The 57,671-nt window shown below is 40.8% G+C and carries 50 protein-coding genes; 33 read left to right on the forward strand and 17 right to left on the reverse strand.

What is annotated here, in order from left to right; all coding sequences use genetic code 11:
* Positions 1 to 188: 188 nt before the first annotated feature.
* Together MSC25_RS00005 and MSC25_RS00010 are read left to right on the forward strand one after the other, a co-directional pair.
* Positions 189 to 716, forward strand: coding sequence for a VC2046/SO_2500 family protein (locus tag MSC25_RS00005; RefSeq protein ID WP_029774253.1), 528 nt, complete (start codon positions 189 to 191; stop codon positions 714 to 716).
* Between the two features lie 190 nt (positions 717 to 906).
* The gene (locus MSC25_RS00010) at positions 907 to 1,209 is read left to right on the forward strand and encodes a DUF6172 family protein (protein ID WP_248441934.1); all 303 of its coding nucleotides are present in this window, start codon (positions 907 to 909) and stop codon (positions 1,207 to 1,209) included.
* Positions 1,210 to 1,338: 129 nt separating this feature from the next.
* Here the strand turns inward: MSC25_RS00010 and MSC25_RS00015 are convergent, their stop codons facing one another.
* The 3 genes from MSC25_RS00015 to MSC25_RS00025 form a co-directional block, all read right to left on the reverse strand.
* On the reverse strand, positions 1,339 to 1,818 hold the full coding sequence (locus MSC25_RS00015; RefSeq protein WP_029774254.1) for a YchJ family metal-binding protein: 480 nt from the start codon (positions 1,816 to 1,818) through the stop codon (positions 1,339 to 1,341).
* A gap of 42 nt (positions 1,819 to 1,860) precedes the next feature.
* Positions 1,861 to 2,295 carry a SulA-like leucine-rich domain-containing protein gene (locus MSC25_RS00020; protein ID WP_248441935.1) on the reverse strand — a complete coding sequence of 145 codons (435 nt, stop codon included), beginning with the start codon at positions 2,293 to 2,295 and terminating at the stop codon, positions 1,861 to 1,863.
* 283 nt (positions 2,296 to 2,578) lie between these two features.
* Positions 2,579 to 3,034 carry a sel1 repeat family protein gene (locus tag MSC25_RS00025; RefSeq protein ID WP_248441936.1) on the reverse strand — a complete coding sequence of 152 codons (456 nt, stop codon included), beginning with the start codon at positions 3,032 to 3,034 and terminating at the stop codon, positions 2,579 to 2,581.
* 117 nt (positions 3,035 to 3,151) lie between these two features.
* Here MSC25_RS00025 and MSC25_RS00030 point away from each other — a divergent pair, with 117 nt between their 5' ends.
* Entirely contained in the window at positions 3,152 to 4,444 is a 1,293-nt protein-coding gene (locus MSC25_RS00030; protein ID WP_004589400.1) for an NCS2 family permease, read from the forward strand.
* A 254-nt stretch (positions 4,445 to 4,698) separates the two neighbouring features.
* Here the strand turns inward: MSC25_RS00030 and MSC25_RS00035 are convergent, their stop codons facing one another.
* Positions 4,699 to 5,457, reverse strand: coding sequence for a hypothetical protein (locus MSC25_RS00035; RefSeq protein WP_064386676.1), 759 nt, complete (start codon positions 5,455 to 5,457; stop codon positions 4,699 to 4,701).
* Positions 5,458 to 5,750: 293 nt separating this feature from the next.
* On the opposite strand from MSC25_RS00035, the gene cysB reads away from it, so the two are divergent.
* On the forward strand, positions 5,751 to 6,728 hold the full coding sequence (cysB, locus tag MSC25_RS00040) for an HTH-type transcriptional regulator CysB (protein ID WP_024032357.1): 978 nt from the start codon (positions 5,751 to 5,753) through the stop codon (positions 6,726 to 6,728).
* A gap of 71 nt (positions 6,729 to 6,799) precedes the next feature.
* On the opposite strand, the gene MSC25_RS00045 is transcribed toward cysB, so the two are convergent.
* From MSC25_RS00045 to pabB, 3 genes are all read right to left on the reverse strand, one after another.
* Positions 6,800 to 8,176, reverse strand: a complete 1,377-nt coding sequence (locus tag MSC25_RS00045) for an L-serine ammonia-lyase (RefSeq protein ID WP_004589403.1) — start codon at positions 8,174 to 8,176, stop codon at positions 6,800 to 6,802.
* A 102-nt stretch (positions 8,177 to 8,278) separates the two neighbouring features.
* Entirely contained in the window at positions 8,279 to 8,854 is a 576-nt protein-coding gene (locus MSC25_RS00050) for a CoA pyrophosphatase (RefSeq protein WP_039972509.1), read from the reverse strand.
* A gap of 6 nt (positions 8,855 to 8,860) precedes the next feature.
* Complete coding sequence (pabB, locus tag MSC25_RS00055) at positions 8,861 to 10,207, reverse strand: aminodeoxychorismate synthase component I (protein ID WP_248441937.1); 1,347 nt, start codon at positions 10,205 to 10,207, stop codon at positions 8,861 to 8,863.
* A 169-nt stretch (positions 10,208 to 10,376) separates the two neighbouring features.
* Here pabB and MSC25_RS00060 point away from each other — a divergent pair, with 169 nt between their 5' ends.
* The 6 genes from MSC25_RS00060 to MSC25_RS00085 all read left to right on the forward strand — a co-directional run bounded on the left by MSC25_RS00060 (position 10,377) and on the right by MSC25_RS00085 (position 21,589).
* Positions 10,377 to 11,903: a fumarate hydratase gene (locus MSC25_RS00060; RefSeq protein WP_004589406.1), complete on the forward strand. Its 1,527-nt coding sequence runs from the start codon at positions 10,377 to 10,379 to the stop codon at positions 11,901 to 11,903.
* 449 nt (positions 11,904 to 12,352) lie between these two features.
* A complete protein-coding gene (locus MSC25_RS00065) occupies positions 12,353 to 13,393 on the forward strand; it encodes a Glu/Leu/Phe/Val dehydrogenase (RefSeq protein WP_024033350.1) in 1,041 nt (346 codons plus the stop codon).
* A 156-nt stretch (positions 13,394 to 13,549) separates the two neighbouring features.
* A complete protein-coding gene (locus tag MSC25_RS00070) occupies positions 13,550 to 14,188 on the forward strand; it encodes a chloramphenicol acetyltransferase (protein ID WP_128581605.1) in 639 nt (212 codons plus the stop codon).
* Positions 14,189 to 14,543: 355 nt separating this feature from the next.
* On the forward strand, positions 14,544 to 17,432 hold the full coding sequence (locus MSC25_RS00075; protein ID WP_348983523.1) for a two-component regulator propeller domain-containing protein: 2,889 nt from the start codon (positions 14,544 to 14,546) through the stop codon (positions 17,430 to 17,432).
* A 58-nt stretch (positions 17,433 to 17,490) separates the two neighbouring features.
* Positions 17,491 to 18,315: a M90 family metallopeptidase gene (locus tag MSC25_RS00080; RefSeq protein WP_248441938.1), complete on the forward strand. Its 825-nt coding sequence runs from the start codon at positions 17,491 to 17,493 to the stop codon at positions 18,313 to 18,315.
* A 97-nt stretch (positions 18,316 to 18,412) separates the two neighbouring features.
* On the forward strand, positions 18,413 to 21,589 hold the full coding sequence (locus MSC25_RS00085) for an amidohydrolase family protein (protein ID WP_248441939.1): 3,177 nt from the start codon (positions 18,413 to 18,415) through the stop codon (positions 21,587 to 21,589).
* A 141-nt stretch (positions 21,590 to 21,730) separates the two neighbouring features.
* On the opposite strand, the gene MSC25_RS00090 is transcribed toward MSC25_RS00085, so the two are convergent.
* The gene (locus MSC25_RS00090; protein ID WP_004588144.1) at positions 21,731 to 22,099 is read right to left on the reverse strand and encodes a hypothetical protein; all 369 of its coding nucleotides are present in this window, start codon (positions 22,097 to 22,099) and stop codon (positions 21,731 to 21,733) included.
* A gap of 150 nt (positions 22,100 to 22,249) precedes the next feature.
* On the opposite strand from MSC25_RS00090, the gene MSC25_RS00095 reads away from it, so the two are divergent.
* A complete protein-coding gene (locus MSC25_RS00095) occupies positions 22,250 to 23,002 on the forward strand; it encodes a Nif3-like dinuclear metal center hexameric protein (RefSeq protein WP_248441940.1) in 753 nt (250 codons plus the stop codon).
* An 11-nt stretch (positions 23,003 to 23,013) separates the two neighbouring features.
* On the opposite strand, the gene MSC25_RS00100 is transcribed toward MSC25_RS00095, so the two are convergent.
* The 3 genes from MSC25_RS00100 to MSC25_RS00110 form a co-directional block, all read right to left on the reverse strand.
* Positions 23,014 to 23,778, reverse strand: coding sequence for a YdcF family protein (locus MSC25_RS00100; RefSeq protein ID WP_248441941.1), 765 nt, complete (start codon positions 23,776 to 23,778; stop codon positions 23,014 to 23,016).
* Positions 23,779 to 23,829: 51 nt separating this feature from the next.
* Entirely contained in the window at positions 23,830 to 24,717 is an 888-nt protein-coding gene (locus MSC25_RS00105; protein ID WP_004588141.1) for a LysR substrate-binding domain-containing protein, read from the reverse strand.
* A gap of 455 nt (positions 24,718 to 25,172) precedes the next feature.
* Positions 25,173 to 27,542 (reverse strand): GGDEF domain-containing protein, encoded by a 2,370-nt coding sequence (locus MSC25_RS00110; protein WP_248441942.1) that lies wholly within the window; start codon positions 27,540 to 27,542, stop codon positions 25,173 to 25,175.
* A gap of 214 nt (positions 27,543 to 27,756) precedes the next feature.
* On the opposite strand from MSC25_RS00110, the gene pyrC reads away from it, so the two are divergent.
* The 9 genes from pyrC to MSC25_RS00155 all read left to right on the forward strand — a co-directional run bounded on the left by pyrC (position 27,757) and on the right by MSC25_RS00155 (position 36,437).
* On the forward strand, positions 27,757 to 28,806 hold the full coding sequence (pyrC, locus tag MSC25_RS00115; protein WP_064386682.1) for a dihydroorotase: 1,050 nt from the start codon (positions 27,757 to 27,759) through the stop codon (positions 28,804 to 28,806).
* A gap of 464 nt (positions 28,807 to 29,270) precedes the next feature.
* Entirely contained in the window at positions 29,271 to 29,474 is a 204-nt protein-coding gene (locus MSC25_RS00120; RefSeq protein WP_004588138.1) for a cold-shock protein, read from the forward strand.
* A gap of 885 nt (positions 29,475 to 30,359) precedes the next feature.
* The gene (locus tag MSC25_RS00125; protein ID WP_004588137.1) at positions 30,360 to 31,130 is read left to right on the forward strand and encodes a DUF3450 domain-containing protein; all 771 of its coding nucleotides are present in this window, start codon (positions 30,360 to 30,362) and stop codon (positions 31,128 to 31,130) included.
* A 7-nt stretch (positions 31,131 to 31,137) separates the two neighbouring features.
* Entirely contained in the window at positions 31,138 to 32,502 is a 1,365-nt protein-coding gene (locus MSC25_RS00130; RefSeq protein WP_004588136.1) for a MotA/TolQ/ExbB proton channel family protein, read from the forward strand.
* Positions 32,502 to 33,026 carry a MotA/TolQ/ExbB proton channel family protein gene (locus tag MSC25_RS00135; protein WP_004588135.1) on the forward strand — a complete coding sequence of 175 codons (525 nt, stop codon included), beginning with the start codon at positions 32,502 to 32,504 and terminating at the stop codon, positions 33,024 to 33,026. Before MSC25_RS00130 ends, MSC25_RS00135 begins: the two co-directional genes overlap by 1 nt.
* Positions 33,027 to 33,040: 14 nt before the next feature.
* Entirely contained in the window at positions 33,041 to 33,445 is a 405-nt protein-coding gene (locus MSC25_RS00140; RefSeq protein WP_004588134.1) for a biopolymer transporter ExbD, read from the forward strand.
* Positions 33,445 to 34,059: an energy transducer TonB gene (locus MSC25_RS00145; protein WP_004588133.1), complete on the forward strand. Its 615-nt coding sequence runs from the start codon at positions 33,445 to 33,447 to the stop codon at positions 34,057 to 34,059. The genes MSC25_RS00140 and MSC25_RS00145 overlap by 1 nt, the downstream gene beginning before the upstream one ends.
* 11 nt (positions 34,060 to 34,070) lie before the next feature.
* The gene (locus tag MSC25_RS00150) at positions 34,071 to 35,330 is read left to right on the forward strand and encodes a hypothetical protein (protein ID WP_004588132.1); all 1,260 of its coding nucleotides are present in this window, start codon (positions 34,071 to 34,073) and stop codon (positions 35,328 to 35,330) included.
* A gap of 63 nt (positions 35,331 to 35,393) precedes the next feature.
* Positions 35,394 to 36,437, forward strand: coding sequence for a hypothetical protein (locus MSC25_RS00155; RefSeq protein WP_248441943.1), 1,044 nt, complete (start codon positions 35,394 to 35,396; stop codon positions 36,435 to 36,437).
* 4 nt (positions 36,438 to 36,441) lie between these two features.
* On the opposite strand, the gene MSC25_RS00160 is transcribed toward MSC25_RS00155, so the two are convergent.
* Complete coding sequence (locus tag MSC25_RS00160; RefSeq protein ID WP_004588130.1) at positions 36,442 to 36,774, reverse strand: hypothetical protein; 333 nt, start codon at positions 36,772 to 36,774, stop codon at positions 36,442 to 36,444.
* A gap of 57 nt (positions 36,775 to 36,831) precedes the next feature.
* Entirely contained in the window at positions 36,832 to 37,812 is a 981-nt protein-coding gene (locus MSC25_RS00165; RefSeq protein WP_054983096.1) for a tRNA-dihydrouridine synthase, read from the reverse strand.
* A gap of 227 nt (positions 37,813 to 38,039) precedes the next feature.
* Between MSC25_RS00165 and MSC25_RS00170 the strand changes: the two genes are divergently transcribed.
* From MSC25_RS00170 to adk, 11 genes are all read left to right on the forward strand, one after another.
* Positions 38,040 to 38,525: a hypothetical protein gene (locus MSC25_RS00170; RefSeq protein ID WP_024033363.1), complete on the forward strand. Its 486-nt coding sequence runs from the start codon at positions 38,040 to 38,042 to the stop codon at positions 38,523 to 38,525.
* A 113-nt stretch (positions 38,526 to 38,638) separates the two neighbouring features.
* Positions 38,639 to 39,466, forward strand: coding sequence for a DUF692 domain-containing protein (locus MSC25_RS00175; RefSeq protein WP_095206655.1), 828 nt, complete (start codon positions 38,639 to 38,641; stop codon positions 39,464 to 39,466).
* Positions 39,467 to 39,476: 10 nt separating this feature from the next.
* Entirely contained in the window at positions 39,477 to 40,229 is a 753-nt protein-coding gene (locus tag MSC25_RS00180; protein WP_248441944.1) for a putative DNA-binding domain-containing protein, read from the forward strand.
* Positions 40,230 to 40,301: 72 nt separating this feature from the next.
* Positions 40,302 to 40,424, forward strand: coding sequence for a hypothetical protein (locus tag MSC25_RS20250; protein ID WP_004588125.1), 123 nt, complete (start codon positions 40,302 to 40,304; stop codon positions 40,422 to 40,424).
* Between the two features lie 172 nt (positions 40,425 to 40,596).
* The gene (gene apt, locus MSC25_RS00185; RefSeq protein ID WP_004588124.1) at positions 40,597 to 41,142 is read left to right on the forward strand and encodes an adenine phosphoribosyltransferase; all 546 of its coding nucleotides are present in this window, start codon (positions 40,597 to 40,599) and stop codon (positions 41,140 to 41,142) included.
* 3 nt (positions 41,143 to 41,145) lie between these two features.
* Positions 41,146 to 43,614, forward strand: coding sequence for a DNA polymerase III subunit gamma/tau (dnaX, locus tag MSC25_RS00190; protein WP_248441948.1), 2,469 nt, complete (start codon positions 41,146 to 41,148; stop codon positions 43,612 to 43,614).
* A gap of 59 nt (positions 43,615 to 43,673) precedes the next feature.
* Entirely contained in the window at positions 43,674 to 44,000 is a 327-nt protein-coding gene (locus MSC25_RS00195) for a YbaB/EbfC family nucleoid-associated protein (RefSeq protein ID WP_004588122.1), read from the forward strand.
* 6 nt (positions 44,001 to 44,006) lie between these two features.
* A complete protein-coding gene (gene recR, locus MSC25_RS00200; RefSeq protein ID WP_004588121.1) occupies positions 44,007 to 44,615 on the forward strand; it encodes a recombination mediator RecR in 609 nt (202 codons plus the stop codon).
* Positions 44,616 to 44,881: 266 nt separating this feature from the next.
* Positions 44,882 to 46,786, forward strand: a complete 1,905-nt coding sequence (locus tag MSC25_RS00205) for an MFS transporter (RefSeq protein WP_248441954.1) — start codon at positions 44,882 to 44,884, stop codon at positions 46,784 to 46,786.
* A gap of 145 nt (positions 46,787 to 46,931) precedes the next feature.
* Complete coding sequence (htpG, locus tag MSC25_RS00210; RefSeq protein WP_004588119.1) at positions 46,932 to 48,845, forward strand: molecular chaperone HtpG; 1,914 nt, start codon at positions 46,932 to 46,934, stop codon at positions 48,843 to 48,845.
* A gap of 182 nt (positions 48,846 to 49,027) precedes the next feature.
* Positions 49,028 to 49,672, forward strand: a complete 645-nt coding sequence (gene adk / locus MSC25_RS00215; protein WP_004588118.1) for an adenylate kinase — start codon at positions 49,028 to 49,030, stop codon at positions 49,670 to 49,672.
* A gap of 113 nt (positions 49,673 to 49,785) precedes the next feature.
* On the opposite strand, the gene tpx is transcribed toward adk, so the two are convergent.
* Positions 49,786 to 50,373, reverse strand: coding sequence for a thiol peroxidase (gene tpx, locus MSC25_RS00220; RefSeq protein WP_248441961.1), 588 nt, complete (start codon positions 50,371 to 50,373; stop codon positions 49,786 to 49,788).
* A gap of 216 nt (positions 50,374 to 50,589) precedes the next feature.
* Here tpx and MSC25_RS00225 point away from each other — a divergent pair, with 216 nt between their 5' ends.
* Both MSC25_RS00225 and MSC25_RS00230 read left to right on the forward strand, forming a co-directional pair.
* The gene (locus MSC25_RS00225; protein WP_004588116.1) at positions 50,590 to 51,594 is read left to right on the forward strand and encodes a response regulator; all 1,005 of its coding nucleotides are present in this window, start codon (positions 50,590 to 50,592) and stop codon (positions 51,592 to 51,594) included.
* 3 nt (positions 51,595 to 51,597) lie between these two features.
* Positions 51,598 to 52,569, forward strand: coding sequence for a diguanylate cyclase (locus tag MSC25_RS00230; RefSeq protein WP_004588115.1), 972 nt, complete (start codon positions 51,598 to 51,600; stop codon positions 52,567 to 52,569).
* A 151-nt stretch (positions 52,570 to 52,720) separates the two neighbouring features.
* Here MSC25_RS00230 and MSC25_RS00235 read toward each other — a convergent pair whose 3' ends face one another.
* Genes MSC25_RS00235 through MSC25_RS00245 form a run of 3 tightly spaced genes read right to left on the reverse strand, consistent with a single transcriptional unit; the run spans position 52,721 to position 57,485 of the window.
* Entirely contained in the window at positions 52,721 to 54,235 is a 1,515-nt protein-coding gene (locus MSC25_RS00235; RefSeq protein ID WP_004588114.1) for a SpoVR family protein, read from the reverse strand.
* Positions 54,236 to 54,252: 17 nt separating this feature from the next.
* Positions 54,253 to 55,536, reverse strand: a complete 1,284-nt coding sequence (locus MSC25_RS00240; protein WP_096041504.1) for a YeaH/YhbH family protein — start codon at positions 55,534 to 55,536, stop codon at positions 54,253 to 54,255.
* A 26-nt stretch (positions 55,537 to 55,562) separates the two neighbouring features.
* On the reverse strand, positions 55,563 to 57,485 hold the full coding sequence (locus tag MSC25_RS00245; RefSeq protein WP_024033371.1) for a PrkA family serine protein kinase: 1,923 nt from the start codon (positions 57,483 to 57,485) through the stop codon (positions 55,563 to 55,565).
* Between the last annotated feature and the right edge of the window lie 186 nt (positions 57,486 to 57,671).

Raw genomic sequence — 57,671 nt, forward strand, 5'->3', positions numbered from 1 at the left:
GAGCTGGATTCGAACCAGCGAAGGCTGAGCCGTCAGATTTACAGTCTGATCCCTTTGGCCGCTCGGGAACCCCTCCAATGCAACGGCGCTGATAATAGCAAACTGCGTATTTAAGTAAAGAAAAAAGCTAAAGAAATTTGAAATAAAGCCGATAAATATCTATCAGTTATCATAATCGGCTAAAGACTATGCAAATCGATGATTTGTTAATCACAGAGAGTCAACTAAAGACCAGGCTAAATAAAAGTGTGCATGAAAATCGCAGAGGCGAATTCTCACTTTTATTAGCGATGTTATCGCACGATGCGCTGGATTTTAGTCAATTTCACTTGCCAAAAAGTGAAACGCATAGTGCTTATGTAGACGAAGAACAGTTAAGGGAGCGCTTTGGTGCTGGACCAAAGCAATTATTAGCTCCCGAAAAATTTGATATGACCATAGGGCAAGAGCACGCGTCGGTGATTGTTCAACAAGGCGAGCAAGCAGGCATGAAAGCAATAAAATTAAGCCACTGCTTAAACCCTGAGCCACTAGCGATTAGAGATGACAAGTTACATATTCCTTTAACAGTAATCGATAATTGTGAACTATCAGTACGCAGGCGCTTAAATGACACGCACACCGCGCTTGCAAGTCCACAAATGGACGCCGCGGCATTTTATGACGATTTAACTAATGAGGCTATACATAAGCCACTGCTTGTTGCTAACGCATAAAAATAATTTAACACTTGTGCGTTTTAAAAGCCTAAAACACCTTATATTTAATAATCGGTTATGCAATAAAATAGAACAATTCTTTTTTTGTTTAAAAAAAGCATCCACAAATTAAATGCAATTGCTATAATGGCTGCAAATGGTATGACTTGAGTGCCATTATCATTAAATCAAGGTAATTAGGAACGTAATGAAGAAAACATTCACGCTAAATCATGAGAAAATCAAATACCCTCGTATGGTTGATGCTGCAAAGCATGAAGTGAAAAAATATTTGAAAAGAGAGCGCAATAAAACGCTACCTGTTGAAGCTGATTACTGGGCGTTTGACTGTAAGTTTGGCACAAGTGCCGATGATGCCGAAGTTGTTCACGTAGCTGAAATTAACAACAAGATCAGCGAAACCGAAAAGCAGGCGCTTACTTCATTCTATGTTGAGATTTTAGCTAGACCTGCGCAGCGTGAATCGTTCGATCTAGATGATGATGAATAACCAATAGCAATATTGTAGAAAATGGACCTAGATGGTCCATTTTTTGTTTATGGCAGTTATTAACATGTTTAGTGGTATAGAGTAGCGCTTAAATAAAAAGCTATTTTTATGCTAAGTGTTTAGCTTATTTTATACACTGTGACACTTTTTATATTTTTTACCGCTTGCACATGGGCAGGGGTCGTTTCTGGCAACTTTTATATCGGCGACCGGATTAATAATACCCTCTAAATAACGCCATTCACCGTCCTCTTTTATAAAGTCTGATTTCTCATCCAACTCACAATATAAGTTTTGGTAAAAATAATACGCGTTAAAGGCAACATAACCTCGCTCATCACTTTGCTGCGTATCGCGCACAACTAATTTCACAAAGCGGCAGCTATTGGCAAAGTCAGCAATTTCATTTACTGGGTTTTGTGCTTGTTTTTCTTTGGCGTAAGTTTTAAATACATAAGATGCATTTTTTAATGCATAAGCACTAAAGCGCGAACGCATTAGTTGCTCAGGTGTTGCTGGGGTTTTTATATCAAGATGATAAGGCTGGCAACAGTCACCATAATTAAGCTGACTGTTGCATAAGCAAGCGCTAGTACTGGTTACACTCATAAAATACTAATTAACATAAATTAAAAATGCATTTTACCAAGCTTATTGAGTAAGTGATATTGCTGTAGTGCTGGTTTTTTTAGTAAAGCAAAATAGCTTAGCGCTTCTTTTGCCTAAATTAAGCGATAAATTAACAAGCTGCTGCTCACTTACTATATCTGTCCACGTAATAATGGCTGCAAAGTTTCCATTATGAAGTGCTGAATTAAGCACATACTCTAAATTTACTAAATGCTTTTGTCTTATTACAAGCAGTTTGCTGGTATCTATAGAGCAGCTATCTAGCAAGGCTTTACTAGGCACATGGTCGGGCGCAATCAGTAAGGTCCACGCGTTAGAGCTATTGTATTGGTGCAACACTTTTAGCATTTCAAACGTAGCAGAAATTTCATCTTCTACTTTTATTAAGTTTACCGACTCACTTTCATTATGTTGTTGGTAGCTTTTAACGGTTCTTACGGTAATTGGCTGTAGCATAGGTCTCACTCACTGGGTTTATATACAGTACATGTATACAGTAGTTTATACAGTTGTTGTGTGCAAGCGTTTTTTGTTATTTTTTATACAGTTAATGGTTCTAAAAAATAAATAATAAAAATAACCATTTAAAAACAGTAGGTTACAATTCAAGCTGTGTAAGTGAAAGCTGAGGGTGTTTGCAGTACTGTATAAAGTGTAGCAGCGCTATACAGTACTTAATGGATGGCTATTCAGTTATTTTAGTGTGTTTTACAGTGCTTAGCTGTTAGCTATACAGTAGTTAGTCATTTTTTGGGATTAAGTGGGCAAACTGAATTTGGTGGATTTGCTCATACAAACTGGCTGCATAGCACTGAGCGTCTTTAAGACGTTTGGTGTCGATATATTTTCTTAAATCATCTAAAGCAGCGGTTGCTGGTTCGTAGCCTTGGCTGCTGGCTAAACTTAACCATGCTGCTGCGTGAAATACACTTTTTGGTACGCCTTGGCCTTTGACAAAAAATAACCCTAAATAAAACTGGGCGCGATGATTTCCGGCCATTGAGGCAAGGCGCATCCACTTAGCTGCCAACGGTGCTTGGTTATGCTTTAAATAATACAGTGCTTTATTAAGTGTTGTTTGCTCACTTACATCACTATTGTTTTCAGCGCTGTGGTTTGTAGGCTGTGTTACAAAATCTAAAATATTGTTTAATTGCTGCTCTAAGTCTTGTCCGCTAGGCTGAGTCTTATTCATATATTTTCTTTTTTATAGTTTCTACGCCAACAGTTTAGTATATCGCAAGGTAAAATGTCCTGTTTATACTTAATTTTATGGTAAAATCACGTCACTTTTTACTATCACAAGTCTATTATGCTCGAAGCTCTATTTAAACTCCGCGAAAATAACTCCAATGTGCGACGCGAAAGCATTGCTGGAATCACTACTTTCATTACTATGGTTTACATTGTATTTGTAAACCCTGCAATGCTTGCGGAAGCAGGCATGGATCAAGGTGCTGCATTTGTTGCTACCTGTATTGCGGCTGCTATTGGCTGTTTTATTATGGGATTGTGGGCTAATTACCCTTTAGCACTTGCGCCGGGCATGGGTTTAAACGCATTTTTTACTTACGGTGTTGTACTGGGCATGGGTTATAGCTGGCAAGCTGCATTAGGTGCGGTATTTATGTCTGGTTGTATATTTTTAATATTAAGTTTGTTTAAGGTCAGAGAGTGGATAATTAATGCTATTCCTTTGGTCTTAAAGCAGGCTATTGCCACTGGTATTGGTGCGTTTTTAGCGTTAATTGCGCTTAAAAATGCAGGCATTATTGTTTCAAGCCCAGCTACATTAGTACAGCTTGGCGATATTACTTCGGCAGGTCCTTTATTAGCTATTTTAAGCTTTTTTGTCATTGCTGCTTTGCTTTATCGTGATATAAAAAGCGGCGTACTTATTAGCATTTTGCTAGTAACGGGCATTGCGTTAAGCCTCGACTTAGTTGAGTACCACGGCGTAATGTCAATGCCACCGTCTATTTTACCTACCTTCATGCAACTTGATTTTGCAGCGGCCTTTGAGCTTTCTATGCTGAGTGTAATTTTTGCGTTTTTGTTTGTTGATTTATTTGATACATCAGGCACGTTAGTTGCGGTAACTCAAAAAGCAGGCTTAGCCGATGAAAAAGGCAATATGCCACGTTTAGGGCGTGCTTTAAGTGCAGATAGTACAGCTACTATTGCGGGTGCAATGTTAGGTACTTCTACCACTACTTCTTATATTGAGTCTGTAGCCGGTGTATCGGTTGGTGGGCGTACTGGCTTAACAGCTGTTGTTGTGGGTATATGCTTTTTACTAATGATGTTTTTTGCGCCGCTTGCGCAAATGGTGCCGGCTTATGCAACAGCGGGTGCTATTTTATACGTTGCGGTATTAATGCTGCAAAACCTTAAGTTTGTAAACTGGGATGACATGAGCGATGCAATTCCGGTAAGTGTGGTACTACTTATGACGCCGCTTACATTCTCTATTGCGCATGGTATTGCTCTTGGTTTTATATCGTATACTGCGGTTAAAGTACTGTGTGGTAAACGCGATCAGGTTAGTATTAGCGTGTGGATTTTAACAGCGTTATTTATTATCAAGTTTGCATTTTTATCGTAATAGCTAATACCCATTCTTTTAGCTAAGAGCCTTAGTTTGAGGGTGGGTAAACATTTATTATTTAGTGGCTATCGCTCATTGCCACTGCATTGTTATACCTTGCGTATCTATGTTGTGGTAAATAAGCGTTTATAACGTGGTGAGCGCTAGGTAGTGCCTTAAAATACGCTAGTATTTACCCATTGCTAAAAACAGCTTAACAGATACAAAAAAGCCCATACATTATGTATGGGCTTTCTTTTGGGTATTTAAAATTACCATTTCTTTTTAGGTGCAAATAATACGTCTAAGTCATCTTGCTCTGCTTCTGCTTTTTTCTTCAAGGCAGTGGCATTTGATGCTTTTAGTTCGGTGCTTATTTCTTCTAAATAGGCTTCAACTTCTTGGCGTTTTGCGTTTACGTATTCATCAGAATAGGTAACGGCACTAAGTGTGGCATAGGCTTTTTCAAAATATTGCCTAGCAGAGCCCACCATGCTCGCTGAGCGAGCAGATAAACCGCGTTTAATTTGGCTTTCTATATTAATTCTAAGCTGTAACTTTTCTAGGCGCTTATCTTCTGCTGCAAATACTTGGCTATCTACACGGCCTTTACTGTGCTCAGAGCGCATAATAACTCTAAGCTTTTTTATGCCCTGAATTAACGAGACTAACTGCTTATCGTTACTTGGTAACGATAAATTGTCGCTGCTATTACCTTGAACTGCACCACTTAGCTTTTCTTTAGCTTCGTTCATTCTGCTTTTTAATGCTTTAGAATTAGGTGAATGGTTCACCATAGCGTTTAGTGCTTCGTAACATCTACGTTGTAAAACGCGTATAATGTTTTCAGAAAGCGGAATATTAGCGCTATTCATAAGTGCTTCTTCGGTTTCTTCAATTATCGCTTTTTGTTTTGTTAATTCTTTGCGACGTTCAACTTCTTGCTTTTCTTTATGCTGCTGTACAGCGCTTACCCATAGTGCAATCACTATCAGTGCCACTATAAGCACAATTATAATCGAAACGATCATGGCTTAATTCTCGGATTCATAATCTATTTTTTTATATTACATCAAATATATGCTTTGAGGGTAGCTTTGCGCTGATTAACTTAAAAATATGTTAAAAATTAGATATAAGAATAATGTATTATAAGTTGAACCTGAATAAACATCGCTATCTGCAGCGGGTTTATTATGCTAGCCTTAATGCTTAAATAATGAAAATATACGTGCTTACTTTGCCAAGTTTTAACTAAATTAAACTTGGTTTTGCTTAGTATTACCATCATATAAGCTTAATAATAACGTTAAAAACTGCAACCATGAAATTACAACAACTTAGATACATCGTAGAAGTTCAAAACCATAAGCTAAACGTATCAGCAACTGCTGAGAGTTTATTTACCTCACAGCCTGGTATATCTAAACAAGTGCGCATGCTTGAAGATGAGCTAGGTGTACAAATTTTTGGCCGCAGTGGTAAGCATTTAACGCATGTTACAGGTGCCGGCGAAGAAATAATTAACATTTCTCGCGAAATTTTATCTAAAGTCGAAGGTATAAAAGCGGTTGCTAATGAGCACACGCTGCCTGATCAAGGTAAACTAAATATAGCCACTACACATACGCAAGCACGTTATGCTCTGCCAAGTGTTATTCAGGGCTTTATGAAAAAATACCCAGCTGTTTCGCTGCATATGCATCAAGGTACACCACAACAGATTTCTGATGCGGCAGCGCGCGGTGACGCAGACTTTGCCATTGCAACTGAAGCACTTCATTTATACTCAGATTTAGTTATGCTGCCTTGCTATCATTGGAACCGCAGCATTGTGGTAGCAAAAGATCATCCACTAGCACAAAAGGCCGACAATTTAACCGTTGCTGATATAGCGCAGTATCCGCTTATTACGTATGTATTTGGGTTTACTGGTCGCTCTGAGCTTGATAAAGCATTTAATGCGCACGGCCTTGAGCCGCACATTGTGTTTACTGCAACCGATGCCGATGTAATTAAAACTTATGTAAGGTTAGGACTAGGTGTAGGTGTAGTCGCCTCAATGGCCGTTGATCAATTAAGTGACACAGATTTAGTGTGTATTGATGCCAGCCATTTATTTGAAGCTAGCACAACTAAAATTGGCTTTAGAAAGGGCAGTTTTTTACGTACTTATATGTATGACTTTATTGAGCGTTTTGCCCCGCATTTAACTAAAGAGCGAGTAGAGCGAGCAAGCTTATTACGTAATCAAGAAGATGTTGATGCGTTATTTGCCGACATAGAACTGCCAGTAAAATAGTAAGACTTTAATTATATAAATACTAAAAAGCCGCGTATTGCTAAAATACGCGGTTTTTTGTTTTTATACGCTTAACATTCAATAATGTTTACCGCTAATCCACCGCGAGCGGTTTCTTTATATTTGGTTTTCATGTCGTTACCGGTATCGAGCATGGTTTTAATCACTTTATCAAGCGACACCTTTTGCTCGCCACTGCCACGTATTGCTAGGCGAGAGGCATTAATTGCTTTAATGGCGCCCATGGCATTGCGCTCAATACACGGTACTTGTACCAATCCGCCTACAGGGTCGCAAGTTAGGCCTAAATTATGTTCCATGCCTATTTCGGCGGCGTTTTCAACATGTACTACATTACCACCAACAATTTCGGTGAGTGCGCCAGCGGCCATTGAACAGGCAACACCTACTTCACCTTGGCAGCCTACTTCTGCGCCCGAAATAGAGGCATTTTTTTTGTATAAAATACCAATCGCCGCTGCGGTTAATAAATAGCGTGTGGCTATGTCGCGGTCTACTTCTTTAATAAATGTGTGGTAGTACATTAAAACGGCCGGCAATATACCCGCAGCACCATTTGTTGGCGCCGTGACTACGCGCCCACCTGCGGCATTTTCTTCATTTACAGCCAAGGCGAATAAATCCACCCAATCCATTGCTCTGAGTGGGTCATTACTCACTTCTACATTTAGCTTTAAATACAAACTAGGTGCACGGCGTTTAACTTTTAAACCACCTGGTAAAATTCCCTCGGTGCGCATTCCACGTTCAATACAGGCTTTCATTACTTGCCAAATATTAAACAACTCGTCTTTAATATCGTCTTCTTTGCGCAGCGTTTTTTCGTTATGCATCATTAAAGTAGATACACTAAAGCCGGATTCTTTACACAGCTCTAGTAAATCTTTTGCACTTTCGAACGGGTAAGGAGCCGGGTTTTGCTCGCGAATATCAAGGGCTGCTTGTTTTTCGTTTTCAAATTCTTCATCGGTAACAATAAAGCCGCCGCCAATAGAGTAGTACACTTTGCTATATACTTTTTCGCCATTATTTGAGGCAATAATTTCCATGGCATTAGAGTGCTTAGGTAAGGTTTTACGGCGATGAAAAACAATAGCCCCTTGCTTAGGAAAATTCGCTTTATGGGTTTGGTTGAGGTATATCACTTGCTCTTTTTCAATGGTGGCAAGGATATCGTCAACTAAATCGGCATCTATTGTTTCTGGGTCGTAGCCGGCAAGCCCTAATATAACGGCTTTACCAGAGCCATGGCCTACGCCGGTTTGACCCAGTGAGCCATAAAGCTCTACCTTTATATCGGTAACAGAGGTTAAAAGTTGTTGCTCTTGTAGGTCATTAACAAATAAGCGCGAGGCACGCATTGGGCCAACGGTATGTGACGACGATGGGCCAATACCAATGCTAAACATATCAAATGCACTGATCATACTATGGGTCTCTACTTTATTTACTCAGCCCGAAAGCTGTTCTTTGAACGGTCGAGTATCATAACGTTAATTCTATATTATGTAACTATTTGGTAGTAAGTTTTACACTGGTAGGGCAAGCTGTTTTGTAAAGTTTTTTATAATGCTAGCCGTTGCTCCCCACAGTAATCCGTGCGGTGTACTAAACCCTTGCAAGGTGATGGTTTTGCCAAAACGTTGAAAAGGAATAGGCTGCCAATTGGCCTCGTTTGAAAGCTGGGTAAGCGACAGTAAAAAGCTAGCTTGCACTTCATTGTAATCGTTCTCCCATACTGTGTGTTCATCAAGTAAACCCACAAATGGGCTAATGCTAAAGCCAGTTAGGGTAGAGTATTGTGGCAGCTGCCCGAGCACTTTAACATTACTTGGCGCTATATTAAGCTCTTCGTGTAGTTCTCGAAGCGCTGTGGTGCGCAGGTGTTTATCGCTTTGCTCAAATTTACCGCCGGGTAAACAAATTTCCCCAGGGTGATGATGTAAATAAGTAGGGCGTTTGCACAATAAAATATGCGCGTGGTTATCAACATCAATAATAGGCAGCATAACCGCACTGGCACGCTTTTTACGGGTATCTTTTATTTGATTTGGCGCAGCAGTAGGGCTTAGCTGAAACCGCGCCATAATATGTTCACTATTCAAAGCGTTCTACTGTTTTAATAAAGGAAGTATTTTATTCACTTTATCGTATGTTTCTTGGTATTCCAATTCGACTTTAGAATCAGCGACAATACCACCACCGGCCCAGCAATAAATGTGTTCGTTATGACAAACCAATGTACGGATTGTAATACTGGTGTCCATATTACCGCAGGCGCTTAAATAACCTATAGAGCCACAGTAAATACTTCGCCTATGAGGCTCTAGCTCTTCAATTATCTCCATAGCTCTAATCTTAGGCGCGCCAGTGATTGACCCTCCGGGGAATGCTGCTTCAAGTTGATCAACACACGTTTTGCTTTCATCTAGCTCTGCCGTTACGGTACTCACTAAGTGATGCACTGCCGGAAAGCTCTCAATAGCAAAAAGTGAGGGCACCTTTACAGAGCCAGGTTTTGCAACTTTACCTAAATCGTTACGCAGTAAATCAACAATCATTACGTTCTCTGCGCGGTCTTTGGTTGAGTTTTCAAGGGCTCTGGCTTGCTGTTGATCTGCGATTGCATCTGCCATGCGTGGCAAAGTGCCTTTGATAGGTTTTGTTTCAACTATATTGTCGTGAACTGCAATAAAGCGCTCTGGCGATATTGATAAAATGGCGCCACGTGGGTGATTAATAAAGCTAGAAAATGGCGCTTTGTTAGCCTCACGCAATACTTTGTAGGCTTGGAAAGGGTCGCCTTTAAAACCGGCACTAAAGCGCTGTGCTAGGTTGATTTGATAGCAATCACCACTTTTTAAATAATCTTGTATTTGCGCAAATTTGTCAGCGTATTCATGTTCACTCATATTTGAGTGCCAATTGCTGGTGAGCGAAAACTGTGCAGGCGCTACATCGGTTGCTAAATATTGCTGGTAAAGCGCTAAACGATTCACTTCAGGTTGAGAAACGTAAAACCAGCTTTGCTGGTGTTTATCAAATATCAGCGCATCTAAATAAAGGCCAATGGCCATTTGTGGCAACGCTATATCGTGTTTTGCCGTGCGTGGCATGTACTCAATAATACGCCCTAAATCGTAACCAAAATAACCAAGCCAGCCGCCATTAAAAGGCAGGTAATTAGCGGCTTTTTGCGCGCTAAGTTTACTTAGTTCATCGTTCATTATTGTAAAGGGGCTACGCGAGTCAAGCTGTTGATTAAATACGCTTTGATTGTTGTTTACTTCTAAAATAGCGTGAGGCTCTATCGCAATAATATCAAAGCGACTATTTATGTGCTCGCTATTGGCTGAGTCTAGTAATACGGCATAGGGTAAATGCGCAAAATGCGCGAAAACATCAATGCAGTTTTGTGTTATGGCTAATTTTACACAATTTTTTTCATTGTTTAGCATTTACTGCCCCTTTAAGAACTGGCTCGAAACGGGCTGGGAGGGTATCATAAGTCAAATTTTTTTGGCAGCGTTTAGTATCAAATCTACGTTGTAATTAAAACAGTGCAAACCACCGTCACCGGTTTGGTATAGATTACGCTTAAGCGTAACGCTAACTTAAGGAACCACTATGAGTACAATCCGTCAGCAAGACTTTATTGATAGCATTGAAGATGCGTTGCAATATATCTCTTTTTATCATCCCCTTGATTTTGTTCAAGCGCTAGAAAAAGCCTACAACAAAGAACAAAGTAAGGCTGCAAAAGATGCAATCGCGCAAATTTTAATTAACTCGCGTATGTCGGCTGAAGGCAAGCGTCCATTGTGTCAAGACACGGGTATTATTACCTGTTTTGTAAAAGTAGGGATGGATGTTAAGTGGGATAAAACAGATTTAACCGTACAACAAATGGTTGATGAAGGCACACGTCGCGCATATTTAAATCCAGATAACCCACTACGCGCTTCTATTGTAGCTGACCCTGCTGGCACACGTAAAAACACTAAAGATAATACCCCTTCAGTTGTACACATCGATTTAGTGGCGGGTGGCGAAGTAGAAGTAATGGTTGCAGCGAAAGGCGGCGGCTCAGAGAACAAAAGTAAAATGGTTATGCTAAACCCATCTGACGATGTGGCTGCATGGGTAGAAAAAACGCTACCAACAATGGGCGCTGGCTGGTGCCCGCCAGGCATGCTAGGTATAGGTATTGGTGGAACCGCCGAAAAAGCAGCGGTAATGGCAAAAGAGTCGTTAATGGACCCGGTTGATATTCATGAATTAATGGAGCGCGGTGCAGAGACAACGGAAGAAAAACTGCGTTTAGAAATTTTTGAACGTGCTAACAAGCTAGGTATTGGCGCGCAAGGTTTAGGTGGTTTAACAACGGTTGTTGATATTAAAGTAAAAACAGCGCCTACGCATGCGGCATCAAAACCTGTTGTGATGATCCCTAACTGTGCAGCTACGCGCCACGTACACTTTACACTAGACGGCTCAGGCCCTGCAGATTTAAAAGCACCTAAACTAGAAGACTGGCCAGAAGTGACGTTTGAAGTAGGTGAAGGAACTCGCCGTGTTAATTTAGATACGTTAACTAAAGAAGACACCCGCGAGTGGAAAATGGGAGAAACTGTTTTACTCTCAGGCACTATTTTAACAGGCCGTGATGCTGCTCATAAACGCTTACAAGATATGATCAATTCAGGTGAAGGTTTACCTGAGGGCGTTGATTTTGATAATAAGTTTATTTATTACGTTGGCCCAGTTGATGCTGTAGGTGATGAAGCTGTAGGCCCTGCAGGCCCTACAACTGCAACACGTATGGATAAATTTACCGATATGATGCTAGAAAAAACCGGCATTGTAGGCATGATAGGTAAAGCTGAGCGTGGTCCTGCTACAGTTGAGTCGATTAAAGAGCATAAATCGGTTTATTTAATGGCTGTAGGTGGTGCGGCATACTTAGTATCTAAAGCAATTAAAAAAGCACGCGTGGTTGCCTTTGAAGATTTAGGTATGGAAGCAATCTACGAATTTGAAGTAGAAGATATGCCAGTTACGGTTGCCGTAGACAGCGAAGGTGCTAACGCACACACGCAAGGCCCTGCAATTTGGAAAGCTAAAATTGAAGAGCTAGACGGTAAGCTTAAATAAAGGTTTACGTAATTTAATAAAAAAGCGAGCTTAGGCTCGCTTTTTTGTATTTGTTTTATGAAATATTAAAAAAGCGCAAATTGCCCCTTCAAATAAACACCTCAGACCAGTTGTGGTAAATCTGCTTTTTTCTTCATAAACCTATACACTGTGCGCCTTTGCTGGGAAGGGAGCTGTGTAATACAAGGTTTACACTTGGCATTACCTTTACGTTCACGTAAATGTGAAGGCGCTTTTTAACGGTGTTGTTAGCTTTAAACTTAATTTATATGCCTTTTGTTGAATTTTATATCCATTTTTTATTGCTATTTAGATTTATTAATTCACAATGCTCGCTTTTTTCGGGTTTAACTTCTCATTATGTGGCACCCTTAAAAATGAAGTGGTAAAGTTTCGTCAATTTCCAGCGCTCATCCCTCTCACGGGTAAACTATTTTGGAGTAATTACAGTGGCTGTGTTTAATCAAGCTGAATTTGATAACCACGAACAAGTGGTTTTTTGTTCTGACGAAGCGTCAGGTTTAAAAGCAATTATTGCCGTACATAATACTAACCTTGGCCCTGCTGTTGGTGGTTGTAGAATGTGGGACTATGCCAACGATGAAGATGCCGTTTACGATGTTTTACGTCTCTCAAAAGGGATGACCTATAAAAATGCGGTTGCTCGCCTACCGTTTGGTGGTGGTAAATCGGTTATTATTGGCAATGCAAAAGAGATTAAATCAGAGCAGTTATTTCGAGCTTTTGGTCGTCAATTAGAGCGATTGAATGGCCGTTACTACTCTGCCGAAGATGTAAACATTACATGTGATGACGTTGCATTAATGAATAAAGAAACGAATTATGTGTTGGGCTTGGAAGGGAAAAGCGGTAACCCGTCACCTTTTACAGCTTACGGTACGTTTTTAGGAATTAAAGCGGCATTACAGCACCAACGCGGACATCAAGATTTTGCGGGCATTAAAGTGGCTGTACAAGGTTTAGGTGCAGTCGCCTATGGTTTATGTAAGCATTTAGCCCAAGCTGGTGCAAAATTATTTGTAACAGATATCAATCAAGATGCTGTAGAGCGTGTAGTAAATGACTTTGGCGCTACGGCGGTGGGTATTGATGAAATTTACGACCTTGATGTTGATGTATACGCACCTTGTGCATTAGGTGCCACCATTAATGATGAAACCATTGCACGTATTAAGGCAACCATTATTGCTGGGTGTGCTAATAATCAGCTAGCGCAGTCTCGTCACGGTGAAGTACTTCGTGAAAAAGGTATATTGTATGCACCCGATTACGTTATTAACGCTGGTGGCATTATTAATGTGTATTACGAAACTGCACCACAAGGCTACAGTGAGGCGGCGTCTAATAAACATGTTGAAGGTATTTTTGATACCTTAACCGAAATATTCACCCGTAGTGAAAAAGAGCAAAAATCAACGCATTTGATTGCCGATGAGTTAGCGCAAGAGATAATTCAAAACGGCCTGTAAATTTACCCCGTTTATTTAAACTAAGGCGTACAGTGGTACGCCTTTTTTGTTTATACTCTATGGCGTGGTAATTTTTTGTGGCCAAGACCCTTAAGGCAATGCGGCCTAATCGTTAACGACAAGTTTATGGATATTATGACTGATACAAACGCCTTAATGGAGCCCATCGACCTTGATACATGGCCTCGCCAACAACACTTCGAATTATTTAAAAACTTTACCCAGCCATATTTTAATGTGTGCGTAACACTTAACGCCAAGCCTTTATTTGAATATTGTAAACAAAATAAACTGTCTTTTTTTCAAGCATATGTGCATGCCACATTAAAAGCTTGCCACGCTTATAACCCGATTATGCTAAGAATTATTAATGACCGTCCATGGCGCTTAAAGCAAGTAAGAGCCAGTGTGGTCGAGCTTGCTAGCGATGATTCGTTTATATTTAGTTACTTTAATTATTCGCCTTGCCTCGAAGAATTTGCTCAGCACGCCACAGCTATAAGCGCCAATGCTAAATCTCAACCGTTATTTTCTCAGGCGTTTAATCAAACCGAAGGGCAGGCCGATTTGATACATATATCGGTTTTACCTTGGCTTAATTTTAGTAGTTTTTCGCATGCCTTTAGTGAAGGAAAAAGTTTAGGTATTCCTAAATTTGTGTTTGGTCATTACGATAAAACCACGGGCCTGATGCCGTTTTCGATTGATGTGCATCATTCGCTAATGGACGGTTTACACGTCGCAGCGTTTATAAACGTATTACAAAACAATATTGACGACTTTTGTAAAGATTAATTGAATTTAGTTAATGCAATGTATTTATTTGCTATGGTAGTATTTTTAGTTAGATAGGCGATATAAGTTAATTTGTAACGATTAGCTGATACGTTTACGACATTAAGTTTTAGCGACTTATTTAAGGTGCTTTTTAGCACGTATTATTAGTTGTTTACGCTATTGTTTAGTTTTAATTAACGCGCTTTTAGCGCTTAAACAAACCCTAGTGTATTCACCCAATGCGTATAGGGATTTTAACGCTTTGTTGGAGCGCACAATTTTGGTGTGCTCAGTGCCAAGTAAATTCTTTCCTACTCCTTTTAAATAACGATAAAACGCTTACACACAAGTAAAAGAATAACTAAGGCAGTTGATGATGAGACAATTAAGCATTATATGTTCTTTTTTCGTCATGTTTTTATGTGAAGCCCAAGAGCAAACCCGTTTACCGTTAAGTGATTATTTTTCTGAAACATGGAATACCCGCTCTGGATTGCCACACAACAGTATTAATAGCGTTACGCAAACCCAAGATGGCTACTTATGGGTTGCTACATGGGAAGGTTTGGCACGTTTTAATGGCCAAGAGTTTACAATATTAACCCGTGCTCATATTAATAACTTACCCGACTCGGGTTTAAGGGCACTCACTCCCACAAATAGTGGTGGGTTATACATAGCGGGGTCGCGCGGAGGAATTAGCTTATATCAACATAGGCAGTGGGATACCAAGCGATCAGCATCAACCATGGTTAATCATTTAATTGAAAGTGCTGATCAAAGCCTATGGTTAGCTCTTGAAAACGACGGCGTGTTTTATCGTGAACATAACAGCGATACCGACCTTGCAATTATTAAAAATGTGAGTGCTTATCGGGTTATAGAAGATCACGATGGGGTTATTTGGGCAGCAACCAGTGCAGGCCTTTATAAAATACACAACAAAATACCGACCTTGATGACACCACACTTTGGTTTACCAAATGCACCTGTCTATAACTTATTAATTACCCGTGGTGGCTCGCTTATTGTGGGAAGCGAAAAAGGCGCGTGGATCAAAACCAAGGCGCAGTTTCAGCCAATACATGAAAAGCTTAGCAATGAATCTATTTCCAGCTTACTAGAAGATAACCATGGAGACTTATGGTTTGGCACAATTAATAAAGGGGTGTTTAGGTTATCGCCTGATGGCGTAGAGCAGTTAGATGCCAATAACGGATTACCCGCCAACCGTATTTTATCTTTGTTACAAGATAGAGAAAACAGTATTTGGATTGGCACAAACGCCGGATTGTTTCGCCTGCGTGAGTCGCCGTTTTCATCGTGGACCCAAAAAAGAGGTTTAGCAGGGGATTATACCCGCACAGTGCTTTCTCACTCCGATGGCAGTTTATGGGTGGGGGGAAGCTCTGGCTTAAATATAATAAAAAATAATCGCGCTACCTTGGTTTCAGGCTCTAAACAAAGCAGTCCTTATTCTGTGCTCAGTTTACACGAAGCACCCGATGGTAGTGTGTGGGCAGGTACGTATACCTCAGGTGTTTTAAAAATAGTTAATAATACCTTTGCGCCGTTTATTAATCGTAGCACTGGCCTTGGGAGTAACGAAGTAAGGGCTTTATTATTTGATTCTAAAAACCGTTTGTGGATAGGCTCTGCTATGGGGCTTACGCGTATCAATGAAGATGGCAGCTTAAATCAATTTACAAATAAAAAAGACTTACCAAGTGGGTTTGTACTTGCACTTAGTGAAGATAACGCGGGCAATATTTGGGTAGGTACCGGCAATGGGGTGGTGGTATTTGATATTGTTAGTGAGCAATTTACAACGGTTGAATTCCCCCGTGAGTTTTCTGCGCAATATGCGTTTGGGTTTCATATTGATGATACCTATACTTGGATGGCCACAGATAGAGGCTTAGTACGCTATGAGCTAACAAGCGGAAAAATGGCCATGCTTGGCTTAGAGCAAGGTTTACCTATCGATAAACTATTTCAAGTGGTGCCGCACAATGGCTCATTTTGGCTCTCGAGCAACCGCGGAATTATTCAAATCGATAAAAATCATATACAGCAAATCCTCGACGCTCCCGCGAGCGCTAAAGCACCCGTGCTCAACTATCAACTGTATGATGAAGGCGATGGTATGTTAAGTGCACAGGCTAATGGAGGTTCAACCCCTTCGGCTGTAACGCATAACGATGGGAGTATTTGGTTTGCAACCGCAAAGGGGGTGAGTACCGTAAAACCAGCGCGCTTACAAGCATCAACGCAAATTGCGCTGCCGACCATTATTGAAAATATTTTTGTAGATGGTAAGCCTATTGCGCTTCCGCTTGAAGGGGAGTCGGTATTTTTGCCTCCGGGGGTTTCTCGTTTATCGTTTCATTATGCAGGGCTGAGCTTTATTATGCCGCAGCGATTAAATTTTCAAACCCAATTAAAGGGCTTTAACGATAAATGGGTTAATCGCCAACATATGACCGGTGCTGAGTACACTAACTTACCGCCTGGGGAATATACCTTTATGGTACGAGCAAGTTACCCTAACGCACAGTGGCAAGATAATCAGCAAGCTGTAAATATTGTAATTCAGTCTTTTTTTTGGCAAAAACCGCAATTTAAGTTTGCAGTATTTGTATTATTTTTAATGGTTATTTTTGCTATATACAAATACCGTCTATACCACTACAAAAAAATAGAAATCGAGCTGACTAATCGCGTAGAAAAGCAAACCCAAGACCTACAAACGCAAGCCAATGCGTTTGCATACCAAGCAACGCACGACCAACTTACCGACATGCCTAACAGGCGTGCTTTTGATAGCTGGCTTGCCCATAACTTTGCCACTTACAAACAGCAAAACCGGCCGCTAGCCATAGCTATACTGGATATTGATCACTTTAAGCGGATTAACGATAACTGGTCGCATATTATTGGTGACAAAGTGATTTGTACTATTGCAGAGCTGCTTAAAAATGGCTGCCAAGAAAACCAGCATATAGCACGGTGGGGCGGTGAAGAGTTTACAATAGTTTTTGCAGATAAAACCGCCAGCGAAGCAAAAATCATATGCGAAGCACTGCGCGAGAGCATTGCACAGCATGACTTTTCGGCCATTGGTGAGGGATTAAGTGTAACAGCCAGTTTTGGCTTGTCTGACTCAACCAACGTCGGTGATTACGACCGCCTTTTATCGCGGGCAGATCAAGCATTATACAAAGCTAAAAATAGCGGACGAAATTGCACAGAAATTATCTGATTGAAAATGAGTGCATGCGCACATATTAATAAGAGACTAACTTATTTTGGATGTCCCCATGATAAACGGGCTACTCATTTTTGCTTTGGCTATTTTTGTTGTAATTTATTGGCGCTGGCAGGCACTACAAAACTGGCTTTGGAATAAAAAATATAAAAACGCGGTTTTAAACTCTCAACAAAAAGAAATACTCCTTCGTTGCATGCCTATCTATAAAAAGATGACGGATAACGACAGAGCCAAGCTTGAGCGCCACATAATATGGTTTTTAAATGAAAAGCGCTTTTTAGGCCGAGACGGACTAAAGCTAACCCCCGCCATGAAGCTGATAGTTGCTGCCGATGCCTGTGTGTTAGTGCTAAATAAACCTTGGCCACTTTATAAAAACGTGAAAGAAATTTTACTCTACCCCAGTGCGTATTATGCGCCGCAATCTACACGAGATAGTGCTGGGCTGGTTAGTTACCACAACGCGGTACGCTTAGGTGAGTCGTGGCCTGGTGGCACGTTAGTGCTAAGTTGGCACGATGTACTTGAAGGCAACCGTTTACCAAGCGATGGCCATAATTTAGTGTTTCATGAATTTGCCCACCAGTTAGACCAAGAAACCGGAAAAACCACTGGCACTCCATTATTAAAAAACCCCAATGCTTATAAAGAGTGGGCCCGAGTGTTTAGCCGTGCCTTTGTGCAGTTAAAAAGTCATGTTGCTTATAACATGCCTCACGTTATTCATAGTTATGGGGCCACCAACGAGGCTGAGTTTTTTGCAGTACTCACAGAGACCTTTTTAGAAAAGCCGGCGCAGCTTAGGCAGCACGACCCTGAAATTTATAGAATGCTGGTGGATTACTACCAATTTGACTCCATAGTTTGGCATTAATTTTTGGTACTTGGTCTGATAACGCTGGCAAGTTAGCGCTGTTTTTGTTGCAATCGTGTTAGAGAGTTTAACTGCAATAATAACAAGCGAGAAATGCATGAAAAAAATGCTTCACACTGCACTGGCTTTATCAGTCGCCCTTGCAATAGGTCAGCCGCACGCAAACGAAGAGCAAGAAAAGTGGCAGGTAGACTCACCAAAAGGTGAGTTTGTAGATGCAACCATTAGCACAGAGCAAGGCACATGGATGAACATTGATGTTAGTCCTGATGGCAACACGCTGGTGTTTGACTTACTTGGCGACATTTACACTATGCCTATAAGCGGAGGTGAAGCAACTAAACTCACCTCAGATATTGCTTGGCAAATGCAGCCTCGCTTTAGCCCCGATGGTAAACACATTGCGTTTACCTCAGATCAAGGCGGTGGTGATAATATTTGGGTAATGGACGTTGATGGTAGCAATCAACACGCTGTGACTAACGAAACCTTTAGACTTTTAAACAGCCCCGCATGGAGCCCTGATGGCGATTACCTTGTCGCACGCAAACACTTTACCGCTAGTCGCTCACTAGGGGCTGGAGAAGTGTGGCTTTATCACAAAGCGGGTGGTAAAGGTGTTCAGCTTACTAAACGTGAGAACGACCAAAAAGACTTAGGTGAGCCAATGTTCTCACCAGATGGCCGCTATGTTTATTTTTCTCATGACGCGACGCCAGGTAAAACTTTTCACTACTCTAAAGATTCTGTTGCCGGTATTTATAAAATTAAGCGCTACGATAGAGAAACAGGCGAAATAGAAACCATAATACAAGGCATGGGCGGTGCGATAAGACCCACACCTTCACCTGATGGTAAAAAGCTTGCCTATATAAGACGTGATGACTTTCAAACAAGCTTGTACTTATACGACCTAACCAGTGGCGAGCACACCAAGCTTTATGACAAGCTTGAACGCGATATGCAAGAAACTTGGGCTATTCATGGTGTGTATCCGACCATTGCGTGGACCCCAGATAACGAAGAGCTGGTGTTTTGGGCTTCCGGTTCGATACATAAAATTGCTGTTGATGATAAAGCTGTTGCGCGTGTTCCCTTTAAAGTAAACACCAGTAAAAAAATACAAACCGCGGTACGCTTTACTCAAAATTTAGATACCGATGAGTTTGATGTAAAAATGTTGCGCAACGTGCAGGTTAGCCCCGATGGTGAAACTGCGATTTTTGAAGCATTAGGTTATATTTATAAACGCGATTTAGACTCTGGTAAAATTAAGCGCTTAACCAAACAAACTGATCATTATGAGCTGTTCCCGCAGTACTCCCGCGATGGTAAAAAGATTGTTTACACCACCTGGAGTGATACTAAGCAAGGTACTGTTCGCGTTGTCTCTGCTCGTAGCGGGCGCGGCGAGGCGATAACTCGCGAGCCGGGTAAATACGTTGAGCCTACTTTTAGTCCTGACGGCAAAACAATCGTTTATCGTAAAGCCACCGGCGGAAGTATTTTAAATCCTAAGTGGTCACTTAACCCAGGTATTTATAAAGTAAGTGCAAAAGGGGGGGAGAGCGAGCTTATTTCTAAAAGTGGGTATCAACCTCAGTTTGGTAGCGCCAATGATCGTGTATTTATCATGAGCCCTTGGCCTAAGCCTACCCTAAGTGTTGTGGAGCTTGAAACTAAAAACGTTCGTAAGCTTTACGAATCAGAGCATGCGACTGAATTTCGAGTCTCACCAGATGGTAAATACTTAGCGTTTGCTGAGCGCTTTAAAGTATTTGTTACCCCGCTGGTAGAAAGCGGCTCACCTATCACAATAAGCCCTAAAGATAACCAGTTTCCTATTGAGCAGTTGTCTGTGCGTGCGGGTGAAAATATAAGTTGGAGTGCTCAAAGTAACACTCTCTACTGGAGCTTAGGGCCCGAGCTATACCATGCAAGCCTTGATGGTATGTTTGCTATTGATAAAGCCGATGATGCCGACTTTAAAGTAAAAAGCGGTGAGAATATTAGCTTTAGTAAAAAAATGGCTGCACCAAAGGGCATGATTGCGCTAAAGGGCGCCAACATTATTACCATGAAGGGTGAGCAAGTCATTGAAAATGGTGTCATCATCACAGACGGTAAACGCATAAAAGCAATGGGTACTGCTGATGAGGTAACGATCCCCAAAGGGGCTGAAATTATCGATGTAGCAGGTAAAACAATTATGCCAGGGATTGTTGATGCGCATGCCCATGGCTCACAAGCCAGCGATGAAATTATTCCTCAGCAAAACTGGAAAAACTATGCTGGTTTAGCGTTAGGTGTCACAACAATTCATGATCCATCAAACGATACCTCTGAAATATTTACCGCCAGTGAAATGCAAAAAGCCGGCATGATTGTCGGGCCACGTATTTTTTCTACCGGCACCATTTTATATGGAGCAAATATGCCTGGTTACACCTCGCATATTGATTCGCTAGATGATGCTAAATTTCATTTAGAGCGTCTTAAAAAGGTTGGGGCGTTTAGTGTTAAATCGTATAACCAGCCACGCCGTGAGCAGCGCCAACAAGTTATTGAAGCAGGGCGTGAGCTTGAGATGATGGTTGTGCCAGAGGGCGGCTCACTGCTACAACATAACTTAAGTATGGTTGTTGATGGGCATACGGGAATTGAACACTCAATTCCGGTTGAGCATATTTACGATGATATAAAACAATTATGGTCGCAAAGTGATGTTGGTTATACCCCAACGCTTGTTGTCGCCTATGGCGGAATTTGGGGAGAAAATTACTGGTACGATAAAACGGACGTGTGGAATCACCCGCGTTTAAGTAAGTTTGTGCCTAAAAATCAGCTGTTGCCACGTGCTATGCGCCGAGTAAAAGCGCCCGATCATCACTATAACCACTTTAATAACGCTCGCGTTGCTAAAGAGCTGCAAGATTTAGGCGTACTGGTAAATTTAGGTGCTCACGGACAACGCGAGGGTTTAGGTGCACATTGGGAAATGTGGATGTTTGCACAAGGCGGTATGAGTTCACTTGAAGCAATTAGAGCCTCTACGCTTGACCCTGCTAAATACTTGGGGCTTGATAAAAATATAGGCTCGCTAGAAGTAGGTAAGCTTGCCGATTTAATTGTTATTGATGGCGATCCGCTGAAAAATATTCGCGATTCAGATAAAGTCGATTACACCATGATCAATGGGCGCTTATTTGATGCAAGCACAATGAACGAAGTGGGTAAAAAGCAGCGAAAACCACTTTATTTTGAAAAGCTATAATTGTAATACACGTTTAAAAAGCGGCTATTAGCCGCTTTTTTTTAGCTAAAAATAAATTATTTAATAAAGCGAATTGATAGAAGGTGATAAACAGGCACAAAAAAACCGCTTAACGCGGCTTTTTTATTAATCACATGTTGTTTAAACAACACCGCGCGGTAAGCGACAGTCGTGATCTTTACTTGCAAGCTCAACAATCCAAAGCTCTTCAGCTGTGTAGCCGTCTTCGCTTTGTGTTACAACAGTAAACGGCGCTGTTTTTTGTGCTTTAACAGGCGCAGCAGCTTTAGTTTTAGTTTTTTTCGCAGGCGCTTTTTGCTCAGCTTGTGCAGGCGATTTGCCAGAGCTTAATTCTTTCGTTAGCTCTGCTACATCAGCTAGGCGTAAGTTTTTGCCACCATCGATGCTGTACCAGCCAGGTTTTGTAGTAATTTCAGGTTTTTTACCATTGGCAGCTTCATATGCAGCTTCAAAGGCAGATAAAACTTCTGTTTTGTCTAGTTTGCTCATCAGAGACCCTATACGTTGTGAACACAGATAAAGAAGCCGTATTTATACCTATTTTCCAACTGTTTTTCAATTTTTTGCGATTTTCCTTCCATTTTAGCCCCATAAACGCCAAAATTTGCACAAAATTCAGTGCTGAGTAAGGTAATAAGTATGCAACGTAGAGAATTTAACCAACTGTTAAACGACATTTTAAAGCCTCACACAATTAAAGATTTTTGTCCTAATGGGCTGCAAGTCGAAGGTAAAAATGAAATCAGAACGATTGTTACGGGGGTGACTGCAAGCCAAGCACTCATTGATGCAGCGATAGAAAAAAAAGCCGATGCTGTTTTGGTTCACCATGGTTATTTTTGGAAAGGTGAATCGCAACCTATTACAGGCATGAAAAAACGCCGTATTGGGGCTTTGTTAGCGCACGATATTAATTTATTTGCCTATCATTTACCGCTTGATATTCACCCTGTTATAGGTAACAACGCCCAGCTTGCTAATTTGCTCGATATTGAAATAGAGACAGGGCTTGAACCCATTACTAATAGCGTTGCTGTGAAAGGACGGTTAAAAACTCCGCTTACAGGTAGCGAGTTTGCAAATAAAATAGCCAAAGTTTTAAACCGCGAGCCTTTAAGTAGTGTTGTACGCGATGAAAAAATTAACTCCATTGCCTTGTGTACAGGAGGCGGGCAAGGTTATATAGATTTAGCAGCAGAGCAGGGGATTGATGCATACCTAACGGGTGAAGCCTCAGAGCAAACTATTCACAGCTCGCGAGAGCAAAATATAGACTTTTTTGCAGCAGGGCATCATGCAACCGAGCGTTACGGAATTAAAGCCCTTGGTGAGCTACTTGCCAAAGAACATGGTTTTGATGTGAGCTTTATAGATATAGATAACCCAGTATAAATTTATATACTCTACAGCGCCTCTGGGTTTATCCAGCGGCGCATACTTATCCACGCATTCCCAATCACTTCATGGGCATATTGCGTTACTACACGTAATGCCGCAGCATTTGGTATAAATTGTTTATACAAAGTTAAAGCCGCAAAATTGTGATAATCCGTAGCGGCAGGAATTACCTCAATGCCTTGGGCATTAAACAGGTTTATTGAGCGCGGCATATGTAGCACAGACGTAACCAGTGCAACCTTAAAATCAACGAGCTTAGGCGCGAGTAGTTTGGCTTCTGCGGCTGTATCCATTGCCTGTGGGTTTTGTTTTATACGGTTGTTATTCACCCCTAAATTTATTGCTGTTTGGCTCATTAACGCGCTATTGGTTACTTTGCCATAGCCACCGCCAGATACGATAAGCGTTGCATTAGGGTATTTTTTTGCAAGCTTAACCCCTTCTACCAAGCGAGTAAGCGCACAATTTCCTAGCTGATTATTAGCGCTTAAAGCGGGGTTAGGGTTTATGTCGCAACCCAGTACAACAATTTTATCAAGGGTTGGGTGTTTTAGTGCATTAAAAGCCAATGACGCGGGCTCATTGTTTTTAATCAGTTGATGCGCAGCAAACGGCGTACTTAATACTAAAAGCGCCAATAGACTTAAGCTTGCGATTACTAAAGCAGACTTACGTGCACGAAACGCCAACACTAGCATTACAAACGCAAGTAAACCAAATAGTGGTAGCGGCATAATTAAGCCACCTAATAATTTTTTTAATTCAAACATAACAAGCAACATAAAACACAATAGGCCTTATGTTACTTATTCGTTTGTGATTTATCGACCGTTATTTTGCTTACAGGTATTTAAAAAATGGCGATAAACGGGGTTGTCTTTCATGTCTTTTTTCATTGCTAGGTACATAGGGCGGGTTAGCCCTAGTGCACCAAGCGGGATAGATTTAATTAAACCTTGGCTTTCGTAAGGTGTTACCAACCAATCAGGCAGCGCTGCTACACCCATTCCTGCACTCACTAGCTGAAAAATTAATAAGCCTTGATCTACATTTTTTAAGGTGCCGTCAAAGCGGGCATTTTGAATAAAGTGTTTAAATATATCTTGTCGCTCGCGCGGAATAGGATACGAAATAATGGTTTCGTTTTTTAAATCAAGCGCCGTTACATATGCTTTTTTAGCTAGGTCGTGATCAGGGGCGACGATAAGCTTTAATTTAAAATCAAATAAGTGAGCGTATTCAAGTTTATCAGGATCGCGTATATCTGAGGTCAATACTAAGTCGAGCTCATCGTTGAGTAAATCTGGTATAGCGTCGTAGCTAAAGCCGCGTTCGTAGTCAATTTTAATGTCTGGCCAAAAATTATTAAATTCTTTAATAGTAGGAAGCAGCCAATGAAAACACGCATGGCATTCAACACTTAAGCGCAGTTGGGAAATAGGTTGATTAAGGCTTTCTTTTAAACGGCACTTAGTGGCTTCTACTTTAGGTAAAACTTCGTTGGCAAGTTCGAGTAATAGCATTCCTTGTGGCGTAAAGCGCACAGGCTGCGTTTTTCTTTCAAATAATTGGCAATCTAATTTGTTTTCTAAGTCTTTAATTTGATGAGATAAAGCTGATTGCGTTAAAAATAATTCGCGGGCTGTATTAACTAACGATCCGGTGTCTTTTAATGTCGCAATAGTTTTAAGGTGTTTTATATCAATCATCTTTAATAATTCTCAAGGGAAAAGTGAGTTTGGCTCAGATTGACTACATACTACGCCTTTACAAAAAACGTTTCAACGTCTAGATGGCTAAAACAATCTATTAATTACTAAAATAATCCCTTAAAGTTAAATTAACTAATGTGGGTTCTTTAGTTACTACTGGTTTGATGAGTTTGGCATGAGTTTAGCTCAAGTTGTTTTGTTGGGTTATACAGCGGCTGTTTAAAGCAGCGTTATGGGCAGGGCAGCTTAATAAAAGGCACTGGTTTTTAAGAGGGATAAGGAATTATCACAACGCGTAATAACAGGTCTGTTTTTAATGGGCTAAAGCTTAAACAGCAACAACATGTTTTTATTACTTCAAATCTGAGCGCTTAAATAAACGAATGGGTATTACGGGGCTTACTTTTTACACCTTTTTGGTTGTGAAAAAGTAAGCCTTTGGATAACAGCTACTACAGGGGTTTGTGGATAAGCTTAATGGCGTGTTGTGCTGTAACCGGTTTTGACTTTAAAAAGCCTTGACCGTAGTTACATTGAGTGGCTTGTAAAATATTTAGTTGCTCTTGGGTTTCGATTCCCTCAGCCACAACTTCAAAGTTTAGTGACTGCGCTAATGAGAGAATGGCCTCTACTAACGGGTTATTGGTTTTGTTGAGGTGATCGATAAAGCTTTTATCTATTTTTAAAATATGAATAGGTAATTGGTGTAAGTAACCAAGTGCTGAGTATCCAGTACCAAAGTCATCTAAGCATAACTTCACTTTAAGTGGGGCTAGCCCTTCTATTATTTGGGTTGCTAAATCAAGGTTAGCAATAAGCCCTGATTCAGTGATTTCTAAACATAACGACCCTAAAGGCAGTTGGTATTTATTATATAATGCGTGAACTTGGGCAACAAAGTCGAGACTGGCAAAATGACGCGATGACACATTGACCGTTACTTTTAAAAAGCGATGCCCTAATGTGTGCCAGTGCGCAATATGTTGTGCAGCGAGGTCAAGCAAGTGCAAATCGAGGTTAATAATTTGCCCGGTGGTTTCGGCTATCGGAATAAACTCATTTGGTGGCACAAACCCTTTTTTAGGATGGTGCCATCTCACTAATGCCTCAAAGCCGACAACTTCACTTGTCGCTATAGTAAAAATAGGTTGAAAATAAAGCTCAAATTCGTTGTGTTCAATGCCGTGTTGTAAGTCGTTTTCTATATCGGCATGTGTTTTGAGCTTTTTACGCATGGTGTTATTAAAAAACTTAACTTGGCCACGCCCGCTTGATTTAGCTTCGTACATAGCGGCATCGGCTTGCTGTAATAACAAATAGGCTTTATCGTCGCTGCTTTCACTAAAGGCGATGCCAATGCTGGTTGATGCTTGCAATAAATGACTATCCACATTAAGTGGCTTAGCAAGGGCTGTGTTTATTCGTTTTAGCGCTTCGCTAACCTGGTTTCGGTGCGTGATGTTTTCCATAAAAATAGCAAATTCGTCGCCACCAAGGCGTGCAAACGTATCGGTGTTTCTTACGGTGCCTTTTATGAGCTCACAAATTTTAATTAAAAAGTGATCGCCAACCTCATGGCCAAGCGAATCATTAATACTTTTAAATCGATCAAAATCTAAATAAAGCAAGGCGTGGCTCGTGCCTTTTTTAACACGCGATAAACGCAAAATTGCATGTTTAATACGCTCAATAAGTAACGAGCGATTAGCGAGGCCTGTTAGCTCATCATGCAATGCTTTGTGTTCAAGCTCTTGCCTTGCAAGCTGCCTATCTATGGCCATACTAATTTGCCTACTTACGTAGGTTAAAAGGGCGCTGTCGTGTTCGTTGTAATGCAGCTTTTTATCGTAACTTTGAACAACAATTACACCGCTTATTCTATCATTTGCTTTAAAAGGCACACCTAGCCAGGATTCAGAAAGACGGCCAACAAGTTTAAAGTCGCCGTTATTTATATGTTGCTGATAATCGTTTTGATTTAATAGCAGTACACGGTCTGATTTTAGTAGGTAATACGAAGCTGTGTCTTTTAATTGCTCTTTTGATATTTTTTTGTGTGCGTGCGTTTGAATGCCTTCTTCAACGATGTAAACCAAATCGAGTATGTCTACTTGCTTATCGTAAAGGGCAATAAAAAAGTTATCTGCAGGAAGTAAGCTATTTATTATGCTGTGAAGAGCTTCAAAAAAGGTATCTAGGTTACTGGCTTTATACGTTAAATTAGCGATTTGCAGTAAGCTGTTTTCAAGCTTTTGCGCATCATTTAACTGTTTTACTGTGTGCGTTAAGCTATTGACCGTGTTTACTTGGTTTAGCTTAGCACTTAATAAATGCGCAACCGTGGTTAATATTTCTAGATGGGCGTTTGTGAAGTAGTTTTTTATTGGATGTTCACAATCAATAACCCCTAAAACATGATCCTTGTATATAAGTGGCACACATAACTCTGATTGAGCAGGGCGTTCATCAGCAATGTAGCGAGGGTCTTGCGTTACATCGCCAATAATAATAGCTGTGCCTGTGCGGGCAACATAACCGGTTATACCTTCGTTAAAGCCAATAATTTTACGCTCTGCTTGGTATTCGTCTCTGGCGTTGGTTATGCCCATAGAAGCGACTTGATTTAGCTGTAAACGTGTTTCATCAGCCAGGTAAATAACACAATCAACAAACCCAAGGCGGTTTACTACTTGAGTGGTTACATACTCAAATAACTCTTCTAGGGTATCGAGTTGTAATAAGCTTGAGGAAAACTGATTTATTATGCTCAGCTGTTCAGTTTTAACTTCGAGCGCTTTATAGGTATCGATATGATTCGACATAGGGTAATTTTATTCTTTTTATTTGTATTAGCACCGATAAGTTAACCCAAATTTAAAGCATGTTCAAAATAAAACGCTTAAACGGGTGTAATCGTCGTTAAACTTAAACCCAATAGTATTTTGCAGCACTCATAAAGGGGAATAGTTTAGATAACACTTTACTAGATCTTTCCATATGCCTATGATCGGATAAATTCAGCCGTGGAAAAAAGTAATGAGCATTAATACCGATTCAAAAAACACATTAACCATAACTCGTCCTGATGATTGGCATGTCCATTTACGTGATGGTGAGCAACTCAAAGATACAGTACGCGATATTAGCCGCTACATGGGCCGCGCCATCATAATGCCAAACCTTGTACCGCCAGCAACGAGCACTGATTTAGCGCTAGCTTATCGAGAGCGAATTATGGCAGCGGGGCCGCAGGGCAACTTTGAACCCTTAATGGTGCTTTACCTAACCGATAAAACCACACCTGAAGAAATTAAAAAAGCCAAAGCAACGGGTAAAATTGTTGCTGCCAAGTTGTACCCAGCAGGGGCAACCACTAACTCAGACTCTGGGGTTACATCAGTAAAGAATATTTACCCTGTATTAGAAGCGATGCAAGACGTGGGCATGCTGTTATTAGTGCACGGTGAAGTGACTGATTCATCAATAGATATTTTTGACCGTGAAAAAGTATTTTTAGAGACGATTTTAGGCGATGTTGTCGCTGATTTTCCAAATCTGAAAATAGTGCTTGAACACATTACGACAAAAGACGCCGTTGATTTTGTAACAGCCGCGCCGCAAAATGTGGCGGCAACTATTACCGCGCATCACTTATTGTATAACCGTAATCACATGTTAGCTGGTGGCATACGTCCGCATTATTACTGTTTACCTATTTTAAAGCGCAATATTCATCAACAAGCATTAATGGCGGCAGCTATAAGTGGAAATAAAAAGTTCTTTTTAGGGACTGACTCAGCACCACATTATAAAGATAAAAAGGAAGCGGCATGCGGTTGTGCTGGCGCCTATACAGCACATGCTGCGATTGAACTTTACGCCGAAGCCTTTGAAGAGGCAGGCGCACTGGACAAACTAGAGGGCTTTGCAAGCCATTTTGGGCCTGACTTTTACGGACTTGCCCGTAACACCGATACAATTACCCTAGAGAAAAGCCCTTGGCAAGTTCCCGCAAGTTACACGCTTGGTGACTCACAAGTTGTGCCTATTAAAGCAGAAGCTACGATTGACTGGCAGGTTAAGTAAAGTGTATTAAATTAGCATTGTATTAAAGCCGTATAGCTTGCTGTACGGCTTTTTATTTGCTTGAAATTCAACCTTCACGCGAGTTTTAACGCTCTTTACGAGGTACTTTATTTGTTAAGCTAAGCTGTTATACATGAATTGTTACAATTACGAGCAAAAAAGCTACCGTTTTTTGTTAAATTTTAGCTTTAAAAATAACCACTTACATATAATGCTTTATTTATTTTTGTTCTGAGTAAATAAATCTTAATTAATAGAGCCAAAAAAAAATTAATGTGTTAACCTTAACTTGCTTTGAGTTTTTGCGTATTGAATTTACGGATATTGTGCTGCGTTTAAGGTTACCGGTTAGGTTAAAACTTGTTCCTGTACTATACCTCCAGAATTTTGGGCACTGACTCAGGGAGGATATAGCCATAATAATATGGCTGAATTTTAATTATTGACTTACAGGAAAATTTAGTATGTCGGTTACTGGTAAAGTAAAATTTTTCAACGAAGCTAAAGGCTTTGGTTTCATTGAACAAGAAAATGGTCCTGACGTGTTTGTACATTTCAGCGCAATCACTGGTTCTGGTTTTCGCACTCTTAGCGAAGGTCAAGCAGTGACTTTCAGCATCAAACAAGGTCAAAAAGGCCCTGAAGCTGAGAACGTAGAAGTAGCATAATTTTAATTATGTGAACCTTAGTTCATCTTGGTGAAGCAGTTTTCTGTTTCACCATAATTCCTCAAAATCTTCCTCATTGTTTATACATTCCCTAATATTGTTTCTACACTCCTTAATATTGTTTCTACACTCCTTAATACAGTCAAACGTTTAAATTTAACTTCTTGCTATAGCTTCAAACACGTTTAACATATTTCCCATTTTGCTAGTTAATATCCCCGTTAAAAAGTAACGCCGCTTTAATACATTAACAGCTCATAATCTGCATACTTTCACCAAGGTTAAACATTCATTTACCACACGCATAGTGTGTATTAAAAAACCGTGTAATTAACTGAGTGTTTTACTAACTTTAATAAGGCTTAACTTAGGCTTAGCAAAGTTAAAGCCATTAACTTAAATGCAGTAATATTTATACATCATCTCAAAACCACTTTCGAATTGTTGTATTTTTATACGATGAAGCGCAGGATTTGTAAGTTAAGATGTGTTTTTAGCCTAATTTAACCAAATCTAGTTCATCAAATTGTCACATTTTTATTATTTTTGTTTTTTTTTAAGGTGCAATTCAGTTTTGTTTAGATGTTGCATTTTTGTTTCATGTAAGTGTCTAATTTTTAACTAGTGTTTAATTTTAAAGGGGCTATATAATGCTAAAACGGCTTAATGCTGGTTGCATTTATGTTAACAGTATTTTTTTAATACTTTAGTTTTAGCTTTTTCAAGGTATTTATTTACTTAGAATAGCTAACATCAAGTTGACAGGGCGTATTGCATTTAGCATTATTGGAGGGTTGATATCTATTAAAAGATATCAGGGTTGTCATCCTTAATAAGGTTGATAATTAAATTATAAAAGTAACATTACTTAATTGGTTGGGAACTATGTCTGTTAAAATCAGAAAGAGTCTTGTAGCATCTGCGTTGGTTGGCGCTTTTGCATTTGCAAGCAGCAATGTGATTGCAGATCCTTTGAATGACGTGCAAAAAGCAGGTCAGCAAATTCAAAAGGCTGCTGTTAAGTCTCAAACTAAAATTGACAACGTATACGGTCAAACTCAAGAGCTAATCGCTGAGTACCGTAGTATTGTTGATGAGACTGAACTTATGAAAGTGTACAACGATCACGTAGCACGTTTGGTCGCTGACCAAAATGCGTCAATCGAATCGTTTGACCGTCAAATCGCTACTATCGACAACACTAAACAAAACGTTGTGCCTTTGATGTATCGCATGATCGATACGCTTGAGCAATTCATCAAAGCGGACGTTCCGTTCAATCTTGATTCTCGTCTTGCTCGTGTAGAAAGACTTCGTGAAATCATGGCTTCTGCGTCTGTAACGACGTCTGAGAAATTCCGCCAAGTTCTTGAAGCATACACAGTTGAAACTGCTTACAGCTCGGCTGTAACTGCTTCTCAAGGTACTTTAGAAGTTGATGGTAAAAACATTAACGTTGATATCGGTCGTTTAGGTCGTATCACTTACGTAGCACAATCTTTTGACTTAAAACACGCTTGGGTGTGGGACAACAACACTAAAGAGTGGAAAGAATTAGGTGAAGAATACCTAAAACCAGTTAAAGAAGTGATTCGTATGGCGCGTAAGCAAGCGACACTAGAACTTGTTAAACTACCAATCTTTGGCGCGGAGTAATCGAATAATGAAGAAACTATTTAAAGGTTTTGCTGTTGCAGCAGTACTATCTGTTTCTGCAGGTACCGCGCTTAATGCACATGCAAATACTGATGCTTTAGATAAAATTCTTGAGCAAGTAAAGCAAGAACGTATCTCTGAAGGTAAAATCAATAAGCAACGTGAGCAAGAGTTCTTATCAGAACGTGCTGACAAGCAAGCATTACTTAACAAAGCAAAAAGCCAATTAGCGTCTGAAAAAGCACGCGGTGACAGCTTAGCTAAGCAATATGCACAAAACGAAAATACATTAGCTGAAAAAGAGCAAGCGCTTCAAAACGCACAAGGTACTCTTGGTGAAATGTTTGGTGTTGTACGTCGTGCAGCGCAAGACGCTATCGGTTCTATCGAAGCTTCACTAGTAAGTGCTGAAAAGCCAGGCCGTGCAGAAGTACTTCGTTCATTAGCAGCTGCTAAAGAGCTTCCAACAGTTCGTGAACTTGAAGAACTTTGGATTGCACTTCAAACAGAAATGACTGAGTCAGCAAAAGTTTCTACTTTTGAAACTGAAGTGTCAGGTCTTGACGGTAACTCTACAGTTAAGCAAGTAACACGTATTGGTAACTTTAACTTAGTTACTGACGAAGGTTACTTAATCTACTCGCCAGAGACAAAATCTATTCAGCCTTTAGGTAAACAACCTGATAGCTACATTTTAGATGGTATCTCTGCTCTTGAAGGTACTTCTTCTGACAATTACGCTGGCGTATACATTGACCCGACTCGTGGTGCAATCTTACGTATCAACACGCAGAAGAAAACACTTATGGAATACTACGAGCAAGGTGCTGAAGTTGGTTACATCATCACAGTTTTATTAGCTGTTGGTCTACTAATCTTCTTAGTACGTTTCGTTGACTTAGCGCTTACTACTTCTAAGATCAAGTCTCAGCTTAAAAACTTGTCTACACCGAATACAAACAACCCACTGGGTCGTATTCTTAAAGTGTACCATGACAACAAGAGCCAAGACGTTGAAAACCTTGAGCTTAAACTTGATGAAGCTATCTTACGTGAAACGCCACGTGTTGAAGCTGGCATCAACATCATCAAGATTCTTGCTGCAATCGCACCGTTACTTGGTCTACTAGGTACAGTAATCGGTATGATCTTAACGTTCCAAACAATCACATTGTTCGGTACGGGCGATCCGAAGATCATGGCTGGTAACATCTCTCTAGCTCTTGTAACTACAGCGCTAGGTCTAATTGCTGCACTACCACTTATCCTACTTCATTCAATTGTTGCAGGTCGTAGTAAGTCAGTATTACATATCCTTGATGAGCAAAGCGCAGGTATCGTTGCTACTCACGCGGAGAAGGAGAAAGCCTAATGCTAGTCCTGATGGAGATATGGGAATCTATCAGGGATTTTGTTGGCACAGGCGGCCAGGTATTATACGTGGTCGCGATAGCACTCTTTCTTATGTGGGTTTTAATGATTGAGCGCTATTGGTTCCTACTTGCTGAATTTCCTCGTTTAACGAAGGATATTGTAGCGAAGTGGGATGCCCGCCAAGACACTACGTCTTGGTACGCACACAGAATCCGTGAAGCATGGATTTCTGAAGCGTCTGAAAAATTAGATCAGCGTATGTTGTTGATTAAAACATTAGTAGCTGTTTGTCCTTTAATAGGCTTACTTGGAACTGTAACGGGTATGATCGCGGTTTTCGAAACCATGGCAACCCAAGGTACTGGTAATGCACGTTTAATGGCATCAGGTATTTCAATGGCAACAATCCCAACAATGGCTGGAATGGTTGCGGCACTATCTGGAGTTTTCTTTAGCTCACGCCTTGAGGCAAGAGCGAGAATGGTGAAAGCCAAACTTGTAGATAGCATGCCTCATCACTAGAGAGAGAATTAAATATGGCACGTAAACAACGTTTTCGTGAAGAAGAAGAAGCAGCGGTAGATATGACGCCAATGCTTGACATCGTATTTATCATGCTTATTTTCTTTATCGTAACTACATCGTTCGTTAAAGAGGCTGGTATCGAGGTCAATAAACCTAAAGCGGCCCAAGCTACGAAGCAAAAAAATGCTAACATTTTTGTTGCTATTCGCAGTGATGGTGCTATCTGGATTGATAAACAGCAAGTTGATGTTGAACGTGTTTCAGCAAAAATCGAAAGTTTATTAGCAGAACAACCTACTGATGTTGTGATTTTGCAAGCTGATAAAGAAGCAAAGCACGGCGTAGTGGTTAAAGTTATGGACCAGATCAAAGCGACAGGTGACAACCTGAGAATTTCAATAGCTGGAGATCAGTAATGATTCGTTTTCTGTTTTCACTGATTGCAGGTGGGGCAGTTACTTTCGGCTTGTTCTACTTCATGGCTTACCTCATCTCTGGTGGGGCTGACCGTAATACTGAACAAAAAGAGCAGATCATAGTCGAAATAATGACGAATCCGCCTGAATCTAAGGTGCAGGAGAGGAAGCGTGTTCCGCCTCCGCCTCCGCCACCGCCAAAGCAGCCGCCTAAACCGCAGCCGCCACAGCCGGAGAATAACAATCCTAACCCTGGTGCTATGTCATTTAACATGGGTAGCATTGATGTAGGAAGTTCGGCTGGTGGACTAAGTGGTCCAGGTGCATTTGGACGAGATGGTGATGCGACACCTATCGTTCGTATTGAACCAAAATATCCAACGCAAGCAGCGCGTGATGGTAAAGAAGGTTGGGTACAACTTTCGTTCACAATTGATGAGTTAGGTGGCGTGACTGACGTTCAAGTTATTGACGCAGAACCAAAACGTATCTTTGATCGTGAAGCTAAACGTGCATTACGCAAGTGGAAATACCGTCCTAAAATTATTGACGGTAAACCACAGAAACAAGTTGGTTTACAAGTTCAACTAGACTTTAAACTTAACCAAGGCTAAGGAGGCGAGTAATGAGAAATTTATCTAAAGTAACTGCTCTTGCAATTCTTATGTCTGTGTCAGGTGCAGCTATAACTGCACCTGTATTAGCAGCGCCGGATTACGCTAAAATTGAAGAGCGTAAAAAAGCCAAGACTAAAATCATGGGCGAGCGTACTGGTAAAAAGGTAATTAAAGCGTTTGACTTGTACAATGAAGACAAAATTGATGAAGCAATTGCCTTGTTAAAAGAGATTGACGCATCTAACGACTTCGATAAAGCGACTGTAAATCGTTACTTAGGTAGCATGTACGCGCAAAAAGAGAAGTACGATGAAGCGATTAAATACTCTAGACAAGCTGTTGCCCCTGATATTTTAAACTTCGCAGATCACGAGCAAACTTTAAAGCTATTAGGTGATTTATACGCAGGTACTGAAAAGTTCCAAGAAGCCAAAAAAGCTTATACAGCTTGGATGGACTTCACCGGCGAAGAAGACCCTAAAGTGTATACTCGTATCGCGCAAGCTAACTATCAGTTAGGTCAGTTTCGTGATGTTTTTAAACCTGCCGACAAGGCAATCTCTTTACAAAAGGAGCCTAACAAGGCCCCTTACCAATTAAAATTAGGTTCTTACTTTGAACTTAAAGACTACGCCAACATGGTGAAAATTGGTGAAGAGATTGTACGAGTTTGGCCAGATGACAAAAAAGCCTGGGTTAGTTTAGGTAAATACTACCTACAAACCGAAGACTACTCTAAAGGTCTAGCGACCATGGAAGTAGCATTCAAAAATGGCTATTTTGAAGCGGAAGTAGATTACAAAGTACTTTCTAACTTTTACTCTTTAAACGAAATTCCATTTAAAGCGGCTAAAACCCTTGAAAATGCGATCAAAGAAGACAAAGTTAAGCGTACTAAGCAAAATGTTAACGCAATTGCTAGTAACTACCACCGTTCTAAAGACATCGAAAAAGCTGCTAAGTACTACGAAGAAGCTGCTAAATTTGACGACGATGCAGAGCTTTACCGCAAAGCAGGATCGTTACTTTTACAATCTGAGAACTTTAGTGCTGCTGTTGTTCGTTTGAACAAAGCGTTAGAGCTTGGCTCTGACAAAAAAGGCACCATTTATTCAGATTTAGCTGAAGCGTACTACTACCAAGCTAAATACAAGCAAGCTTATGCTGCTATTACTAAAGCAATGGACGACCCACGCACACGTAAGTTTGCTAAAGGTTGGTCTACATTTATTAAAGATAAAGCCGCTCGCAACGGTGTTAAAATTTAACTTTAATTTGTTTTAGCAATTATATAAAAAGCCCCTATGGGGCTTTTTTTATTGGAATTTATAATGAATAAAACGCATCTTTTGTCTGTCCTATTTAGTCTGTTTTTGGTTGCTTGTTCAAAACAACCACTGCCTTTTGAATCTTATGATGCTGCGCAGCAGAGTATTAAAAATTTAAACACAGCGCTAAAGCTTGTGGGCACTGCAAGTGTATCCACTGAACAAGTATTGCCTTTTTCCTCAGCGTATTTATCGCTTCGTCATCAGATGTATCAGCGGCTACAAACAATGACACTTTCAAACGCGCAAACACAGCAGCTAAATTACTTAATTATTGCTGAGCGTTTTCCTGAGCGCTTTTTCAGCTGGCCTGCACAGGTCAATGTGTTAGAGAACCTATTATCAGCGCAAATGCAAATTACTAAGTCTAACGAGGTAATTGAGTGGCTTAAGTTCACTCAAGATCAATTAGATAGTGCGCTGCAAAGCAATTTGAGATTAAACAAGATTGAATTAAACCTCCTGCAGGGTTACTTACAAACGTCACTATTAAAACAATCTAGCGCAAACGATTTAAAAGCCCAGATTGCAGAGTTTAATGATTACTTGGCCCAATACAAACCAAGAGGAAGCATTGGCTTACGTGGACTTGCTAATGGCAGTGAATGGTATCAAAGTAAACTAAATTACTTCAGTGGGGCAGTTAAGTCGCCTTTGCAATGGGTTGATACTATTAATCAGCATCTTCAAATTGATTCGCACACTGCACCTAATTTGAGCTATAACGAGCATCATAGTACTTCGTTTATTAGCCAATATTTAAGCCAGGCGCCAAAAGTAAAAGGGATTGATTGGCAAACTGATTACATGCTGTTGCCCGCTATGGCTAAAAACAGCAAGCTGAGCCCAGAAGATAAAAGGCTAATGCTTGCGCTAATGGAAACCGATGTGGGCATACACTACCATGCATGGACTTTATCTCAGGCAAAAGTGAACTTAGTAAAACGATTAGCTATTTCACAGCGCGATGCGCAGTATTTAGTTGAAGATAGTGTGCTTTACCCAGGCCACGCTTTTAGTTTTGCCGAGCAACTATTAACACTTTAAACGCTTATGTGCGCTTAGCGCACATTTCACAGCGCTGTGTTGCAGGGTCTTTTTTAAGTAACCGCTCAGAAATTGCTTCTTCACAATCGCAGCAATAGCCGTATTGACCAATATCTATTTGGCTTATTGCCGCTTCTAATTCTGTCAGCCTATTAACTAAAGTTTGATATTCAGGGCCTAAGTGGTAGGTGGCAGTGTCAAGCCATTCGTTATGCTGGCTAGTTAATATAACGTCACGTAGCTTAAGATGGGCAGGGTGTGCAGATTGGCTCAGCATCGCTAATATTACTGATTTAACGTGTGCTATTTCACTGTGCAGTTGTTGCTGATAAAGCATATTGGTATAACCTTCATTTAGCGTTTCGTTATACCGGTATTATCTGAGCTGCGCTGCTTATACGCTATGATTTGAATCAAGTTGCGGAGACTTAGCGTATTTTTTTAAAACCTGTGCTACATCACCTTTTACTTTAAGACGTCTTATTTCATCAAATAGTGCATTAGCTTGTGGGTATTGGCGCTTTAGATAACCAAGCCATTGTTTAGTACGAGAGGCAAAATATTTTTCATCTTGTGTGGGGTCTTGATGAATAGCAGAGTGAATCAAATGATAAATTATATGTTCCCACTCTAGGCCATTATATTGTTCATTATTAACATGAGCTTTAATTTTTTTCGCTAAATCAGGGTGAGAAAGCGCACCGCGCCCTAGCATTAAATCGCTACACTGGCTTCGGGTCTGGCAAAGTAGGGCATCTTCCACTTGCCAAATTTCACCGTTGGCAACCACGGCTATGTTTTTACCTTTTATTAGCGGGGGGATTTTTTCCCAGTATGCAGGTGGGTTATAACCATCACGCTTAGTACGGGCATGTATTGCAATACTATCTGCACCGGCGCTTACAACGGCATCTACAATTTCTTGGCTATTGCTATCATCATCAAAGCCCAGGCGTATTTTAGCGCTTACTTGATGTTTACTATCTACCGCATCCCTTACCGCTTTGATTATGTCATACATATGATCAGGGTCTTTTAGCAGTACAGCGCCCCCGCGGCTTTTATTTACTGTTTTTGCAGGGCAGCCAAAATTAAGATCTATACCGTGGGAGCCTAATTCGATAGCTCTAACCGCATTTTCTGCTAATACGTCGGCCACTTGCCCTAATAACTGTACGCGCACAGGAGTACCGGCTTTGGTTAAACCGTTATTATTGAGCTCAGGGCAATAGCGATGAAAAACTTTAGCCGGTAAACATTTATCAATTACTCTAACAAATTCTGTTACGCATAGGTCAAAGCCACCAATATTGGTAAGAAGTTGGCGCATTTTAAAATCAACAACACCTTCCATAGGCGCTAAAACAAGTTTCATAGAGTATTTTTATTGAAAAAACGGGTGCGTAGTGTACCTGCAAAGTATGGTTTGATAAAAGTTAAATTACTGCCCATATTTGTATGTATAAATTTAAAAGTAAAAAAAATGAAAATAAATGAAAGTTTTTATTTGATAGCAGGTCTATTTAATTATACAAGCAACGCATAATTGACAATAATTAGTTTGCGTTATCTTAATACACACTTATATAAGAGAGTCATACAATGAATACAGTAAAGAAAAACTCAATCGCGTTAACCTTAGGTGCAGTAGTTGTTGGCTCTGCAAGTTTTGCCTCTGCAGATGCACAAGCAAACCCATTTGAATTTCAACAGCTAGTAACCGGATACCAGCTTGATGCGGCAGAAGGTAAGTGCGGTGAAGGCAAATGTGGCGGCGACGCAAAAGGTAAAAAAGAAGGTAAGTGCGGCGAAGGCAAATGTGGTGGCGACGCAAAAGGTAAAAAAGAAGGTAAGTGCGGCGAAGGCAAATGTGGCGGCGACGCAAAAGGTAAAAAAGAAGGTAAGTGCGGCGAAGGCAAATGTGGCGGCGACGCAAAAGGCAAAAAAGAAGGTAAGTGCGGCGAAGGCAAATGTGGCGGCGACGCAAAAGGCAAAAAAGAAGGTAAATGCGGCGAAGGTAAATGTGGCGGCGACGCAAAAGGTAAAAAAGAAGGTAAATGCGGCGAAGGCAAATGTGGCGGCCAATAACAGGCTGATTTAAGTACCTGATTTACTCAGATATACGTTATGCTAAAAGGGCCAAAAGGCCCTTTTTGTTTTAGGAGATAATGATGAGAGCAACACAGAACTCAGCATTTGGGATGGTGGGCTTAGGTCTTCGTCGAGAGATGCTTGATGAACTACTAGCGCATACACCAAAGCAAATTGATTTTATGGAAGTAGCGCCTGAAAACTGGCTTAAGCTGGGAGGGCGCTTTAAAAAACAATTTAAAACCTTAACTGACGCCAATAATTTTGTTTGCCATGGTTTATCGCTTTCTATCGGCTCGCCTGAACCTCTTGATATTGAATTTGTTAAATCGCTAAAAACGTTTTTTGATCAGCACAACATTAAACTATTCAGTGAGCACCTAAGTTACTGCTCTGGAAAAGGGCATATGTACGATTTAATGCCAATCCCTTTTACTGAAGATGCCATTGCACACGTTGTACCTCGCATCAAACAAGTGCAAGATATTTTAGAGCGCCAAATAGCCATCGAAAATGTCTCTTATTATGCGGCGCCTGGCCAGCAGTTATCTGAGCTTGAATTTACAAACACGATTTTAGAGCAAGCTGATTGTAAGCTACTCCTTGATGTAAATAATATTTATGTTAATTCCATTAATCATGGTTACAACGCCGAAGCGTTTTTATTAGGGTTGCCTTCAAAACGCATTGCATATGGGCACGTAGCTGGGCACTACAATGAAGCCGATGATTTAATTGTTGATACCCACGGCGCTGATGTTATTGACCCCGTATGGGACTTACTTGATAAAGCGTACCAAGCGCATGGGGTGTTTCCTACCTTATTGGAGCGTGATTTTAATATTCCAAGTATAAATACACTTACAAAAGAGCTTGATATTATTCACGATTTACAAAATAAGCAGTTATGCGCATCGCCTACTCAGCAATTAGCATAAAGGAAGGAATATGAGCTTTATTGACAGCCAAAATGAGTTTATGGCGCACATACGTGAGCCTGAGCATAACCCAAAGCCAAACGATATTGAAGATAGACGCATGGCGATTTACCGCGACTTATTTTTTAATAATATTGCAGGGTTCATCTCATCTGGTTTTCCGGTGCTTAAAACTTTATATACACAGCAGCAATGGCAAAAATTAATAAGGGCTTTTTTTAGTGAGCATGACTGCAAGTCGCCTTATTTTTTAGACATAGCAGGGGAATTTATTAATTACTTATCGAGCAGCTATACCCTGCAAGAGTACGATTATGCATTTATGCTGGAGCTGGCACATTATGAGTGGATAGAGCTTGATGTTTCCGTGGCTAATGAAGATACCAACGAGCAACGTTTAAAAAGCACTGAACTAACCAGTTCTTCACTTTACTTATCGAGTGTAGCGCGTAATTTAAGCTACCAGTATGCGGTGCAAAATATCAGCACAGAATATAAACCCAGCACGCCATCTGAGCAGCCTAATTACTTTGTTGTATACAGAGATGATAACGACGACGTACAGTTTTTAGCCACAAATGCAATGACCGCCTTGCTACTTTCAATAATAGAATCCAATGCGGGCATTGAGTTTGAAAGTGTATGCCAGCAGGTTTTAGTCCACGCGCCTAATTTTAGCGAACAACAAATTGCGCATGGTGCGTTAAGTACGCTTAATGCAATGTGCGAGCGCGGTATTATCGTGACAAAAAATCAACATTAAGGTCTTTATAGATGTTTTTACTTCGTCTATCATGGCAGCCTTATTTGTCGTGCTTAAAAAAAGGTTATACCAATGTCAGATGATAAAGACTTTAAAGATCCGTTTAACGCTACTTACTTTATTGCTTTTTTAGCAGTTTTTGTAGGTATTGGCTGTTTAAATGCGATTTTAGGCTGGATCACAAGCCTAACTTAAAGCTCCTTGCTCTATTAAGGCTGTTGTTTATATCAGCCTTAAGCTTCTTTTCTTCCTCCACCCTTATAATTTTCAAACCACCTTGGTATTAATAACAGCAAACTCGCATTTTAACGTCAGTTAAGGTTATAATCAGCTGCTTTGAAATATAAACTATTGAGCAATTAAACTTATGACTCAAGTAACACCCGCTATTATTAAAAACAGTATCGCAACCATTGCCGACTATCCTAAACCAGGCATTATGTTTCGTGATGTAACAACACTAATGGCAAATCCAGAAGCCTTTAAAGCAACAATCGATGCTTTTATAAACGAATATAAAAACCAAGGCTTTACAAAGATTATTGGTACAGAATCTCGCGGCTTTATTTTTGGTGCACCGCTATCTTACGCGTTAGGGATCCCTTTTATTCCTGTTCGTAAGCCAGGCAAGCTACCACGCGAAGTGATTCGCCAAGATTACCTACTTGAATACGGTGAAGACACATTAGAGCTTCATGTTGATGCTATTGTCCCAGGCGATAAAGTATTATTAGTTGACGATTTATTAGCTACCGGTGGCACAATTGAAGCCACAGCAAAGCTAGTTGCAAAATTAGGCGGCACAGCCACTGATGCAGCGTTTGTTGTTTCATTACCAGAGCTTGGTGGTGAGCAGCGTATAGAAAAAATGGGTATTAAAATCTTAAAACTGGTTGAGTTTGAAGGCGAGTAATTGATGAGTTATCAGGTTCTAGCGAGAAAATGGCGTCCGCAAACCTTTCATGAATTGGTTGGCCAGTCTCATGTAAAGCAAGCGCTTGTTAATGCGCTAACGCAAAATAGACTGCATCACGCTTATTTATTCACTGGAACCCGTGGTGTGGGTAAAACGACCATTGCGCGTATTTTTGCTAAAAGCTTAAATTGTGATGAGGGTATATCGGCATCTCCATGTGGGCAATGTAGCAGTTGTACTGATATAGAAGCAGGGCGATACATTGACTTACTTGAAATCGATGCCGCTTCTCGCACCAAAGTAGAAGATACTCGTGAAATTCTTGATAACGTTCAATATGCACCCACGCGTGGACGTTACAAAGTATACCTAATAGATGAAGTACACATGCTCTCTAAGCATAGCTTTAACGCGTTATTAAAAACGTTAGAAGAGCCGCCAGAGCATGTGAAATTTTTACTAGCAACCACCGATCCGCAAAAGTTACCTGTTACCATTTTATCACGCTGTTTACAGTTTAACTTAAATGCACTTTCGCAAAGCGAAATTAAAACTCAGCTTGAGCATGTCCTTACTCAAGAGGAATTAAACTTTGATAAAGATGCGCTAAGTATTATTGCAAAAGCCGCTGATGGCAGTATGCGTGACGCGTTGAGCTTAACAGATCAAGCTATTGCGCAAACCAACGGCGACATAAATAATCAAGCCGTACAAGCTATGCTTGGTTTAATGGACACACATTACAGCCAAAGTTTGCTTGCTGCTTTGTTAGCACAAGATGGTGGCGCACTGATGGACGAAATAGCCCAAGTAGCGAGCCGTAATCCTAACTATATTGCACTACTTGATGATTTAATTGCATTAACTCACCTTATTCAATTAACTCAGCTTGTCCCGCAAGCAGCGCAACTTGATGATAAAAACGCCGATTATATTAGCCATGTTGCACAGCACACCCAGGCTCAACAAATACAGGTTTATTACCAGTTACTATTAAACGGTAAAAAAGACTTACAATGGGCGCCAGAGCCTCGTTTAGGCTTTGAAATGATAATGCTGCGTTTATTAGCATTTGAGTCTGCAGGTACAACGCCTGCTCAATCGCTTCCTGAGCCTAGTGACACACCAAGTGCAGCAACGTCTGCGCCTACCAGTAGTAATGGCCGTGCCGATGCGCTGCGTGATATATTAAATAAAAATAAAACACCATCGCAAGACGAAACCCCTGCTCCGCAAGTAATGGTTGAGAAAAGCCAAAATCAAAGCACTGCGCAAAGCCAAACAAGTGATGAACCAGTAGAGCAACCGCCCACAGAGCAGCTAACACGCTCGCCAAGTGAGCAATACAGCAACAGCGCATCACCTGCGGCTCAAAGCCCGCAAAACGATATACCGAGCCCTGTGCAGCAAAGTGAGCACATTGCTAAGAGTAACGATGCTGCTGAGCGCCAAAGTGAAGACGATGCTTATCTGCAACACAGTAATATGGAGCAAAGCTTAGCTGCACAATTTGATGATGTTATGAGCAGTGCGGTAGAGCAAGGTTATAACCCTGCACCTGTAGCGCAACACACACAACCCGCGCCTGAAAACGCCGATGCTAAAGATAGCAGTGTGCGTGAACAAGAAGCTCAAGCACAATCAGCAATTGCGCGAATTTTACGGGATAGAAATATATCGGGGGCAGGCAGGCTTTTAGGGGGGAGTGTAAATACCCCTGAGCAAGCGCAAACACCAAAAATGCCTGCTCAAGCTACGCCTAACAGCAAAGCAAAGCCACACAATACAAGCCCGCAAGCGAGTGAGTCACAAAACGATTCACCGCCATGGCATGACCATGCGCAAGGCGATAGCGAAAAAAAGCCAACGCTCCCAGTAACAGGGAGCCAAACGCCAGCTGAGCCAGTAACGCAAAGCCAGCCAGCGCGTAAGGTTGATTTTAAAGAAAAGCATCAAACAATTACTGAAAACTTAGCGCCTGAGCTGCTTGAGCAAATTAACCCGCAAAAAAAGCCTGAGGTAATAGAGCAAGAGCCCGCTATACCGGTTCCTGATGATTTTCAAAGCCCAATTAGCGAGATTAAATTTGCGCATCAGCAAGATGAGTGGGCTTATTTAATTAAGCGTATGGGGCTTGGTGGGCGAATGCGCCAATTTGCATTACACTCGATTTTTACTAAGCAAGGCGACAGTTTACATATTGACGTGGATGAATCGCAAAAACACTTAGATACGCCCATGCTTAGGCAAAAGCTCGATGCGGCGTTATCAAGCATTTACGGGCATAACGTATCGCTGAGTATTAACTTTGCAAAAGGGGTGATTGACTCGCCTTATTTAATTCAGCAAAAAATAGATGCAGGGCGACACCAGCAAGCAATTGATGTGATCATATCTGATGAAAACATAGTACAATTTCAGCAGCTATTTAGCGCCGAAATTGACGAAAACAGTATTCAGGCATTGTAATTAAATACAATCGCCCTTATCTTCATGACAACTAGAGTTTAAAAGAAAGAGAGAAAATTATGTTTAAAGGTGGAATGGGTAACATGATGAAGCAAGCGCAGCAAATGCAAGAGCGCATGCAAAAAGCCCAAGACGAAATCGCGACAATGGAAGTTGTTGGCGAAGCCGGCGCAGGCCTTGTAAAAGTAACCATGCTTGGTAATCATAACGTGCGTCGTGTTGAGCTTGATGAAAGCCTTATGGAAGACGACAAAGACATGATTGAAGATTTACTTGCTGCAGCATGTAACGATGCTGTTCGCCGCGTTGCTGACGAAACGCAAGAGCGTATGGGCAAAGTAACTGGCGGTATGCAATTACCACCAGGTATGAAAATGCCGTTTTAAGCAAATATGCAACTTTCAGATAGTTTAACGCAGCTTATAGAAGCGCTACGTTGCCAACCGGGTATTGGTCCTAAGTCGGCTCAGCGCATTGCGTTTCATTTATTAGAGCGCGATCGTAAAGGCGGTACTCAACTTGGTAACGCATTGACCAAAGCCATGGGCGCGGTTGGGCATTGTCAGTCGTGCCGCACTTTTACTGAGCAAGCGCAGTGTGATATTTGCTTAAGTACAAAACGCCAAGACAGCGGTGTGCTGTGTGTTGTTGAATCGCCTACCGATGTGTTGGCAATAGAGCAAACAGGCCAATACCTTGGTTTATATTTTGTACTTATGGGGCATTTATCGCCAATTGACGGTATTGGCCCTAAAGAAATAGGCCTTGATATACTTGAACAAAAGCTCTCGCACGGCGGTATTAACGAAGTGATTTTAGCTACCAACCCCACGGTTGAGGGCGAAACCACTGCACATTATATTGCCCAGCTTTGCCATAAATATAAAGTAGGGGCCTCGCGTATAGCGCATGGTATACCTGTTGGTGGCGAGCTTGATTTAGTAGATGGCACAACGTTAATGCATGCATTTAGTGGCCGCCGAGCGGTTATGCAGGACTAACACAACTATCTGAAATCGTTTTAAAAGCCTACATAGTAAAATATGTGGGCTTTTTTGTGTTTGCTATTTAATTACCGTATAACGTGTGTGGGTTTGCCGGTAATCATATTAAATTAATAAATGAGTTAAACTTGGCGACGTTGTGTTATAAATTATTGACTAACAACAACTAAATAACGTGATAGTTGCACGGCTCACGCGCCTTAAAAATATCGCTCAAGTTGGTATAAAAACATCAGGAATTTATCTGATTAGTAAGGAGTACTATGCAAAATAATAAACACGACAATAAAGGCGGCTTACTCAGCAGTAAGCGCTTTTTACCGCTATTTCTAACGCAGTTTTTGTCGGCTATGAATGATAATGTGTATAAGCAATCCGTGCTTATATTGTTAGTGTTTCAAGCTGCAACCCTTGGCGATGGTGCGCTGTATTCAAACCTTGCAGCGGGCTTATTTATATTACCGTTTTTTTTATTTTCAGGAATGGCGGGGCAATTAGCTGAAAAAACAGAAAAATCAAAGCTGATCCGGCTTGTTAAATTTTGCGAAATACCGATTATGGTTATTGGCGCAGCCTCTATTTTTACGCAGTATGTGTGGTTAATGCTGACCACCGTGTTTTTTATGGGCTTACAAAGTACTTTTTTTGGCCCGCTTAAGTATTCAATATTACCGCAACATGTGGCGCCTAACGAATTAACAAAAGCCAATGGCTTGGTTGAGTCTGCCACTTTTGTAGCTATTTTAATTGGTACTATTTTTGGCACCTATTACATTACTCAAACAACAGGTCCAACAATTATTAGTATTGCCGTGCTGATACTTGCGGTACTTGGCTTTTTCAGCAGCCGCTTTATTCCTATAAGCCAAGCCAATAATCCTAATTTGCACTTTACTTATAATATTTTTTCATCCACTAAAAATGTATTTAAAGCGCTTAATGCTCAAACAGAATCGGTTGGTAAATCGGTGTTGGGTATAAGCTGGTTTTGGCTAATAGGCGCGGTTATTTTAACGGCATTACCTAATTACGTTAAGCATGTAATGGGTGGCGATGAACTCGTTGTAACCAGTGCGCTGGTGGTGTTTTCGCTAAGCATTGCCGTGGGGTCTTTGTTGTGCGAAAAGCTTTCGCGCTCACGTATTGAGCTGGGCATTGTACCTTTTGGCGCTATTTTAATTACGCTATTTTTGTATTTATTAAGCCAAGAGCCGGCTATTAGTCAATATATCGCGCCCTCTGAAAATTTATTAACGCTTAAACAAGTGCTTAATACAGGCGACATGGTATGGCATTTTGTTTGGATGGCAGGTATTGGTATTGCATCCGGCTTTTATACTGTGCCGCTGTATGCGCTTATTCAACAGCGTACCGAGGAGGCAAGTCGTTCACGGGTGATAGCTGCTAATAATGTGCTTAATGCGCTCTTTATGGTTGGCAGTGCCATATTAAGTATTGTAACGCTCTCTGTTTTAGAGTGGCATATTTCGTCGTTACTATTGCTTTTGGCGGCGCTTAATTTGCTTATCTCTATTTATATTTACACTAAGGTGCCGGAATTTTTCTTGCGCTTTGTTATCTATATTTTAGCCATATGCATGTATCGCGTGCGCACAAAAGGGCATGAAAATATTCCAAGCGAAGGCGCAGCCGTTATTGTAGCTAATCATGTAAGCTTTGTAGATTGGATGTTTATTTTAGCCACTTCGCCTAGGCCTATACGCTTTATGGTGTTTGCCCCCATTTATTATTCAAAAGCGCTGCATTGGCTATTTAAAATGGCAAAAGCTATTCCAATTGATAGCGAAAAAGCCAACCCAAAGGCGTTTGCAAAAGCATTTGATGAGGTTGCCGCAGCGCTTGAACGCGGTGAGTTAGTTGGTATTTTTCCTGAAGGAAAACTAACAAGCAATGGTGAAATGGACATGTTTAGGCGGGGCATTGAGCGGATTATAGCGCGCACACCTGTGCCTGTTGTGCCCGTTCACTTAGGTGGCTTGTGGGGCAGTATGTTTAGCCGTAAAGCCAAGTGGCAACTACCACGCCTTAAATGGTCGTTAGTATCGGTGAGTGTGGGAGAGCCGATTGAAGCTGAGCAGGTAAGTGCTAATTATTTGCACGAACAAGTCAGCGCTTTAAAAGCCCAGCACGCTAAAAACACACCGTAATTTAACTCTAAAAGCCACATTTTTATGTGGCTTTTTATTTATGTCAGCGCAAAAGCTGCTTTTTTAAATTTTTCCCTTGAAGTTACTCCACCTCACCCCATATTAAGTGCATAACGCAGACACTTTGCTAATTGGAGATACATAAATGACTGCAGCACAAAAAGAAACATTAGGCTTTCAAACAGAAGTAAAACAACTATTAAACTTAATGATTCATTCGTTATATTCGAATAAAGAAATATTTTTACGTGAACTTGTATCAAATGCATCAGATGCCGCCGATAAGCTACGCTTTTTAGCGCTTTCTGATGGCGACCTTTACCAAGGTGATGCCGATTTACGTGTACGTATTAGCGCAGATAAAGAAGCGAACACAATTACCATATCTGACAATGGTATTGGTATGACGCGCGAAGAAGTGATTAGCTCTTTAGGAACTATTGCTAAGTCGGGTACTGCTGAGTTTTTCAAAAACTTAACCGGTGACCAAAGTAAAGACTCGCAATTAATTGGTCAATTTGGTGTTGGTTTTTACTCGGCATTTATTGTGGCTGATGAAGTGACAGTGCGCACGCGTAAAGCGGGTGAAACACAAGCGTACGAGTGGCAATCACAAGGTGAAGGTGAGTACACGTTACAAGAAATTGAAAAAGAAGGCCGTGGTACGGATATCATTTTACACCTGCGTGAAGAAGAAAAAGAATACGCGGATGAATACCGTTTACGTAGCATCGTTACTAAATACTCAGATCATATTTCTACGCCTGTACAAATGTATAAAGCAGAAGTACCTGAGTCTGAAGGCGAAGACGGCGAAAAAATCCCTGCAGTTCCAGGTGAATGGGAAAGCATTAACCGTGCAACCGCTTTATGGACACGTGATAAGTCAGAGGTTTCTGATGAAGAATACAAAGAGTTTTACAAGCATGTAAGCCATGATTGGGAAGAGCCGCTAAACTGGGCGCACAATAAAGTAGAAGGTAAAACTGAGTACACAAGCTTATTGTATATCCCTAAAAAAGCGCCGTTCGATTTATGGAACCGTGAGCGCCAAAGTGGCTTAAAACTGTATGTTCAACGTGTCTTTATTATGGATGACGCTGAGCAGTTTATGCCAAGCTACCTGCGCTTTGTAAAAGGCTTGCTTGATTCAAACGATTTACCGCTAAATGTATCGCGCGAAATTTTACAAGATAACAAAGTAACGCAAGCGATTCGTAAAGGGTGTACGTCTCGTATCTTAAAAATGCTAGAGCGTATGGCTAAAAACAAAGCCGAAGACTACCAAACATTTTGGAACGAGTTTGGCCAAGTAATCAAAGAAGGCCCAGCAGAAGATACAGCGAATAAAGAAGCCATTGCTAAATTGTTACGCTTCTCATCTACGCATACCGACTCAGAAACACAAGATGTATCGCTTGAGCAATACATTGAGCGTATGAACGATGAGCAAGATAAAATTTACTACGTAGTTGCTGATTCGTTTACAGCGGCTAAAAACTCGCCGCACTTAGAAATATTCCGCAAAAAAGGCATCGAAGTATTATTACTAAGTGACCGTGTTGATGAGTGGATGATGAGCCACTTAACTGAGTTTAACGAAAAATCATTCCAGTCAATTACACGTGGCGACCTTGATTTAGGTAAGCTTGACGACGAAGAAACGAAAAAAGCGCAAGAAGAGTCTGAAAAAGAAGTAGAAGGCTTAATTGAGCGCATTAAAACAGCGCTAGGCGAAGAAGTTAAAGAAGTACGCTTTACGCATCGCTTAACAGACTCTCCTGCCTGTGTTGTTAGCGATGAGAACGACATGAGCTCGCAAATGCAAAAGCTTATGGAGTCAGTAGGGCAACCTGTACCAGAGGCTAAGCCAGTGTTTGAGCTTAACCCTGAGCATCAGTTAGTTAAGCACTTAAACGATGAGCAAGACGAAGATAAGTTTGCACAGTGGTCTCATGTATTACTAGACCAAGCTTTACTTGCTGAACGCGGTACATTAAAAGATCCTACCGGGTTCGTAACACGTTTAAACAAGTTAATGCTTGATTTAAATAAGTAAGGCTAACAGGCTCTTTTAATTGCTAAAAGAGCCTAAAATATAACCATAATTATAAAGGAAGCGTATGCTTCCTTTTTTTATGTGCTCTAAAGTAGGCAATTAGTATAAGTTGCTTGAGTATCTGCAGCGCTTGTGGAAGAATTCAGGCTTTAAAATAAATATCCATACTAGGGGACAATGATATGCGCATTATTCTTTTGGGCGCGCCAGGTGCTGGTAAAGGTACTCAAGCTCAGTTTTTAATGGACAAATACGGTATTCCACAAATTTCTACCGGTGATATGCTTCGTGCAGCCATTAAAGAAGGTACACCACTTGGCTTAGAAGCGAAAAAAGTAATGGATGCAGGTCAGTTAATTTCTGACGATATCATCATTGGTTTAGTGAAAGAGCGTATTGCTAAACCAGACTGCGAACAAGGCTTTTTACTTGATGGCTTCCCACGTACTATTCCACAAGCAGATGCTATGAAAGAAAATGGCGTTGTGGTTGATCACGTTATTGAGTTTGACGTTGCTGATGAAGTAATTGTTGAGCGTATGGGTGGACGTCGCGTACATCCTGGCTCTGGCCGTGTTTATCACGTTGTTTACAACCCACCAAAAGTGGAAGGTAAAGACGATGAAACAGGCGAAGAGCTTATTATTCGTGCAGATGACACGGAAGAAACAGTTCGTAAACGTTTAGCTATTTACCATGAGCAAACTATGCCATTGGTTGATTACTACCAAGCTGAAGCGCAAGCAGGTAACACGCAGTACCATAAAATTGATGGTACGCAAGCTGTTGAAACAGTAAGTCAGCAACTAGCAGAGCTTTTAGGTTAATATAATCTAAACACAGCTTAGGTATTTAAAAACCGCCCTTGGGCGGTTTTTTTGTATTTAGTAGCTTTTAACAATTTAAAATTAAACCACCAAAGGTCAACACGCCCTGTTACCTACAACGTTTTTAGCTTTTCTATTACTGAGTCGTAGTTTGGCTCGGTAGATAAATTAGACACGAGCTGTTTGTATATCACTGTATGGCTTTTATCTAAAATAAGCACAGCGCGAGTTAGTAGCCCCATATCTTTTATAATTAAGCCATATTTTTGGCCAAAGTCTCGCCATACAGAGTCAGAAAGGGCTGTTACTTTGTCGATGTTTTCAGCATTACAAAAGCGTTTTTGAGCAAAAGGTAAATCGGCACTGATGGTCAGTATTGCGATAGCAGGAAATTGCGTTGCTACTTTTTCATTAAAATGTTTAGTTTGTAAGCTACAAATGCCAGTATCTAAACTTGGCACCACGCTGATTAATACAGCTTGCCCTTTATAATCATTAAGATTTACAGGGGCAAAACCACCATCAACCACTTTAAAATTTGGCGCATTATCACCTACACTTACACCTTTACCTAACAAAGTGACAGGCTTACCTTGAGCAGAGACCTTACCTGCATCAAGCGTGTTTTCTGGGTACTGTGATGCGTGCCCAACTGAGCTTAAAGCCAGTGTGCTTAGTGCAAAAATAAGAGAGCGTACCATAGGTTATTTCCTTTTAAATTAACGCAATAGGTTTGAGTGTATTATACTCAATATCACTGACCAAGCGATTAAATATCACTGTAAAAGTAATAATAAGTTCTGTGATATATAAATTGTAAACTGCATGAACTTTTATTAACATGTAGTTACAAAATGTATCTTTAATAAAGTCATAAGGCCTATTGACAACATTGGGTTAAATAATAGAGAGATAGTATGTCAACATCCGTATTAATATGTGACGACTCAAAATTAGCGAGGCGCCAGCTAGCTCGCTCTTTACCAGATGACTGGGATATTAAAGTAGAGTTTGCTCAAGATGGTGTTGATTGCATCAAAAAACTAAAAATAATCGAGCCCGAAATCCTTTTTCTTGATTTAAACATGCCTGAAATGGACGGTTACGAAGTCCTTATGGCCATGAAAGAGCAAGGCCTTAATATTCTAACCGTGGTTGTATCTGGCGATATTCAGCCAAATGCGCACCAACGCGTACTTGAATTAGGCGCCATTGATTTTATCCAAAAACCTTGCTCACCTGAAAAACTGGCCGATATTATCGAGCATCATGGCATTAAAGATAAAGCCATGCGCGAGCGCCTTGCTCATTCTTTAGGTGAACAAGTAGACCCAGATGTGCGCGATATATACCAAGAGCTTACAAATGTCGCTATGGGCCAAGCAGGCGATTTGCTTGCACGGCTTTTGAATGTGTTTGTAGAGCTGCCAATTCCGAATGTGAATGTGCTTGAAGTTAATGAACTGGATATGGCGCTGCAGTCAATTGACAATAATGCTGCCACATCAGGGGTGTGCCAAGGCTTTATTGGTGGTGGCGTATCGGGCGAGGCATTACTTTTATTAAACGACTCAAGCTTTAAAGAAATTGCGTCACTGATGAATTACGACGGTGAGCTTAACGACAAAGTTGAGCTTGAGCTACTTATGGATATTAGTAATATTTTAATAGGCTCAATTTTAACGGGGCTTTCTAAACAGCTAGATATGTCTTTTAGCCAAGGTCATCCCATTGTACTTGGCCAACATCGCGACGTATCTGAATTGGTTAAATCAAATAAATCTCGTTGGCAAAGAACCTTAGCGATAGAAATAAGCTACGGCATCGAAAACCACGATATTAACTGCGATCTTATGCTGTTATTTACCGAAGATTCACTTAAAACTTTGAAATACAAAGTTGCTTACCTATTAGAAGACTAAGTTATGGCCGCTGATTTAGAAATGAATGAGATCCATTGGTTAATGGATATGTTTAACACGGTTGATGTGGGCCTGGTTGTACTGGATAGAAATTATAAAGTGTGTGTGTGGAATGGCTTTATGGAAAACCATTCTGGGCTATTACCAAGTGCTGTAAAAGACAAAGACCTATTTGATTTATTTCCTTCGATTGATGAGAAATGGTTTAGAAGCAAGTCAGAGTCTGTATTTGTACTTAAAAACCGCTCTTTTACTATCTGGGAGCAGCAACCTTACATCTTTCGTTTTAAAAACTACCGCCCCATTACCGGTAAAGCAGATTACATGTACCAAAATGCGACCTTTATTCCACTTACCAACACTCTGGGTGAGGTCAGTCATATTTGTATCATTATTTATGATGTTACCGATGTGGCGGTCAATAAAAAAGAATTAGAAGATTTAAATAAGCGTTTAGAGCAAGTAAGCCAAACCGACAGCTTAACGCAACTGTTTAACCGTGGGCATTGGGAAAGCACACTGCACCAAGAGTTTTTACGTGTTAAGCGCAGCGGTGGCAGCAGCACATTATTGATGTTTGATATCGATCATTTTAAAAAAATTAATGATGAGCATGGCCATAGTTGTGGCGATGAAGCGCTACGCCACCTTTCAGAACTGCTACGAACGACGCTTCGCGAAACCGATATAGCAGGGCGTTATGGTGGGGAGGAGTTTGTTGTTACTTTACTCGATACCGACAAGCAAGGCGCAGCAACTTTTGCCGAGCGCATAAGAGCGTTAATAGAAGCCAACCCTTTTGTTTATAAAAACACAAAAATAGAGATGACTGTGAGTGTTGGTTTTGCAGGAAATAGCCCTGACTTTGCAAAACATGAGCGGTGGATTGAAGCCGCTGACAAAGCCCTGTATCACTCAAAAGAGCATGGCCGTAACAGAGTAACCGATTTTGAGGATATAAAAAATGACGCATAAGCGTCTTTTTTATGCGCTGCTAAAATTAAGGCAGCGGTAATATTACTGCTAAATTAAAGTAACCAAGGATGCACCTAATTGCGCTGCAAGCTTTGGCAGTAAATCCTTAACAAGGGCTTGGTTAAAGTGCCGTTTTTATCAGCCGTTTTATTTACTCTGTAGTATGGCGAGTATCATCTGCTGGGCATTGGCCAAGAGTAGACACATCGCCTGTACTGGTCTCTTGCTCTAATTGAACCTTGAATCCCCATAACCTGTAAAGGTGTTTTAGCACTTCTTTATGCGAGTCAGCAAGGGGGATGTTATTGTGAGGAACATAACGCAACGTTAAAGAACGATCGCCTCTAACATCAACATTATATACTTGAATGTTAGGTTCGTGATTACTCAAATTATATTGCGCTGAAAGCGCTTCGCGTACAGCCTGATAACCGCTATCATCATGTATTGCGCCTACCTCTAGATGTGGATTACGGCTGTGATCGACAATAGTAAATAGCTTAAAATCACGAATTAACTTAGGTGATAAAAATTGGCTTATGAAACTTTCATCTTTAAAGTTTTCCATCGCAAAATGTAGTGTGTCTAGCCAATTAGTGCCTGCATATTCAGGAAACCAGCGTCTATCCTCATCTGTTGGGTTTTCGCAAATACGGCGAATATCCACCATCATATTAAAACCCAATGCATACGGGTTTATACCTGAATAGTAATTGCTGTTATAAGGTGGCTGATAAACCACGTTGGTATGGCTTTGCAAAAACTCCATCATAAAGGAGTCGGTTAATTTACCTTCATCATATAAGTGGTTTAAAATGGTGTAGTGCCAAAAGGTGGCCCAGCCTTCGTTCATCACTTGGGTTTGTTTTTGCGGATAAAAATATTGCGATATCTTTCGTACAATACGTATTATTTCTCGCTGCCAAGACTCTAATAAAGGCGCGTTTTTCTCAATAAAGTATAAAATGTTTTCTTGCGGCTCTTGCGGAAAATGCCTCTCTTGCTTTTTAGCTTCTTGCTGTTGAGCGGGGATAGTGCGCCATAGCTCGTTTACTTGAGATTGCATGTAGTCTTCACGCTCTTTTTGGCGTTTTTGCTCTTCAAAAAGGGAAATTTGCTGCGGGCGTTTATATCTATCTACGCCGTAATTCATCAATGCGTGACACGAATCAATTAAGCTTTCTACTTGTGTAATACCGTATTTTTCTTCGCAGCGGCTAATGTAATTTTTAGCAAACACTAAGTAATCTATGATGGAGTCGGCGTCAGTCCATGTTTTAAATAAGTAGTTTCCTTTAAAAAATGAGTTATGGCCATAACAGGCATGCGCCATAACCAGTGCCTGCATAGGGAGTGTGTTTTCTTCCATTAAATAAGCAATACAGGGGTTTGAATTAATCACAATTTCGTAAGCCAGCCCCATTTGCCCACGCTTATAATTTTGTTCGGTTTGTATAAATTTTTTACCATATGACCAATGGCTGTAGCCTATAGGCATGCCAACGCTTGAATAAGCATCCATCATTTGCTCAGCTGTTATTACCTCAATTTGGTTAGGGTAAGTGTCTAACCGGTAATGCGCTGCAACACGGGCTATTTCAGTTTGGTATTGCTCAAGCAGCTCAAAGGTCCAATCTGGGCCATCGCTAATTCGTTCAGTGCTCATAGTAAACCTCGCTTAGGCTAAGCAGCCCCTTGTTGTTGACGATTTTTTTTAAATAGCTCCCTAAACATAGGGTAAATGTCTTCAACACTTTGAATATGTTGTATTGCAAAGTTGCTATGGGTTTGGGTGATGTTTTGATATTCGCGCCATAAGCTTTGGTGCGCACGCGTGGTAATTTCTATATAGGCAAAGTAGCGTACCGCATTAAGTAGCTTATTGCGTAATATTTCACCGCAGTGTGGGGTGTCGTCTGCCCAGTTATCGCCATCAGATGCTTGCGCTGCGTATATATTCCATTGCTCTGAATCATAGCGCTCTTTTATTATTTCGTTCATTAATTTAAGGGCACTGGAGACAATAGTGCCGCCAGTTTCTTGAGAATAAAAAAACTCTTGCTCGTCGACCTCTTTAGCTTGTGTGTGGTGGCGTATATACACCACCTCAATGTCTTTATAACTTCGGGTCAAAAATTGATACAGCAAAATATAAAAACGCTTTGCCATGTCTTTTGTGGCCTGATCCATTGAGCCTGATACATCCATAATACAAAACATAACGGCTTTGCTGGTGGGGTGGGGGCGTTTTTCATAATTACGAAAACGTAAGTCGTAATTATCAATAAATGGTACGGCTTTTATTTGCTGTTTAAGTTGCTCAATTTCCTCTTGTAATAACGCAATGATGGCTTGGTCGCTGTCGGCTTGCTCACGCTCCATCGCAAGTTGACCTTCAAGCTCTGCTAGGCGTCTTTTTTTACCCGCACTCATGGCGACTCTTCTGGCGAGTGAGCCCTGTAATGAGCGTACTATATCAATATTACTGGGCATACCATCGCTACAAAAACCAGCCCGATGAGTTTTCATTTGTACAAGCTTATCTAGCTGGTTTTCTTGTAAGTTGGGCAGCTCTAGGTCTTCAAAGAGTAAATCAAGGTATTCATCTTTAGAAATAGAAAACACAAAGTCATCTTGGCCTTCGCCTGAATCACTTGCATCGCCATCGCCTGCGCCACCACCTTGGCCGCCTTTAGGGCGCTCAATTTTGTCACCTGTTGAAAATTGATCGTTGCCAGGGTGAATTTGTTCTCTGTCGCCCCCTTTGCCTTGGTGAAAAATGGGCTCGCTAATATCTCGTTGCGGGATAGATATACTCTCCCCTGAACTTGAGTCGGTAACGCTGCGTTTATTAACCGCATCAGACACTGCTTCTTTTATTTGCTTTTTATAGCGCCTAATAAAGCGCTGACGATTAAGCGTGCTTTTGTTTTTACCATTTAAGCGTCTATCTATAAAATGCGCCATACTGTTCCCCCTAAACTACATGAAGGTTACTGCGATTTTCTAACCCGTAAATACCACTCAGAAAGTAAACGCACTTGTTTTTGCGTGTAGCCTTTTTCAACCATGCGGTTAACAAAGTCCTCGTGTTTTTGTTGATCCTCAGCGGAGGTTTTTGTATTAAAGGAAATAACAGGGAGTAGATCTTCGGTATTTGAGAACATTTTTTTCTCAATCACTGTGCGTAGTTTTTCGTAGCTTGTCCATAACGGGTTTTTACCATTATTGTGAGCGCGTGCACGTAATACAAAGTTAACTATTTCGTTCCTAAAATCTTTGGGATTAGAAATGCCGGCGGGTTTTTCTATTTTTTCAAGTTCTGCATTTAACGAGGCGCGGTCAAATAACTGTCCTGTATCTGGGTCTCTGTATTCTTGATCTTGTATCCAAAAATCAGCATAAATCACATAGCGGTCAAAAATATTTTGGCCATATTCAGAGTATGACTCTAAATACGCGGTTTGTAACTCTTTACCAATAAACTCAACATATTGCGGAATTAAATAGCCTTTTAAAAAACTTAAATAGCGCTCTTCTACTTCGGCGCTAAATTGTTCACGCTCTATTTGTTGCTCCAAAACATAAAATAAATGCACCGGATTAGCTGCAACCTCGGTGGTATCAAAATTAAATACGCGCGACAAAATTTTAAAAGCAAAACGAGTGGAAAGGCCGGTCATGCCTTCATCTACCCCTGCGTAATCACGATACTCCTGGTAAGACTTTGCTTTAGGGTCGGTATCTTTTAGGGTTTCACCATCATAGACCCGCATTTTTGAGTAAATACTAGAGTTTTCAGGCTCCTTTAATCGAGATAAGGTAGTAAATTGCGCTAACGCTTTAAGCGTACCTGGTGCACACGGTGCGCTGGCAAGTTCACTATGTTGAATAAGTTTGTCGTAAATTTTTATTTCTTCGGTCACGCGCAGGCAATAAGGGACCTTTACAATATAAACACGATCTAAAAACGCTTCATTGTTTTTATTATTTTTGAATGTTTGCCATTCTGACTCATTTGAGTGGGCTAAAATCATGCCGTTAAAGGGCAGAGCGCTAATACCTTCGGTACCGTTGTAGTTACCCTCTTGCGTTGCGGTAAGGAGTGGATGCAGCACCTTGATAGGGGCTTTAAACATTTCTACAAACTCCATTAAACCTTGGTTTGCTAAACATAAAGAGCCTGAGTAAGCGTAGGCATCGGGGTCGTTTTGAGCAAAGTGCTCAAGCTGGCGAATATCTACTTTGCCCACCAATGCAGAAATATCTTGATTATTTTCATCACCGGGTTCGGTTTTGGCTATACCTATTTGATTTAAAATAGAGGGGTAGCGTTTGACGACTCTAAATTGGCTAATATCGCCGTTAAATTCTTTTAATCGTTTACCAGCCCATGGCGACATAATCGTTTTTAAATAACGTGGTTTAATACCGTATTCTTTTTCGAGAACGCTGGCATCTTCTACTGGGTCAAACAGACTGAGAGGGTGATCGTTTACCGGAGAGCCTTTAATTGAATAGATAGGCACTTGTTGCATTAAATATTTTAGTTTTTCTGCAATTGAAGATTTACCTCCCCCAACAGGGCCGAGTAAATAAAGGACTTGTTTGCATTCTTCTAGGCCTTGAGCCGCATGCTTTAGATAGGAGACAATTTGTTCTATGGCATCTTCCATGCCGTAAAAGTCTGCAAAGGCAGGGTAGCGTGCAACCACTCTATTAGAAAATAACCGGCTTAAACGTGCATCGGTTGCAGTATCAACCATTTGCGGCTCGCCTATTGCCATAAGTAAACGCTCAGGGGCGCTGGCATAAGCTGATTTGTCATTTTTACAAATTTCTAGAAATTCGCTAATGCTGTATTCTTCTTCTTGTGCTGCTTCGTATCGTGCTTGGTAGTGCTCAAAAATAGTCATAATAACCTCCGAAACCCGCTTTAAAAAGGTGCTTACTTTTTAAAGTTTAGTCAGAGATTGATATTTTTGTGCAATAAAATTAAAAATTTAAGTGAAAAAAGATCATGTGGCTAAATTAGCAATTTCGCGCGTATAAAGGCGGTTTGAATTTTATAAAGGCATAAAAAAAGACGCCGAGGCGTCTTT

Origin of the sequence: Pseudoalteromonas sp. 1CM17D, assembly GCF_023161805.1 — a bacterium.
Classification (GTDB): Bacteria; Pseudomonadota; Gammaproteobacteria; order Enterobacterales; family Alteromonadaceae; genus Pseudoalteromonas; species Pseudoalteromonas atlantica.

Bases quoted from the DNA above. Each gene is read 5' to 3' on its own strand.
- MSC25_RS00005 (WP_029774253.1), top strand. From the start codon at position 189: ATGCAAATCGATGATTTGTTAATCACAGAGAGTCAACTAAAGACCAGG.
- MSC25_RS00010 (WP_248441934.1), top strand. From the start codon at position 907: ATGAAGAAAACATTCACGCTAAATCATGAGAAAATCAAATACCCTCGT.
- MSC25_RS00015 (WP_029774254.1), bottom strand. From the start codon at position 1,818: ATGAGTGTAACCAGTACTAGCGCTTGCTTATGCAACAGTCAGCTTAAT.
- MSC25_RS00020 (WP_248441935.1), bottom strand. From the start codon at position 2,295: ATGCTACAGCCAATTACCGTAAGAACCGTTAAAAGCTACCAACAACAT.
- MSC25_RS00025 (WP_248441936.1), bottom strand. From the start codon at position 3,034: ATGAATAAGACTCAGCCTAGCGGACAAGACTTAGAGCAGCAATTAAAC.
- MSC25_RS00030 (WP_004589400.1), top strand. From the start codon at position 3,152: ATGCTCGAAGCTCTATTTAAACTCCGCGAAAATAACTCCAATGTGCGA.
- MSC25_RS00035 (WP_064386676.1), bottom strand. From the start codon at position 5,457: ATGATCGTTTCGATTATAATTGTGCTTATAGTGGCACTGATAGTGATT.
- cysB (WP_024032357.1), top strand. From the start codon at position 5,751: ATGAAATTACAACAACTTAGATACATCGTAGAAGTTCAAAACCATAAG.
- MSC25_RS00045 (WP_004589403.1), bottom strand. From the start codon at position 8,176: ATGATCAGTGCATTTGATATGTTTAGCATTGGTATTGGCCCATCGTCG.
- pabB (WP_248441937.1), bottom strand. From the start codon at position 10,207: ATGCTAAACAATGAAAAAAATTGTGTAAAATTAGCCATAACACAAAAC.
- MSC25_RS00060 (WP_004589406.1), top strand. From the start codon at position 10,377: ATGAGTACAATCCGTCAGCAAGACTTTATTGATAGCATTGAAGATGCG.
- MSC25_RS00070 (WP_128581605.1), top strand. From the start codon at position 13,550: ATGGAGCCCATCGACCTTGATACATGGCCTCGCCAACAACACTTCGAA.
- MSC25_RS00075 (WP_348983523.1), top strand. From the start codon at position 14,544: ATGATGAGACAATTAAGCATTATATGTTCTTTTTTCGTCATGTTTTTA.
- MSC25_RS00080 (WP_248441938.1), top strand. From the start codon at position 17,491: ATGATAAACGGGCTACTCATTTTTGCTTTGGCTATTTTTGTTGTAATT.
- MSC25_RS00085 (WP_248441939.1), top strand. From the start codon at position 18,413: ATGAAAAAAATGCTTCACACTGCACTGGCTTTATCAGTCGCCCTTGCA.
- MSC25_RS00090 (WP_004588144.1), bottom strand. From the start codon at position 22,099: ATGAGCAAACTAGACAAAACAGAAGTTTTATCTGCCTTTGAAGCTGCA.
- MSC25_RS00095 (WP_248441940.1), top strand. From the start codon at position 22,250: ATGCAACGTAGAGAATTTAACCAACTGTTAAACGACATTTTAAAGCCT.
- MSC25_RS00100 (WP_248441941.1), bottom strand. From the start codon at position 23,778: ATGTTTGAATTAAAAAAATTATTAGGTGGCTTAATTATGCCGCTACCA.
- MSC25_RS00105 (WP_004588141.1), bottom strand. From the start codon at position 24,717: ATGATTGATATAAAACACCTTAAAACTATTGCGACATTAAAAGACACC.
- MSC25_RS00110 (WP_248441942.1), bottom strand. From the start codon at position 27,542: ATGTCGAATCATATCGATACCTATAAAGCGCTCGAAGTTAAAACTGAA.
- pyrC (WP_064386682.1), top strand. From the start codon at position 27,757: ATGAGCATTAATACCGATTCAAAAAACACATTAACCATAACTCGTCCT.
- MSC25_RS00120 (WP_004588138.1), top strand. From the start codon at position 29,271: ATGTCGGTTACTGGTAAAGTAAAATTTTTCAACGAAGCTAAAGGCTTT.
- MSC25_RS00125 (WP_004588137.1), top strand. From the start codon at position 30,360: ATGTCTGTTAAAATCAGAAAGAGTCTTGTAGCATCTGCGTTGGTTGGC.
- MSC25_RS00130 (WP_004588136.1), top strand. From the start codon at position 31,138: ATGAAGAAACTATTTAAAGGTTTTGCTGTTGCAGCAGTACTATCTGTT.
- MSC25_RS00135 (WP_004588135.1), top strand. From the start codon at position 32,502: ATGCTAGTCCTGATGGAGATATGGGAATCTATCAGGGATTTTGTTGGC.
- MSC25_RS00140 (WP_004588134.1), top strand. From the start codon at position 33,041: ATGGCACGTAAACAACGTTTTCGTGAAGAAGAAGAAGCAGCGGTAGAT.
- MSC25_RS00145 (WP_004588133.1), top strand. From the start codon at position 33,445: ATGATTCGTTTTCTGTTTTCACTGATTGCAGGTGGGGCAGTTACTTTC.
- MSC25_RS00150 (WP_004588132.1), top strand. From the start codon at position 34,071: ATGAGAAATTTATCTAAAGTAACTGCTCTTGCAATTCTTATGTCTGTG.
- MSC25_RS00155 (WP_248441943.1), top strand. From the start codon at position 35,394: ATGAATAAAACGCATCTTTTGTCTGTCCTATTTAGTCTGTTTTTGGTT.
- MSC25_RS00160 (WP_004588130.1), bottom strand. From the start codon at position 36,774: ATGCTTTATCAGCAACAACTGCACAGTGAAATAGCACACGTTAAATCA.
- MSC25_RS00165 (WP_054983096.1), bottom strand. From the start codon at position 37,812: ATGAAACTTGTTTTAGCGCCTATGGAAGGTGTTGTTGATTTTAAAATG.
- MSC25_RS00170 (WP_024033363.1), top strand. From the start codon at position 38,040: ATGAATACAGTAAAGAAAAACTCAATCGCGTTAACCTTAGGTGCAGTA.
- MSC25_RS00175 (WP_095206655.1), top strand. From the start codon at position 38,639: ATGGTGGGCTTAGGTCTTCGTCGAGAGATGCTTGATGAACTACTAGCG.
- MSC25_RS00180 (WP_248441944.1), top strand. From the start codon at position 39,477: ATGAGCTTTATTGACAGCCAAAATGAGTTTATGGCGCACATACGTGAG.
- MSC25_RS20250 (WP_004588125.1), top strand. From the start codon at position 40,302: ATGTCAGATGATAAAGACTTTAAAGATCCGTTTAACGCTACTTACTTT.
- apt (WP_004588124.1), top strand. From the start codon at position 40,597: ATGACTCAAGTAACACCCGCTATTATTAAAAACAGTATCGCAACCATT.
- dnaX (WP_248441948.1), top strand. From the start codon at position 41,146: ATGAGTTATCAGGTTCTAGCGAGAAAATGGCGTCCGCAAACCTTTCAT.
- MSC25_RS00195 (WP_004588122.1), top strand. From the start codon at position 43,674: ATGTTTAAAGGTGGAATGGGTAACATGATGAAGCAAGCGCAGCAAATG.
- recR (WP_004588121.1), top strand. From the start codon at position 44,007: ATGCAACTTTCAGATAGTTTAACGCAGCTTATAGAAGCGCTACGTTGC.
- MSC25_RS00205 (WP_248441954.1), top strand. From the start codon at position 44,882: ATGCAAAATAATAAACACGACAATAAAGGCGGCTTACTCAGCAGTAAG.
- htpG (WP_004588119.1), top strand. From the start codon at position 46,932: ATGACTGCAGCACAAAAAGAAACATTAGGCTTTCAAACAGAAGTAAAA.
- adk (WP_004588118.1), top strand. From the start codon at position 49,028: ATGCGCATTATTCTTTTGGGCGCGCCAGGTGCTGGTAAAGGTACTCAA.
- tpx (WP_248441961.1), bottom strand. From the start codon at position 50,373: ATGGTACGCTCTCTTATTTTTGCACTAAGCACACTGGCTTTAAGCTCA.
- MSC25_RS00225 (WP_004588116.1), top strand. From the start codon at position 50,590: ATGTCAACATCCGTATTAATATGTGACGACTCAAAATTAGCGAGGCGC.
- MSC25_RS00230 (WP_004588115.1), top strand. From the start codon at position 51,598: ATGGCCGCTGATTTAGAAATGAATGAGATCCATTGGTTAATGGATATG.
- MSC25_RS00235 (WP_004588114.1), bottom strand. From the start codon at position 54,235: ATGAGCACTGAACGAATTAGCGATGGCCCAGATTGGACCTTTGAGCTG.
- MSC25_RS00240 (WP_096041504.1), bottom strand. From the start codon at position 55,536: ATGGCGCATTTTATAGATAGACGCTTAAATGGTAAAAACAAAAGCACG.
- MSC25_RS00245 (WP_024033371.1), bottom strand. From the start codon at position 57,485: ATGACTATTTTTGAGCACTACCAAGCACGATACGAAGCAGCACAAGAA.